Origin of the sequence: Paludisphaera soli (genome assembly GCF_011064595.1) — a bacterium.
Classification (GTDB): Bacteria; Planctomycetota; Planctomycetia; order Isosphaerales; family Isosphaeraceae; genus Paludisphaera; species Paludisphaera soli.
Genome location: NZ_JAALJI010000027.1, coordinates 1 through 57,671 on the forward strand (window position 1 = coordinate 1; position 57,671 = coordinate 57,671).

General features: G+C 71.8%; 44 protein-coding genes (1 of these 44 running past the window's edge). 19 read left to right on the top strand and 25 right to left on the bottom strand.

Annotated elements, in window-relative coordinates:
• Positions 1–1,916, bottom strand: a 1,916-nt coding sequence (locus tag G6O68_RS25390; RefSeq protein WP_165251469.1) for a sigma-70 family RNA polymerase sigma factor, incomplete at its 3' end; no start/stop codon positions are given.
• Positions 1,917–2,158: 242 nt separating this feature from the next.
• On the opposite strand from G6O68_RS25390, the gene G6O68_RS25395 reads away from it, so the two are divergent.
• On the top strand, positions 2,159–4,345 hold the full coding sequence (locus G6O68_RS25395; RefSeq protein WP_165251470.1) for a DUF1254 domain-containing protein: 2,187 nt from the start codon (positions 2,159–2,161) through the stop codon (positions 4,343–4,345).
• Between the two features lie 38 nt (positions 4,346–4,383).
• Here the strand turns inward: G6O68_RS25395 and glsA are convergent, their stop codons facing one another.
• The 4 genes from glsA to G6O68_RS25415 all read right to left on the bottom strand — a co-directional run bounded on the left by glsA (position 4,384) and on the right by G6O68_RS25415 (position 8,504).
• The gene (glsA, locus tag G6O68_RS25400; protein WP_165251544.1) at positions 4,384–5,379 is read right to left on the bottom strand and encodes a glutaminase A; all 996 of its coding nucleotides are present in this window, start codon (positions 5,377–5,379) and stop codon (positions 4,384–4,386) included.
• 115 nt (positions 5,380–5,494) lie between these two features.
• A complete protein-coding gene (locus tag G6O68_RS25405) occupies positions 5,495–6,265 on the bottom strand; it encodes a MinD/ParA family ATP-binding protein (RefSeq protein WP_165251471.1) in 771 nt (256 codons plus the stop codon).
• 75 nt (positions 6,266–6,340) lie between these two features.
• Positions 6,341–6,847: an FHA domain-containing protein gene (locus G6O68_RS25410; protein ID WP_165251472.1), complete on the bottom strand. Its 507-nt coding sequence runs from the start codon at positions 6,845–6,847 to the stop codon at positions 6,341–6,343.
• Positions 6,848–7,052: 205 nt separating this feature from the next.
• A complete protein-coding gene (locus G6O68_RS25415) occupies positions 7,053–8,504 on the bottom strand; it encodes a mandelate racemase/muconate lactonizing enzyme family protein (protein ID WP_165251473.1) in 1,452 nt (483 codons plus the stop codon).
• A gap of 238 nt (positions 8,505–8,742) precedes the next feature.
• Here G6O68_RS25415 and G6O68_RS25420 point away from each other — a divergent pair, with 238 nt between their 5' ends.
• Positions 8,743–10,104, top strand: a complete 1,362-nt coding sequence (locus tag G6O68_RS25420; RefSeq protein WP_165251474.1) for a Gfo/Idh/MocA family protein — start codon at positions 8,743–8,745, stop codon at positions 10,102–10,104.
• 13 nt (positions 10,105–10,117) lie between these two features.
• Positions 10,118–10,501, top strand: coding sequence for an iron chaperone (locus G6O68_RS25425; protein WP_165251475.1), 384 nt, complete (start codon positions 10,118–10,120; stop codon positions 10,499–10,501).
• A gap of 79 nt (positions 10,502–10,580) precedes the next feature.
• Here the strand turns inward: G6O68_RS25425 and G6O68_RS25430 are convergent, their stop codons facing one another.
• Both G6O68_RS25430 and G6O68_RS25435 read right to left on the bottom strand, forming a co-directional pair.
• Positions 10,581–11,927 (bottom strand): DUF1552 domain-containing protein, encoded by a 1,347-nt coding sequence (locus G6O68_RS25430; RefSeq protein ID WP_165251476.1) that lies wholly within the window; start codon positions 11,925–11,927, stop codon positions 10,581–10,583.
• 5 nt (positions 11,928–11,932) lie between these two features.
• Positions 11,933–14,890: a DUF1592 domain-containing protein gene (locus tag G6O68_RS25435; RefSeq protein WP_165251477.1), complete on the bottom strand. Its 2,958-nt coding sequence runs from the start codon at positions 14,888–14,890 to the stop codon at positions 11,933–11,935.
• Positions 14,891–15,328: 438 nt separating this feature from the next.
• Here G6O68_RS25435 and G6O68_RS25440 point away from each other — a divergent pair, with 438 nt between their 5' ends.
• The 3 genes from G6O68_RS25440 to G6O68_RS25450 are packed head-to-tail and all read left to right on the top strand — an operon-like array spanning position 15,329 to position 18,261.
• Positions 15,329–16,264: a glycosyltransferase family 2 protein gene (locus G6O68_RS25440; protein WP_240911504.1), complete on the top strand. Its 936-nt coding sequence runs from the start codon at positions 15,329–15,331 to the stop codon at positions 16,262–16,264.
• A gap of 53 nt (positions 16,265–16,317) precedes the next feature.
• Positions 16,318–16,677: a lipid-A-disaccharide synthase N-terminal domain-containing protein gene (locus tag G6O68_RS25445; RefSeq protein WP_165251478.1), complete on the top strand. Its 360-nt coding sequence runs from the start codon at positions 16,318–16,320 to the stop codon at positions 16,675–16,677.
• 36 nt (positions 16,678–16,713) lie between these two features.
• Positions 16,714–18,261 (top strand): hypothetical protein, encoded by a 1,548-nt coding sequence (locus G6O68_RS25450; protein ID WP_165251479.1) that lies wholly within the window; start codon positions 16,714–16,716, stop codon positions 18,259–18,261.
• A 129-nt stretch (positions 18,262–18,390) separates the two neighbouring features.
• On the opposite strand, the gene G6O68_RS25455 is transcribed toward G6O68_RS25450, so the two are convergent.
• Together G6O68_RS25455 and G6O68_RS25460 are read right to left on the bottom strand one after the other, a co-directional pair.
• Positions 18,391–19,296 carry a hypothetical protein gene (locus tag G6O68_RS25455; RefSeq protein ID WP_165251480.1) on the bottom strand — a complete coding sequence of 302 codons (906 nt, stop codon included), beginning with the start codon at positions 19,294–19,296 and terminating at the stop codon, positions 18,391–18,393.
• 333 nt (positions 19,297–19,629) lie between these two features.
• Positions 19,630–20,598, bottom strand: a complete 969-nt coding sequence (locus tag G6O68_RS25460) for an aldo/keto reductase (protein ID WP_165251481.1) — start codon at positions 20,596–20,598, stop codon at positions 19,630–19,632.
• Between the two features lie 225 nt (positions 20,599–20,823).
• Between G6O68_RS25460 and G6O68_RS33015 the strand changes: the two genes are divergently transcribed.
• From G6O68_RS33015 to G6O68_RS25495, 7 genes are all read left to right on the top strand, one after another.
• Entirely contained in the window at positions 20,824–21,114 is a 291-nt protein-coding gene (locus G6O68_RS33015; protein ID WP_165251482.1) for a DUF2171 domain-containing protein, read from the top strand.
• A gap of 80 nt (positions 21,115–21,194) precedes the next feature.
• A complete protein-coding gene (locus G6O68_RS25470) occupies positions 21,195–21,392 on the top strand; it encodes a hypothetical protein (RefSeq protein ID WP_165251483.1) in 198 nt (65 codons plus the stop codon).
• 350 nt (positions 21,393–21,742) lie between these two features.
• On the top strand, positions 21,743–22,441 hold the full coding sequence (locus G6O68_RS25475; RefSeq protein WP_165251484.1) for a PEP-CTERM sorting domain-containing protein: 699 nt from the start codon (positions 21,743–21,745) through the stop codon (positions 22,439–22,441).
• A 226-nt stretch (positions 22,442–22,667) separates the two neighbouring features.
• Positions 22,668–23,519 carry a DUF1223 domain-containing protein gene (locus tag G6O68_RS25480; RefSeq protein WP_165251485.1) on the top strand — a complete coding sequence of 284 codons (852 nt, stop codon included), beginning with the start codon at positions 22,668–22,670 and terminating at the stop codon, positions 23,517–23,519.
• 33 nt (positions 23,520–23,552) lie between these two features.
• Positions 23,553–24,104: a peroxiredoxin family protein gene (locus G6O68_RS25485; RefSeq protein WP_165251486.1), complete on the top strand. Its 552-nt coding sequence runs from the start codon at positions 23,553–23,555 to the stop codon at positions 24,102–24,104.
• A 77-nt stretch (positions 24,105–24,181) separates the two neighbouring features.
• A complete protein-coding gene (locus G6O68_RS25490) occupies positions 24,182–24,787 on the top strand; it encodes a DUF1990 family protein (RefSeq protein WP_165251487.1) in 606 nt (201 codons plus the stop codon).
• 4 nt (positions 24,788–24,791) lie between these two features.
• Positions 24,792–25,496 (top strand): DUF1990 family protein, encoded by a 705-nt coding sequence (locus G6O68_RS25495; RefSeq protein ID WP_165251488.1) that lies wholly within the window; start codon positions 24,792–24,794, stop codon positions 25,494–25,496.
• A gap of 37 nt (positions 25,497–25,533) precedes the next feature.
• On the opposite strand, the gene G6O68_RS25500 is transcribed toward G6O68_RS25495, so the two are convergent.
• From G6O68_RS25500 to G6O68_RS25525, 6 genes are all read right to left on the bottom strand, one after another.
• Complete coding sequence (locus G6O68_RS25500) at positions 25,534–25,794, bottom strand: hypothetical protein (protein WP_206108209.1); 261 nt, start codon at positions 25,792–25,794, stop codon at positions 25,534–25,536.
• Between the two features lie 58 nt (positions 25,795–25,852).
• On the bottom strand, positions 25,853–26,290 hold the full coding sequence (locus tag G6O68_RS25505) for a hypothetical protein (protein WP_165251489.1): 438 nt from the start codon (positions 26,288–26,290) through the stop codon (positions 25,853–25,855).
• 493 nt (positions 26,291–26,783) lie between these two features.
• Positions 26,784–28,892, bottom strand: coding sequence for a catalase (locus tag G6O68_RS25510; RefSeq protein WP_165251490.1), 2,109 nt, complete (start codon positions 28,890–28,892; stop codon positions 26,784–26,786).
• A 139-nt stretch (positions 28,893–29,031) separates the two neighbouring features.
• Positions 29,032–31,737 carry a glycosyl hydrolase family 5 gene (locus G6O68_RS25515; RefSeq protein ID WP_165251491.1) on the bottom strand — a complete coding sequence of 902 codons (2,706 nt, stop codon included), beginning with the start codon at positions 31,735–31,737 and terminating at the stop codon, positions 29,032–29,034.
• Between the two features lie 111 nt (positions 31,738–31,848).
• Positions 31,849–34,065: a PQQ-dependent sugar dehydrogenase gene (locus tag G6O68_RS25520; protein WP_165251492.1), complete on the bottom strand. Its 2,217-nt coding sequence runs from the start codon at positions 34,063–34,065 to the stop codon at positions 31,849–31,851.
• Positions 34,066–34,343: 278 nt separating this feature from the next.
• Positions 34,344–35,990, bottom strand: coding sequence for a dipeptidase (locus G6O68_RS25525; RefSeq protein ID WP_165251493.1), 1,647 nt, complete (start codon positions 35,988–35,990; stop codon positions 34,344–34,346).
• 175 nt (positions 35,991–36,165) lie between these two features.
• Here G6O68_RS25525 and G6O68_RS25530 point away from each other — a divergent pair, with 175 nt between their 5' ends.
• On the top strand, positions 36,166–39,087 hold the full coding sequence (locus G6O68_RS25530; RefSeq protein ID WP_165251494.1) for a PVC-type heme-binding CxxCH protein: 2,922 nt from the start codon (positions 36,166–36,168) through the stop codon (positions 39,085–39,087).
• A 32-nt stretch (positions 39,088–39,119) separates the two neighbouring features.
• Here G6O68_RS25530 and G6O68_RS25535 read toward each other — a convergent pair whose 3' ends face one another.
• From G6O68_RS25535 to G6O68_RS25545, 3 genes are all read right to left on the bottom strand, one after another.
• Positions 39,120–39,632, bottom strand: a complete 513-nt coding sequence (locus G6O68_RS25535; RefSeq protein ID WP_165251495.1) for a DUF4240 domain-containing protein — start codon at positions 39,630–39,632, stop codon at positions 39,120–39,122.
• Between the two features lie 83 nt (positions 39,633–39,715).
• The gene (locus G6O68_RS25540; protein WP_165251496.1) at positions 39,716–41,971 is read right to left on the bottom strand and encodes a CRTAC1 family protein; all 2,256 of its coding nucleotides are present in this window, start codon (positions 41,969–41,971) and stop codon (positions 39,716–39,718) included.
• 304 nt (positions 41,972–42,275) lie between these two features.
• Positions 42,276–42,722, bottom strand: a complete 447-nt coding sequence (locus G6O68_RS25545) for a hypothetical protein (RefSeq protein WP_165251497.1) — start codon at positions 42,720–42,722, stop codon at positions 42,276–42,278.
• A 280-nt stretch (positions 42,723–43,002) separates the two neighbouring features.
• Between G6O68_RS25545 and G6O68_RS25550 the strand changes: the two genes are divergently transcribed.
• The gene (locus G6O68_RS25550) at positions 43,003–44,367 is read left to right on the top strand and encodes a DUF1501 domain-containing protein (protein WP_165251498.1); all 1,365 of its coding nucleotides are present in this window, start codon (positions 43,003–43,005) and stop codon (positions 44,365–44,367) included.
• Between the two features lie 30 nt (positions 44,368–44,397).
• Here G6O68_RS25550 and G6O68_RS25555 read toward each other — a convergent pair whose 3' ends face one another.
• The 4 genes from G6O68_RS25555 to G6O68_RS25570 form a co-directional block, all read right to left on the bottom strand.
• On the bottom strand, positions 44,398–44,877 hold the full coding sequence (locus tag G6O68_RS25555; protein ID WP_165251499.1) for a hypothetical protein: 480 nt from the start codon (positions 44,875–44,877) through the stop codon (positions 44,398–44,400).
• A 110-nt stretch (positions 44,878–44,987) separates the two neighbouring features.
• A complete protein-coding gene (locus G6O68_RS25560; RefSeq protein ID WP_165251500.1) occupies positions 44,988–45,791 on the bottom strand; it encodes a hypothetical protein in 804 nt (267 codons plus the stop codon).
• A gap of 80 nt (positions 45,792–45,871) precedes the next feature.
• Positions 45,872–48,097, bottom strand: coding sequence for a spermine/spermidine synthase domain-containing protein (locus G6O68_RS25565; protein WP_165251501.1), 2,226 nt, complete (start codon positions 48,095–48,097; stop codon positions 45,872–45,874).
• A 243-nt stretch (positions 48,098–48,340) separates the two neighbouring features.
• Positions 48,341–49,360 carry a hypothetical protein gene (locus tag G6O68_RS25570; RefSeq protein WP_165251502.1) on the bottom strand — a complete coding sequence of 340 codons (1,020 nt, stop codon included), beginning with the start codon at positions 49,358–49,360 and terminating at the stop codon, positions 48,341–48,343.
• Between the two features lie 197 nt (positions 49,361–49,557).
• Between G6O68_RS25570 and G6O68_RS25575 the strand changes: the two genes are divergently transcribed.
• The gene (locus tag G6O68_RS25575; protein ID WP_165251503.1) at positions 49,558–50,343 is read left to right on the top strand and encodes a helix-turn-helix transcriptional regulator; all 786 of its coding nucleotides are present in this window, start codon (positions 49,558–49,560) and stop codon (positions 50,341–50,343) included.
• 267 nt (positions 50,344–50,610) lie between these two features.
• Here the strand turns inward: G6O68_RS25575 and G6O68_RS25580 are convergent, their stop codons facing one another.
• On the bottom strand, positions 50,611–51,252 hold the full coding sequence (locus G6O68_RS25580) for a hypothetical protein (RefSeq protein WP_165251504.1): 642 nt from the start codon (positions 51,250–51,252) through the stop codon (positions 50,611–50,613).
• 393 nt (positions 51,253–51,645) lie between these two features.
• On the opposite strand from G6O68_RS25580, the gene G6O68_RS25585 reads away from it, so the two are divergent.
• The 3 genes from G6O68_RS25585 to G6O68_RS25595 all read left to right on the top strand — a co-directional run bounded on the left by G6O68_RS25585 (position 51,646) and on the right by G6O68_RS25595 (position 54,677).
• Complete coding sequence (locus tag G6O68_RS25585) at positions 51,646–52,692, top strand: hypothetical protein (RefSeq protein ID WP_165251505.1); 1,047 nt, start codon at positions 51,646–51,648, stop codon at positions 52,690–52,692.
• Between the two features lie 23 nt (positions 52,693–52,715).
• Entirely contained in the window at positions 52,716–53,159 is a 444-nt protein-coding gene (locus tag G6O68_RS25590; protein ID WP_165251506.1) for a hypothetical protein, read from the top strand.
• 120 nt (positions 53,160–53,279) lie between these two features.
• A complete protein-coding gene (locus G6O68_RS25595) occupies positions 53,280–54,677 on the top strand; it encodes an MATE family efflux transporter (RefSeq protein WP_165251507.1) in 1,398 nt (465 codons plus the stop codon).
• Between the two features lie 33 nt (positions 54,678–54,710).
• On the opposite strand, the gene G6O68_RS25600 is transcribed toward G6O68_RS25595, so the two are convergent.
• Together G6O68_RS25600 and G6O68_RS25605 are read right to left on the bottom strand one after the other, a co-directional pair.
• The gene (locus G6O68_RS25600; protein ID WP_165251508.1) at positions 54,711–56,156 is read right to left on the bottom strand and encodes a hypothetical protein; all 1,446 of its coding nucleotides are present in this window, start codon (positions 56,154–56,156) and stop codon (positions 54,711–54,713) included.
• Between the two features lie 217 nt (positions 56,157–56,373).
• On the bottom strand, positions 56,374–57,671 hold the 3' portion of the coding sequence (locus G6O68_RS25605) for a serine hydrolase (RefSeq protein ID WP_165251509.1). 31 nt of this gene lie beyond the right edge of the window; only the last 1,298 of its 1,329 coding nucleotides appear in the window; its start codon lies beyond the right edge, outside the window; its stop codon occupies positions 56,374–56,376.

A 57,671-nucleotide genomic window follows, 5' to 3' on the forward strand; every position in this document is an offset into this window, starting at 1 on the left:
TCGGGGAGTTCGCGCGGGAAGTAGTTGTTCCAGTCCAGGACCTCGCCGCCCGATCGGGTGATCAGGAACCAGAGGAACTGATCGCGCCTGGGGCCCGGCGGGAGGAACCGGACCGAGCCGTCGACCAGGCCGACGACGAGCCCTCGGGGGTCGCTCACCTCCAGCGCGGGCGCGTGGTCGTAGGCCGCGGCGAGTTCGCCCGGCTTCGTCCATTCGACCGCCTCGGCGGCGATCGCCAGGAACGCGGTGTTGGAGGTCCCGTCGGTGATCTCGCCGATCCAGACGCCCTGGCTGGGCGAGTCCGCCCCCCCTGACAGGGCCCCCGCAGGCCCGCCGGGCATCATGCCCATCATGCCGGCCCCCATGCCCCCCATCATGCCCGAGTCCATGCCCATCATGCCCATCGATCCAGCCCCGTCCGGCAGGGAGGATCGAGGATCCGCTGCGAGCCGCTCCGGATTCGGGGCGACGGCCGGCGGATCTTCCTCCCGCTTTGGAAGTGCCTCGCCCAGGCCCCCCGCACCACCCATCCCCATCGTCCCGCCGGAGCGAGTCGCTGCTCTGCCCACCCCTGGCATCCGTCCGCCGGTCCCCTTCGTCGTGGGGCGAGGGCCGCGACTCATCCCCTTCATCACGCCGGGCCCCATGCTGCCCATCATCCCGGCGCCCATGCCCCCCATCATGCCAGATTCCATCGAATCGGAAATCGGGCCGAACATGGAGCCGGGGGAGGAGAAGCCGCGGAACCGCGTCCAGCCTTGCGGCGTCGGGTCGCCGGGGATCTGGAAGACGGCCGGCATGCGCGCGAGGAGCGTCTTGTTATGGGGGCTGTCCCAGGGCTCGTCGAGATGGAACTCGTTGTAGAGTTCCTCCTCGCCGAGGCTGGGCAGGAGGGCGACGCGCCAGCTCAGATTCGGCCGGCCGTCGGGGCCGAGGATGGCGGCCGCCGGAAAGCGGCCCTCGAATCTGTCCGGATAGTCCTGCAGCGCGATCAGGATGCGTTGCAGGTTCGCCACCTTGACCCGGGCGTCGGCGTCCGGCGGGGGGGCGGCGGGGGCCTCGGGCGGCGGGTCGGCGGTCCAGGCGGGGGCGGAATGGCTGAGGAGGCCAAGAAGGCCGAGGCCCCCGGCGAGGGCCAGGGTCGCGAGGAGGGCTTTGGAGAACATGGTCGAGGAGACTCCCTGGGTCAGGACCGCGACGGCGGGCGGGACCGGGCCTTCGGCCGCGATCGTCGCCAGGGTCGCTCGGATCAAGGCCGACGACGCGGGGGACGCGAACGATTCGGCCGACGCCGCCGCCAGGGCTGCCGCCGGCGCGACGCCCCGCCGGACCAGCCGGCCCCGTAGGGCGTCTCTCGCACGCGAGAGGCGGCTCTTGACGGTGCCGACCGGGCAGTCGAGTCGCCGGGACGCCTCCTGTTCGGAGGCCCCGCCGAGCAGGCAGAGGATCAGAACGTCGCACTGGGCGGCCGGCAGCCGGGCCAGCTCGGCGTCGACCACGCGGCCCAGGTCGGACCACTCGGCGCGGGCGTCCTCGCGGGCGGGGACGTCGTGCGCGAGCGGTTCGGCACGGCGGCGGTCGGAGCGGGCTCGGGCGCGGGCCCGCAGGCAGACCCGCCGGGCGACGCCGTAGAGCCACGAGGCCAGGCGCTCGCGGTCGCGGAGCTTGCCGCCGTCGCGGGCCAGGACGAGGAACGTCGCCTGGAAGGCGTCGTCCGCGTCGTGAGGATCGCGCAGGAGCCGCCCGCAGACGCCCCGGACCATCGGCCCGTGCCGCGCCAGGATCGACTCGAACGCCCCCTCGTCGCCGGCGGCCAGGAACCTCGCCAGCAGCTCGCCGTCGGGGACGAAGGTCGCCCCCCGGCGAAAGAGCTGGTCCAGATCCCGGGCGAACGCCCCATTCCCGCGCCTGTCCATGCCGGCCCCCTTCGCTGGCTCGTCCGCTTCCGCAGAGGCAGTGCCCCGGCCGGCCGCCCGGGTTCCAGGAATCTCGGAAAAGTCCCGGATCCGAGCGTACCGCGCGCGGCCGGGGGAGGATCGGCGGATTACGACCGGCTTCCTTTGACACGCCCGCTCCGGCGTACTCTGAATCAAGCGTGGTGTCGCGCTCTGCGTGGTCGCGCGCCCCGACGAGGGGGCGGAACGAAAGAGGTGTCGTCGTGAGCCCGTTCGATGGGATCGCCGCCGTGTGTCGGAGCGTCGTGGGCGTCAAGGGGCGGGGCCGGTCCGCGAGGGGGGGCCGCCCGAGGTCGGCGGCGGCCTCGCTGGAGGCGCTCGAGGTCCGCACGCTGATGACCGCGTCGCACGGGATGAGGGGGATGGCGGCCGGCGGGGCGATGAACCCCGAGGTCATCGAGGCGCTCGCGGCGGAGGCCTACGTCTGGGGGCTCGCGCCCGAGTTCGCGCAGCGGTTCTCCACCTACAACACGATCCTCAGCGTCCCGTTCAACCAACTGGAGTACGGGACCACCCCGGCCGCCTGGAACAACGACGCCACCAACGCCGGCGACGCGTCGGTCGTCTACATCAACGGGTTCACCGACTTCACCAAAGCCCCCGCGCTGGTGCTCACGGTGCCGCCGTCGAGCGACCAGTACTACGTCGTCAACTACCTGGACGACTACCTCAACACCATCGGCAGCATCGGCACGCGGACGACCCCCTCGGATGAGCCGACCTCGTACCTGCTCGTCGGCCCGAACTCGCCCTACGCCCGCCGCCAGACGGTGACGATCCGGGGCTTCGAGTACCGGGTGATGGCCTCGGACACGAACGTGAACTGGATGCTGATCCGGATCGGCACGAACACCCTGGCCGACGCCTCCGACCCCCAGTCGGTCCCGAACGTCCAGGCGAACGTCGTCCAGAAGTTCGCCCTCAACACGCTGGACGAGTTCGAGAAGAACGGCCACCAGCCCGCCTTCCCGACGAACTACGACGCCGGATCCTCGCCGACGCCGGAGCAGGTGGAGCGGGCCGCGCCGTATCAGAACACGCCGACGAACGCCGTGGAGTTCCTGAACCAGCTCGGCCAGTCGGTGAGGAAGAACCCGATCCCCTCGCGGACCACGGCGCTCTCGGGCACGCCGCTGCGGCGGCTCCCCGCGTGGGTCGTCCCCCAGTACGGCGCGAAGGACCGCTACATGGTCCCGTCGTTCGGCCAGCAGGGGATCCTCAAGCTGCTGGGCCCGATCGGCCTCTCGAAGAACGGCTACCGCGTCCCCCGCAACTGGGGCCCGGCGCAGCTCGAAGCCCTCCAGGCCGGGTTTGAGGCCGGCCAGCAGCGGCTCGACGCGTTCATCTCCTCGCAGGCGGCCACGTCGAGCACCAACTACTGGACGATCCTCAACACGATCATCGGCACCTATCCGAACAACGAGTTCGGCTACCTGTTGCGCTCGACGATCGTCCTGAACGGCGGCTCGGCCAACGTCCCGGCGGACGCCGTGTATCCGGCCATGGCCAGCTATCAGGGGACGACGCCGCTCGACGGGAACGAGACCTACACGATCACGTTCACGCCCCCCCAGGCCGGCCAGCCCTTGCCGGCGGTGGGGATCCTCCCCCCGCTCGTGACCGACGCCCAGGGCGACCCCGAGGGCTTCTGGTCGATCACGCTCTACCAGCCCGACCCGACGGAGGTCGCCGCGCCGTTCCTGAGCCAGGCGAGCGTGCTGAACACGGCTTATTCGACCGCGGACACGGCCGTCGTCTCGGTCGACGCCGCGACCGACGTGCTGACCGTCGCCGCGCCGAGCTGGGGGAACATCATCGCCAGCACGCCGATCCTGTTCGGGGCGAACGCGGCCGAGTACGGCCTGTCGCCGAACACGGTCTACTACGTCGCCGCCGCGCCGACGTCGACGACCGACCCGACGACCGGGCAGACGACCTACTCGTTCCCGATCTCGACGCAATGGCTCCAGACGCTGTCGGCCGGGAACGTGCCGATCCAGGACTCGGGCGCGGCGGGAGCGATCGTGGACCTGGCGTCGCCGGCAGGGGCGTCGCCGCTGACTTACGGCATGGTGAAGCCGGTCTCGCAACTGGGGTCGATGCAGCTCACCGCCGGCCAGATGCAACGGAACGCCGACGGCTCGGTGACCATCGGGATCGGCCCCACGCTCCCGGCCGGCGTCGCCGCGACGAACTGGATCCCGACGCCGTCGACGGCCTACTTCAACGCGCTCTACCCGGGCGCCACGGTCAGCACGGCGCTCCAGCTCATCATGCGGATGTACTACCCGACGCCGGGGAACACGCCGCCGTCGATCCTGCCGTACGACTCGGGCTCGACCCGGCTGCCGGAGAGCTACATCCCGCCGGCCGTCGTGAAGGTGAGCTGACCGGGCCGGGGCCGGCGGCGGATCGCTGCGTCGACCGCTCAGCCGCCGCGACGGCCGGGGCGGATCTCGTCGAGCAGCGCGGGGCCGGCGTGGCCCGCTTCCAGGATGTGCAGGCCAAAGCGCTCGGACAGCTCCTTGCAGACCAGCACCCCGCGCACGCTGTTGCCGCGCTCGTCGAGCGGCGGGGAGTAGACGCCGATGCCCGCCACGCCGGGGATCACGGCGACGATCCCGCCCCCCACGCCGCTCTTGGCGGGGATGCCGATGCGGAAGGCCCACTCGCCGGCGAAGTCGTAGATGCCGCACGAGAGCATGATGCTCAGGACGTCCTTGACGTAGCGGGCCTCGATCGCGCGCTCGCCGGTCAGCGGGTTGACGCCGCCGTTGGCGAGGGTCGCGCCCATCACCGCCAGGTCGCGGCAGTCGACCAGGGCCGAGCACTGCTGGAAGTACAGCTCCAGCGTCTCGTCCACGCGGTCCTCGATCATCCCGAAGTTGAGCATCAGGTGGGCGATCGCCCGGTTGCGGTGGCCGGTCGCGCGCTCGGAGAGGAACGTCGCGCTGTCGACGAAGACCTCGCGGCCGACGTAGCGGCCGAGCATGGCCAGCAGCCGCTTGAAGCGGTCGGCGTGGTCCTCGCCCCGGATCAGGTCGGTCGTGGCGATGGCCCCGGCGTTGACCATCGGGTTGAACGGCCGGTTGGTCGCCTCGTCCAGGACGATCGCGTTGAAGGCCTCGCCGGTCGGCTCGACGCCGACCTTCGCGAGCACCCGCTCGCGGCCGTGGTCCTCCAGGGCCAGGCCGAAGACGAACGGCTTGGAGACCGACTGGATGCTGAAGAGGCGCTCCGCGTCGCCGACGTCGAACCGCAGGCCGTCGGCCGTGACCACGCTGATCCCGAACCCGGCGGGGTCCGCGGTGGCCAGCTCCGGGATGTAGGTGGCGACCCGGCCGTCGGCGACCGTGGCGTACTTGCGGTGCAGCTCCTGGAGCGTCGCGCGGAAGGGGGCGGCCGCCGACTTCATCTTGCTCATCAGGGCGTCGAGGTCGCCGCGGTTCGATTCTTCGGCCACGTTGCGTCCGCTCCGGGTTCGCGAGGGGGGGGAGGGGGGTGCCGGGGCCGGTCGGGCCCGGCGCGACGGGTTCACGTCACGAGAGCAGTCGGGAAGCCACCTGGCGGAGGCCCTGGGTCAGCGGATGCCCGGGATATCGGGCGGCGAAGACCCCGGCGCTCCCCAGGCGGGCGATGTCGTGGTCGAGCGGCAGCATCCCGATCACCGGGGCCTTGAACCCGGCCTCGACCTGGCCCCGCAGCAGCTCGACGTCCATCCCCGGCGGCACCTTGTTCACCAGGACCCGCAGGTCGTCGACCTCCAGCCGGCGGGCCAGCTCGACCGTCACGGCCGTCCCCTGGAAGTCCTGGCTGTCGGGCCGCATGATCAGCAGCAGGGTGTCGGACAGGGCGATCGAGAGCAGGGTCTCCTCGTTGACGCCGGGGTGGGTGTCGATGAACAGGTAGTCGAGCCCCAGCTCGCGGATCAGGGCGCGGAAGCCGTCGGTCAGCAGGCCGACGTCGTAGCCCTCGCTGAGGACGCGGGCGATCTCGCCCGCCCGGGCGCTGGAGGGGATCAGCAGCACGGCCCCCGGGGCCTCGGACGGCCCCTCGCCGGGCCCCGCGGGCGGGGTCACGTCGTGCGCCGCCTGCTCGATCCGGCAGCGGCCCCAGAGGAAGTCGTTCAGGGTGAACTCCATCGCCTCCTCGCGGAGCCCGAAGACGACGTGGATGCCGGGCGAGTGGATGTCGGTGTCGATGACCCCGACGCGCTTGCCGGCGCGGGCGATGAGGGTCGCCAGGTTGGCGGTGGTGTTCGATTTCCCGGTCCCACCCCGGAACGAGTGGACGGAGACGATTTTGGCCATGGATGCCTTCGACGCTTGGGTGATCGGCATGCGGGGAGGTTGGTCGGGCTTCGGGGTCGCCGCGGCGCGGCGCGATCAGGGCTCGGCGGGGTCCTCCGACCGCGAGGGCCGGAGCCGCCCGAGCGATTCCTTGAGGCTGCGGAAGTAGTCCCCCCGGCTGATCTCCTCGACCTCATCCCGGAGCCGATCGGCGTCCAGGACGAGGAGGGGGTGCTGGTCGCGGTCGTGGGCCAGGGTCGACTCGCCGCAGGCCGGCTCGGCCTGGGCGTCGAGCCGGAGGAACGGGCCCTTGGCGCCCAGGCGGAAGACGAAGCCCTCCAGCGCCCGGGGGTCGAGCCGGAGGCTGAGGAACTTGCGGGGCCCGCAGTAGATCCCCTGCGGGCTCACCACGGTCAGGAGCCAGCCGTCGCCGTCGGCGGTCAGGAAGACGTGATCGCGCGAGACGTGCTGGTCGGCCACCACGACGTCGTTGTCCGTGGACCGGCCGATCCGGATCACCGGGCGGGCGTCGAACGACCAGTGCTGGCGCGGGGCGCCGTCCGGCGAGTCCAGCAGGACGAGGCCCAGCCTGGGATTCTCCACGAGCGAACCCTTCCTGTCGCGAACCGCCGCGCGGGAGCCGCCCCCGGGGGCCGCGCGGCATGGCACGGCGGCCCGGCCGGTCGGCCGGCCGTTCCGAATGGGGCGTCGAATCGATCGGTCGCCGCCGATCTCGTGGAGAGGACGTCGAGGATAGGAGAAAGATGTGCCGGTTTCAAGGGGGTCATCGCGGCGATCCCCGGCGTGGTCAGACCGCGCCCAGGCCGGGGCCGGTGAGCAGGCCGGTCTCCATCGTGCCGTCCTTGACGACGAAGAGGCCCGGCAGGCGCGACTCCCAGGCGCGGTTGGCCTCGGGCATGTACTGGCGGGCGTTGGCCTCGATCGCCTTCACGCTGGGGATGTGGGCGGAGAGGCCCGCGGAGTGGACCAGCGACGCCCCCGGGCAGGTCAGGTCCTGCACGCACAGGAACATCCCGTACTTCTGCGCCGCCGCCGCCAGCAGGAGCGCGTGGCTCTGCCCCTTGCACGCCTTCAAGGCCGCCCCGGTGTACCCCCGGTCGCGCGCCTTCAGCAGGCTCTCGTGGTCGGTCAGCGACTCGTCGGCCACGACGGGGAGGAGCTTCGCCGCCTCGTCGAGCGCGTGCGGGGCCGAGGCGTCCAGGTCCCTCGCGGTCGGCTGCTCGATGTACTGGATGCGGGCGAAGCCGTCCGGGGCCTCGCCCTTGACCCGGCGGATGAACTCCAGCAGATACTCGACGTTCGGGGCCTTCTCATTGAAGTCCAGCGAATAGACCCACCCCGAGACGCCCCGGCGCGCCTGGGCCTCGGCGGCCGTCCGGTCGACGTGGAGGACGCGGGCGACGTCCCAGTCCTGGTCCTCGCCGTTGAGCTTGATCTTGATGTGCGTCAGGCCGTCGCGGGCGATCCACTCGGGGAGGGTCTCCGGCAGCCCGTCGCCGACCGGCTTCTTCACGTCGGCCGCGACGACCGGGTCGACCGCCCCGACCAGGTGGTACATGGGCATCCGGGGCTTGGGGTCCGCGCTGACGTACCGGTCGAGAAACTCGCCCCGGAACTCGGGGCCGAGGTACGCGCCCAGGTCGTCGGCCAGGAAGTCCGGGCCGTAGGTCCGGTAGCAGCTCCGGCCGTGGGCCTTGCCGAAGGCGTCGTGGATCGCGGCGTCGAACGGGCTCGCGGCGGTCAGCGTGCAGAGCTTCGGGATCGGCTCGGGCAGGCCGAGCGAGGCCGCCACCTCGACGGCCGCCTTGAGGAATTCCGGGTCGAGATCCCGGTTGATGTTGATCGGGTGATCCGTCCCGCCATGGCCGGCGGTGATCGCGGCGACCTTCTCGGCCAGGGCCTTCATGGCGCCCAGCGTGGCGTCGTAGGGGAGCTTCTTCGAGGGGAACGACCAGACGTTCCCCATCGGCATCGACCCGAACCCCTTCGCGACGCGGCCGTCGCGGGTCTCGACGACGCAATGGACGTTCAGGATCGTCGCGCGGTCGACGACCGTCCCGCCGAACTTGATCGGCGTGCGGTAGAGGTAGTCCTCGTAGCCGAAGGAGACGTCCTTGACGCGGACGTCGGTCGGCCTCGGGACGATCACCGCCGCTGCGCGGCCGCTCGACCCGTTCAGTCCGGCCAGCGAGGCGAAGGCCGCCGCTCCCAGGAAATCGCGCCGAGTCGGATTCGTCATGGGTCGGTCCCGTCCGGTTCGAGTGGGGTCGATGCGCATCGCCGGCGGACGAGTCGCCACGCCGGCAACGCCCACTCTGCCAGGCGGGGGAGGGGGGGGCAAGGGGCGAGAGCCGCGGCCGCCCGGCGACGGGCCCTTGCGTCGCCGGGCCGTCCGGGCGATGCTCGGGCGGGGACCTCCGGGGCCGGGCGGTCGTCGCCCGGGCGGGGCCTCGCCGATCGACTGCGGGGGAGATCCGATGTCCGACGATTCGACGACGGTCCCGGGGGCGGGCCTTTCGCGGCGCACGTTCCACAAGGCGGCGCTGGCGGCGACGGCCGGGGCGTTCGCGGCGCCGGCGGTGGTCCGGGGCCGGAACCTCAACGAGAAGCTGGCGATCGCCTGCATCGGCGTGGGCGGGCGCGGGGGGTCGAACCTGGAAAACGTCGGCCACGAGGAGGTCGTCGCCCTCTGCGACGTCTACGACGCGGCCGTCGCCCGCGCCGCCGACGCCCACCCTCGCGCGAAGAAGTACAAGGACTTCCGCAGGCTGTTCGACGACCTCAAGGGGTACGACGCCGTGGTGGTCAGCACCACCGAGCACACCCACGCCTTCGCGGTGCTCCCGGCCTTGCAGATGGGCAAGCACGTCTACTGCGAGAAGCCCCTGAGCCACGACGTCTGGGAGGCCCGGCTGATCCGCGAGGCCGCCGCCAAGGCGAAGGTCGCCACCCAGATGGGGACGCAGATCCACGCCACCGACAACTACCGACGGGTCGTCGAGCTGGTCCAGGCCGGAGCGATCGGCGCGGTGAAGGACGTCCACGTCTGGGTCGGCCGCGCCTGGGGGCGGCAGTCGCCCGAGGACGCCAAGGCCAACGGGGACATCGTCTCCGTGACCGAGCGGCCCGCCGATTCGTCGCCGATCCCGGCCGGGCTGGACTGGGACCTCTGGCTCGGCCCCGTCGCCGAGCGGCCCTTCCACGAGGTCTACTTCCCGGGGCCGAAATGGTACCGCTGGTGGGACTTCGGCAACGGCACGATGAGCGACCTGGGGAGCCACTGGATCGACCTGCCGTTCTGGGCCCTCAAGCTCAAGGCCCCCAGCACGATCGAGGCCTTCGGACCGCCGCCGCACGCCGAGATCGCCCCCGCGACCATGAAGGCGGTCTACGAGTACGAGGCGAAGGACGACCAGCCGGCCGTCCGCCTCACCTGGTACCAGGGGGCCATGAAGCCCGAGCCCTGGTCGACCGGAGCCATCCCGAAGTGGGACAGCGGCGTCCTGTTCGTCGGCGAGAAGGGGATGCTCCTGTCCGACTACGGCCGCCACTTGCTGCTCCCCGAGGACGAGTTCCGCGACTACAAGCGGCCCGAGCCGACGATCCCGAAGTCGATCGGCCACCACGCGGAATGGATCCACGCCTGCAAGACCGGCGATGCGACCACCTGCAACTTCGAGTACGCCGGCTGGCTCACCGAGGCCAACCACCTGGGCAACGTGGCCTACCGCGTGGGCCGGAAGCTCGAATGGGACGCCGACGCCCTCAAGGCGACCAACGCCTCCGAGGCCGAGCCCCTGATCCGACGCGACTACCGCCCCGGCTGGTCGCTGGGCTGACGGAGGAAGGGAGATGAAAGCCGAACCGCCGGCCGATATCGACGCCTCCATCGCCGGGGCCGCGCCCGAGGTCCGTCCGATCCTGGAGCGGATCCGCCGGACGATCCGCGACGCGGCCCCCGAGGCGACCGAGACGATCAGCTACCGGATGCCGACCTTCATCCAAGGCGGCGTCCTGATCCATTTCGCCGCCTTCAAGAATCACATCGGCGTCTATCCGCCGGTCTCCGGCGACGCCGAGCTGCAAGCGGCCCTGGCGCCCTTCGCCAACGAGAAGGGCAACCTGCGATTTCCGCTCGACCGCCCGATCCCCTACGACCTCATCGCCCGAATCGTGAAGCATAAGCTGGAGCAGAACCTGGCGAAGGCGGCGAAGGGCCGATCGCGGCGGACGTGAGGCGGCCCGCCTCGCGGATGAGACCGCAAGCCCTCCCCCGGTGGGGGAAGCGGAAACAGGCGCATCTCGAAGGCTCTCGTCACAGCCCCGCGAGGCGTTCGTCGGCGTCGCCGAAGCGGTCGAGCTTCACGCCCATGCGGTCCATGAGGCCGAGGTACAGGCTGCAAAGCTTGCGGTTCTCGTCCCCCTTGTCGGCGTAGTCGAGCACGCGGCCGGTCTGGAGCGTGCCGCCGAGGCCGCCGGCGAGGACCAGCGGGACCCTGGACGCGTCGTGCTTGGTGCCCGACCAGAGGCTGTTGGTGAACAGCAGGCACGTGTTGTCGAGCACCGTCCCATCGCCCTCGGGCATGGCGTCGAGGCGGGAGGCGAGGTAGGCGAGTTGGCTCACATAAAAGCGCGTCACCCGCTCGTAGGCCTCGGAGCGGTCGTCGTGCGAGGCCCCGTGGTGCGCGGCGCTGACGTCGAGGAACGGGTAGAACAGGCCCGAGATGTCGCGGCAGAGCAGGAGGGTGGCGACGCGGGTCTTGTCGGTCTGGAAGCCCAGGGCGATCAGGTCGCACATCAGCCGCATGTGCTCGCGGACGTCCTCGGGCAGGCCGTTCTCGGGCCTGGGCATGGTCAGCGGGGCGCGGCCGCGGTCGGCGGCGCGGGCGTCGCCGGCGTCCTTGTCCTTCCGCATCGGCACGACCCGGCGCTCGACCTCGCGGACGCTGGTCAGGTACTCGTCCAGCTTGGCGCGGTCGCCCGCGCCGACCTTCTTGCTCAGGCCGGCGGCCTCCTCGCGCACGCGGTCGAGGATGCTCTGGTTCCGCCGGCTCCCCCGGTTGTCGAACAGGGCGTCGAAGGCGAGCGACGGGTACACCTCCATCGGCACCGGCGACGTGGCGCTCCGCCAGGAGATGTGCGAGCTGTAGGCCATCGAGAAGTTCGTCTCGTGGTACCCGGTGATCGGCTGCTCGCACCCCAGGACCAGGCTCGGCTGGTCGGTCGCGTCGCCCAGGCGCGCGGCCAGCACCTGATCGACGCTGACGCCCCCCTTCAGCTCGGCCCCCTTCCGGAGCGCCGCGCCCGAGAGGATGTTGCCGGTCTGCCCGGGGTGGATCCCCACGCCCAGCGCCTGCTTGTTGAACAGGCCGTCGATCACGTTGATCTTCGATCGCAGGGGCGCGAGCGGCTCCAGGCAACGGCCCAGCTCCATCGACTCGCCCGAGCCCTTCGCCCACCACTGGTCCGGGTTGACGCCGCATCCCATGAACAGCGCGGCGAACCGCTGCGGGGCCTGCGCCGTCGAGGCCCCCGCGACGGCGCGGGGCGCGAGCGACTCCAGCCAGGGGAGGGCCACCGTCACGCCCGCACCCCGGAGGAAGGCCCGTCGCGAGGCGCCCCGGCGGTCTCGGTCACGTCCCGGCTCGGTTGCGTCGTGCATCGCGTTCACTCCGTGGGATCGGCTTCGAGCCGCTTGTTCCGAAACTGGGGGCTGACGACGATCGCGTCGACCAGCGCGCCGAAGCGGCCGCCCTCGGCGGCCAGGCGTTCGCGCATCGATTCGACCGTCGCGTCGTCCGACGGGATGAGGCTTCGGCCGAGGGCGTAGGCCAGCAGCTTGCGGGCGAGGTTCTCCTCGAACTCCTCGCGACGCTGCGACTTCAGGTAGGCGCGGAGCCCTTCGACTCCCTCGCCCTCGCCGCCGCGCGGGAAGCTCGCGCGGGCGTCGATCGGCCGGCCGCCGAGGTCCAGCTTTCGGGCCTCGCCGACGGGCCCGTAGCCCTCGAACGCCAGGCCGATCGCGTCGAAACGGTCGTGGCAGACGGCGCAGGCCTGGTCGGCGCGGTGGCGGGTCAGGGTCTCGCGCAGGGTCAGGTCGCCGAGCTTCGATTCATCGTCCGGCAGGTCGGGGACGTTCGCGGGGGGCGCGGGGATGTGCTCGCCCAGGAGCCGCCGGACGACCCAGTAGCCGCGCTTGACGGGGCTCGTCCGCAGGCCCGGCGAGTTCCGCGTCAGGAAGACGGCCATCGGCAGGAGCCCGCCGCGGCCGTACGGGGCGGCGTCGTCCACTCGGGCCCAGCCGTCGGGGCCGGGGTCCTTCGGCGTGTGCATGCCGTAGTGGCGGGCGAGCGCCGCGTCGACGAACGTGTGCCTGCCTTCGAGGAGCGACGCGACCGGGCGGTCGTTCTGCACCACGTCCAGGAGGTACCGGACCGGCTCCTCGAACATCGACCGCCGCAGGGCGTCGTCGAACGTCGGGAACCGGCCGCGGTCGACGCCGTTGTGGTCCTCGAACCGGCGGAAGTCCAGCCAGGCGCCGCCGAACTCCGTCGCCAGCCCGCGAACGCGGTCGTCCCGGAGCATCCGCCGGGCCTGGGCCGTGAGCACCTCGGGCTCGCGCAGGTCGCCGGCCTCGGCGTGCGAAAGCAGCTCCGCGTCGGGCATGCTCGCCCAGAGGAAATAGCTCAGGCGCGAGGCCAGGTCGTGGCCCGAGAGCGGGCGGACGGCCGCGCCTTCGCCTTCGCCCGGGAGGTCGACGCGGTAGCAGAAGCGTGGGGAGAGGAGGAGGCTGACCACCGTGTCGCGCACGGCGTCTTCGTGGCCCAGGCCGTCCTGCTCGCGGAGGGTCCGGTAGAAGTCGGCCACGCCCCGGCGGTCCTCGGCCGAGAGGGGGCGGCGGAAGGCGCGTTCGGCCAGGTCTTGCAGGGCCTCGACGTGGCGGGGCTCGGCCTGTCGGCGGTCCTCCTCCACGCGACGGATCGACTCGGCGATGATCCGGAACTGGTCCTCGATGGCGCGAAGGGCCGTGTCGTGCGCGCCCAGGCGGCGGGCCTTCGCCAGGTAGGCGTCCACGAGCCGGCCGAACTTCGGCTCGGAGGCGGCGTCCTTGTCCTCGGCGCGGACGAAATCGAACGCGGGGTCGCCGCGCATGAAGCCGGTCTCCGCGCGCTCGTACCAGAGGTAGCTGGAGAACTGCCGCATCGGCGCGCCGGTGACGAAGTCGAACTCGCGCCAGAGCCGGTCCAGCTCCGCGCGGCCCTCCTCGTCGAGCATCAGCTCGTACAGCGGACCGTCGTCGCGGAAGTAGCCGGTCATGCTGTGGAACCCGGCGCTCAGCAGCCGCCCGGTGTTCCCCTTGTCCTCGCCGTCGAGATAGACCCGCGACCGCTCGGACACGAAGAAGGCGTCGGGGAAGGCCCGGCAGAACCGCTCGAAGCCCGCCTCGTACCGGGCGAGGTCTTCCGGGGCGTCCGGGGACGTCAGCGCCTGGGCCGCGTCGCCTTCCAGGCCGAGGTCGGCGGGACGGACCTTCGCGCCGCCGCCGGCGTAGCGCATGCGGTTCTCGGCGAGCCGGCGGTTCTTCCAGAGCACGAACGGCTGCGTCCCCGCGCTGATGCCGCGGGCCTTGAGGCTCTCGACCTCGGGCGTGAGCCGGCGTCGGAGGTCGACCGCGAAGTCCCGCATCCGCTCGCAGCCGGCCCGCGCGGCGGCCTCGTCGTCGGGGAGCGCGAGCCAGAGCGCCCGGAGCGCGGCGATCGGTCCGGCGTGGGCCTCCCCGTCGTTCAGCAGGGACCAGACCGTCGCCAGGTACTTGCGGCTGAGGCCCGCCTCGTCGGCGAAGGCGTCCCGCGGGGCGTCGGCGCGGCCCAACTCGGCGCGTCGACGATAGCGGTGGGCGGCCAGGAAGTAGTCCGCGTAGTCGACCTTCTGGCGGTTGTAGAAGGCGATGACCTGATTGACGCAGTACTTGTCGCGGTCGGTGTCGGCGAGGCTCGGGTGGGGGGCGAAGGCCAGGCCGTCCGGCTTCAGGATCAGGTGGTCGGCCACGCGGCGGGCGGCGTCGAGGTACTTCCCCGCCAGGGCCGGCGACATGGCGAGCGACTCGGCCGAGTTGTCGAACCCGGCCTCGTTCGCCGGGTCGACGGGGAACTCCTTCGTCGGCCGCAGGTCGACGCCGGTCAGGTCGCGGATCGTGTTGTCGTACTCGGCGTTGCTCAGGCGGCGGGCGAGGACCCGGCCGGGGTCGCCAGCGTTCCGCGAGGCCTCGGCCCTGCGGAGCGAGCCGACCCAGGCGACGACCGCCGCGCGGGCCTCGTCGGTCGGCCGGGCCTTGGAGCGGGCGGGGGGCATCGCGCCGGTTTCGAGCTGCTCCCGGACCAGCTCCCAGCGCGGGAGGTCCTTCGCGGCGGCCTCGGCGGTGAAGGAACTCAGGTCCAGGTCCCCCTCCGGCTCGTCCGCGCCGTGGCACTTCAGGCAGTAGGCCTCCAGGAACGGGTGGACCGTCTCGCGGAACGCGTCCCGCGCCGGCTCCGATCCGCCCGGCCCGTCGTCGGCCGTCGCGAGGGCGGCGGCCAGGCCCAGCAGCAGGCCGGCGAGGATCGCCCGGGGTCGAGTCTTCCGCATGCCGCTTCCCTTCCCCCTCGGCCGAGGCCGGTTGAACAAGTCTCAAGCCTCCCCAGCATGACCCAGGACGCGGGAGGGAATCAAGGCATTCTCCTTCGTTGAATCGCCGCGATTTCGCTTCGGCGGCCGGCCTCGGATCGCCGATACCTACTTCTGATGGACTCTCCGACGCCCGGGACGAGCGACCCGGCGGGCGGGCGAGGTTGACAGGAATCGCGATTTGCGGGATGAAAGGCGGATGATCCGCCCCGGCCCTCGCGCGGGCGTCGGATCTCGGGACGCCCCCGCACGTCTTGAACCCGAAGGAGTCGGACCCCGGCCGGACGCCGAGGACGGCTCGCGGGACGGGGCGTCCCCGAGCCCGGAGGTCCTCGACCTCGCGCCAGGTCCCGCGACGCGCGGCCTGGTCGGCCCATTCGACGAGCAAGGAGGTTCGCCGTGACGCCCAATCCCCCGGGACGGCCGCACTTCGCCGACGCCCCAGGCCGAGACCGCGAACGCGACCGCGACGCCTCCCGATCCTGGCGGCTCGACGGCGCCCTCGCGGCCGCCGCGGCCCACGACGCCGCGCCGCCGTTCCTGTCGGTGGTGGTCCCCAGCAAGGACGAGGCGGCGGGGCTGCCGCGGCTGGTGGCCGAGATCGCAGCCGCCCTGCGCCCGCTCTGCCGCCGCGAGGAGCCCCGCGCGACCCGCCTGCGCGGCTTCGAGATCCTGATCATCGACGACGGCTCGACCGACCACACCCCGCGCGTCCTCCGCGATCTGGAGTCGGACTACCCCGAGCTGCGGCCGATCCGCCTGCGGGCGAACGTCGGCCAGTCGGGCGCCACGGCCGTCGGCTTCCGTGCGGCGCGGGGGGCCTGGATCGCCACCCTCGACGCCGACCTGCAGAACGACCCGGCCGACCTGGAGACCCTCTGGCGCCTCCTGCCGGGATACGACGCCGCCCTGGGCTGGCGCGCCGAACGCCGCGACAAGTGGAGCCGGCGCGTGGTGAGCCGGTGGGCGAACCGGGTGCGCAACGCCGTGCTCGGCCAGTCGATCCGCGACACCGGCTGCTCGGTCCGGATCTTTCGTCGCGACATGGCGGTGCGGCTGCCGATGTTCCAGGGGGCGCATCGGTTCCTCGGCCCGCTGTTGATCCGCGAGGGGGCGCGGGTGGTCCAGGCGCCGGTCAACCACCGGGCCCGGCCCCACGGGGCCTCGCACTACAACTTCCGCAACCGCTCGTTCCGCGTCGTGGTCGACCTGCTGGGCGTGGCCTGGCTGATGCGTCGGCCGCTCCGTTACGAGGCGTTCGAGCCCCGCCCCCTCGAACCGGCGGTCGCCGCCGACGAGGCGTTCGACCGCCGCCGCGTCGGCGAGGCGGCCTGACCCCTCGGGCGCGCGCCCGAACTCACACGAGACCGAAGCCGAAACCGAATCCTATGTCGAACGCCTGGAACTGGATGATCGTGGGTTTCGTGGGCCAGGCCCTGTTCACGGCGCGGTTCGTCGTGCAGTGGATGGCGTCGGAGCGGTCGGGGAGGGTGGTGGTCCCCTCGGCGTTCTGGTGGCTGAGCATCCTGGGGGCGTTCGCGCTGCTCTCCTACGCGATCTCCCGCAGCGACCCGGTCTTCGCCGTCGGCCAATCGATGGGCGTGGTGATCTACGCCCGCAACCTGATGATCGGATCGCGCGAGGGGGCGAAGGCCGAGGCCGGCCCCGACGACGTCGGGCGGGCCGCGACGCCCGCGCCCCACTTCCGCGCCGAGACCGCCGCCGGGCCGAACGCCCGGCGCGCCTGAGACCCGCGTCCGTCCGCCGCCGAGGGAGAGTGATCGATGTTCCCGTTCGCCAACAGAGACGGCCGCCCGGGCCCCCGACGGCCCGTCGCCGCCCGCCTCGCGCCGCCCGAGGCGCTGGAGGACCGGCTGGCGCTGAGCACCGCGGCCGCCGCCTCGCCGGTCGTGCTCGAATCGGCCACGACCGTCGATTCGAAGAGCGTCGTCGTCACGTATGGGGCCGACCCCACGGCCCGCGCCGGCGCCCCGCTCCGGTTCGGCGTCTACCGCTCCGCCGACGCCTCGTTCGACCCGTCCGACGTCCGGGTCGCCCTCTACGACGCCCCCTCGTCGGCGACGACGCCGGGCTCGCACGAGCTGACGATCCCCGTCGACGGCGGGCTCCCGATCGACGTCGCCCGGCCCTACGTCCTGGTCGTCGCCGATCCCGACGCCCCCGGCGCGGCGGCCGACCCGGCTCGTTCGGCCTCGTTCCGCAAGTTCACGCTCGGCGTCGTCACCCACGGCGGCATCATCAACAAGAGCTGGACCTACGGATCGCCCTGGCAGCTCCAGATCGGCCGGCTGATGGAAGACGAGGGCTACGACGCCGTCATCCCCTTCAACTGGATCGACGAGAGCCACCAGCCCGGCCACGCCGCGCCCCAGGGCGCCAAGCTGGTCAACCAGATCCAGCGGGCCCTCGACCAGCTCCCGGACGACACGGTGGTGGACCTGCACATGATCGGCCACAGCCAGGGGGCGCTGGTGAACGCCGTCGCCCTGGCGCGGATCGAGGAGTCCACCCCCGTCGAGCTGCGCGGCGGCTGGATCCAGGCCACGCTGCTCGACCCGCACGCGGCCAACAACTACGTCCCGGGCCAGATGAGCACGTCCGTCAACCCGGTCGGCATCCTCGCCCGCGAGATCGTGTCCGACTACCAGGCGCGGGCCAAGGACCCGACGATCTCGATCCCGGCGAACGTGGATCAGGTCGAGGTCCTCTACCAGCACACCGACGTCCGCGACATCCACAAGATCTACACCAGCGGCTACAACCTCTGGGGCCAGGTCCCGGTCCCCAGCCTGGGCGACGCGCCGGTCTATTACTACAACCTGACCCGCACCAGCGCGACCCACAGCGGCGCGACCGGCGTGCAGTTCTGGTATCGCAACTTCATCGCCACGACGCTCGCCGAGCAGGCCCCGCTGCTGACGGACCTGCGCCTGGAAGGCCGCCTGATGAACGCCTCGCCGTCGACGTGGACGCCGGCCACGACGACCGAGCAGAGGGCGTGGGAGAACTGGGGCCCGGATATGGTGGTGCCGGGAGACCGCCCGAGCTTCTCCGGCACCGCGGCCCCCGGCGCGACGGTCCGGGTCTACTACGGCCCGACCGTCGACCTGGGCGAAATCCGCGCGTTGGAGGTGACCACGGCCGACGCGAACGGCGACTGGTCCGTCACCTCCGACCGCCCGCTCCGCGACGGCCGCTTCCGCGCCGTCGCCATGGCGTACTCCCCCGAGCACCACACCCGTCCCGCCTTCGCCGTCGTGAGCATGACCCCCATGGGCCGCTTCTGGATCGGCGGCGACCCGCGGGCGTGATCCCCCATCCCCGGGTCCACGGTCGTCCATCACCGCCCGGATTCGAGGGGATGCCGCGAGGCGAGAGCGACGCACCGACAACTTCCGAGAGCGGCGTTCGGGCCGCGGTCCTCGCCGGCCCTCGCGCCGTCAGGAGGGCGGGGGGAGGGCCGCGGAGAGGTCGCCCCGGAGGAACGCGGCCTCGGGGATCCGGGTGTAGCAGTCGGACTCGAACGCCGAGACGACGCCGAGGGAGACGGCCGACCATTTCAGGAGCGGCTTGAGGCGGCGAGGGATCGGCAGGCGATGCTTGAGGCTGCGTCGACGCTTCGTGAAGCCGTGCGAGTCGAACCACTTGTCCGACTCCCACAGCACGGCGTAGTCGCTCTGCTGGGGAGGGGACGCGAAGGCCTCGACGTCGGCCGTCTTGCGGGCGATGGTGCAGATGTACGTCGGGACCTGGTTCCTCAGCTCGACCCGGCGGCCGATCCGGGCGGGGTCCTTGGAGGCGTACCAGGCGTCGTCGTAGGGGGCTTCCTTCAGCAGGACGATGGGCGGCTCGTAGCCGTTCTCGGGCGTGAAGCAGCGGAAGATCAGCTCCGGGCTGATCTGCCAGAAGCCGTGGCCCAGGAAGTTGTTGCCCGCCGTGACCTGGATGAACCAGCCGCCGACGCGGACCATCTCCATCATGCTCTTCAGGGCCTGGGGGGCGTTGAAGACGTGCTCGATGGTCCCGCCGTCGAACACCACGCCGAACCGGTTGCGAAGCTCGGCCGGGATCGGCTTGTTGAGGTCGTGGACGACCTGCGCCCCCTCATAGTCCGAGTGGTCCATCGCCCGGGGGTTCACGGCCCCCAGCTCCTCGAAGAACGGCTCGGCGAAGCCGGGGGGGAACGCCGAGGCGTCCTTCCCGCTGCCGAGCGCCTTCAGGACGCGGTCGAGCGTCTCGCGCGCCGGGTAGAAGTTCTGCCTGCCGATGGTCAGCAGGTCGTGGAAATCCACCCCATGGCGCCTCGCCGCGCCCAGCAACTGCACCGCCGACGAATCCAACCCCATGCTCTGCTCCCGGCGTCGGGCCCGCGGGGAGAACTCGCCGGGGCCCGAGCCTTGGCCCGGTCACCCCCGGCGCGGCACCGCGGACGTAAAATCAAGCGTTCAACATTTACCAGTTCTCGAATGCGGCCGCAAGCGCGTCGAACGCCCCGGTCCACCTTCGCGCGGCCCCGCACCGCGTCGGACGGGGAGCCGGACGGACGGGCGGCGCGGGTCGGCGAGGTAGAACTCCCTCGTTCCTTCGAAGAGCGGACGCGGACGGCGACGCCACGCGACCCTGAGCGTAACAGGCCGCGCCGCCCGTCATCAATGCGAACCCGGGGGACCCGGGCCGGGTCAGGCGTCGCGGTGGTCGCGGAAGAAGTCGAGGACGGCGGCCTTGCGCTCGGCGGTGATGGAGTCGTTGAGCCGCCGGCGCTCGTCGGGCGGCATCGGCGCGAAGGCCCGCGCCAGCTCGACGTTGCGGTCGATGAACTCCAGCTTCGGCATGCCCAGGCTCGCCAGGCTGACCGGCAGCGACAGCGAGTAGGCCAGCAGCTTCTCCACCGGGGCCGCGTCCAGGATCTGCTCCTGGGCGAAAACCTTCATGGCGACGATCCCCAGGCCCTTGCGCACGGCGACCGGCAGGGCCAGCTCCTCGAAGCTCCCCTCGGCCATCGGCGTCGCCTTCATCCCCCCCTTGGCGTCGGCCATGCGGGCGCCCGCGGCGTTCAGGGCCATCTGGGTCGCGTCGAAGTCGTGACGCTCCAGCGCCGTCTTCAGGGCGGCCGGAGCGGCGTGGCACGAGATCCCCACGGCGCGGACGACCTTCTGGTCGCGGGCCTCGTAGAGCGCCTCCAGCACGCCGCCCGGTGCCTCGGCCTTGGCCAGGTCCTCCGGGCCCGAGAGGGCGTGGATGTGGACGACGTCCAGGCGGTCGGTCCTCAGCCGCTTGAGGCTCAGCTCGATCTGCCGCTTCGCGTCGTCGCCCTTGCGCGCGCCGAGCTTCGTCGCCAAGGTCACCTTGTCGCGCCACTCGGGGAGGATCCGGCCGATCCGCTCCTCGCTCTTGCCGTCCCCGTAATTGTGGGCGGTGTCGATGTAGGTGATCCCCAGGTTCAACGCCCGGGTGAGCGCCTCGAGCGCCTGGTCTTCCTCGTACATGAGGAACCGGCTGCCGGAGCCGAAGCCGAGGATCGAGACCTGCATCCCCGTCTTGCCGAAGGGGCGGGTCGGCAGCTTGGGGGCTTCGCCCGCGCCGAGGGCCGGGGCGACCGCGGCCCCGACGGCGGCGGCCTGGATGAACTGGCGTCGGGAAAGGTCCATGGACGGCTCCTCGCTCGCGGACGCGGAAGGCTCGGGATGGGTCGGGGGGACGGCGGACGCCCGCCTCGGCCCGCAATCCTAGCCGCTCCCGGCCCCCCGGGCCAGCGTCCTGAGGCGACGTCCCCGGCACGCCGATTGCGTCCCTTTCATGATCCAAGACCCCGACGACGATCCCGCCGCGCGGCGGGGTGTCCTCGAAATCGACGCAAACCCCAGGAGAACACCATGAACCACGACCCCAATCATCCCGACAAGTCGGCCGCGTCGCTGGACGAGAGCACCGGCGCCGTCGGCTCGCCCGCCGACATCCGCGAGCACATGGAGGTCTACGCCTCCTGCGGCACCAAGGTCGGCGTCGTCGACCACGTCGAGGGGGACTCGATCAAGCTCACCAAGAAGGACAGCGCCGACGGCCAGCACCACCGCATCCCGATGGCCTGGGTGGCCAAGGTCCACGACCACATCCACCTGAGCAAGGATCACAGAGAAGTCCAGAGCCAGTGGCAGTCGGCCTGATCAGGCTCGCTGGCGAGCGGACCGGGGACGCCCCGGCCCGCGTCGACCGGCCATCGCCCCCATCCGAGAAGGAGCCCCCGATGCCCGACCAACCGGTCCCCGACGCGATCCCCAATCCCGACCCGCCCCGGCCCGCGCCGGCCCCGGGCCCGGACTTCCCGACGATGCCCAGGCCCGAGGAGCCCCGCTCGCCGTTCCCGGCCCACCCGGAACCCTCGCCCGGCTCCCAGCCCCAGCCTCCCACCACCCCGCCCGCGCCGACCGGCCCCACCTCCTGAGCCGACCGCCCCCTTCCGGCGACGCCGCCGCGAAGGACCCCGGCCCCCCCTTCGCCCTCGTCCCCCGGCGATCACCGCGGCTCCCGAGCCCGAGCGGGCGATACGTCGGTCGTCCGCGGCCGGCCTGCGGAATCCTGCGAAGCGTCTCGAAAAAGCGACGCCCTCACGCCCCGCGTCGCTCCCGGCCGGCGCGGGGCGTCTTCCATCATCAATCCATGGAATCCGCGTTACGGCGGGAAGATCGGACGTAGTGTCCATCGAACGGAGCTTCGGAACGGCTCCGACGACGCCGCCTCGTCCGGTCGGGGCCGACCGGGGGGCCGCTCCTCGCCCGCCACCAAGGAACCCGCATGCGCAAGACCACCCCGCTCGCCGCCTTGCTCGCCATAGCCTTGACGGCCGCGACCGCCGGCCGCTGCCCCGCCGCGCTGATCATCGGCGACCCTTCCGCCAGCTCCAGCAAAACGGGGGCCACCTACTCGGTCGACCTCCAGGTCGCCGCCGTCGACGCCAACAACGCCACGCTCACCTTCGTGGTGAGCAATCTGACGCCCGCGGGCGTCGGCGGCTACCTGACCGCCTTCGTCTTCAACAACCCGGGCACGATCACCAGCGCCAGCCTGAGCAGCAGCTCGGTCGCCGGCATGAAGGACTTCTACTCCACCAACAACGGCGTCAACGGCCAGCCGTTCGGCAGCTTCGACTTCGCCGTGGGGCTGACGACGGCCAACCAGAACAACGTCTTCGAGGGGGGCGGAGCCCCCGCGAACGGCCTGGCGGCCGGGGGCGTCGGCACGTTCGTGATCGCGATCGGCGGCACGGGCGTCGGCTCGCTGACCGCGGACGACTTCGTGAACAGCCTGAGCACCGGCGGCGAGTTCTTCGTCGCCCGCTTCCGCGGCCTGACCGGCGGCGGCAGCGACAAGGTCCCCGGCCTCGTCAGCCGGCCGGTCGACCCCGCCGCCGTGCCCGAGCCGGCCTCGGTCGCGCTGATGGGCCTGGGCGTGGTCGGCCTCGCGGCCGTCGCCCGCCGCCGCCGCGTCGGCTGAACCGACGACGAGCCCCGATCGCCCGATCGCCCGCCGTCCGGGACCTCCCCGGCCGACGGGCCGCTTCGGTTTCGAAGGAGCCCCGCCGGGGCCTCGTCGAATATCCCGGCGGCGGCGGGCGTCTCCTCATCCGCCGCGACCGAGGCGCCCGATCGGCCGCTCGCGGCGGCGGGGCGATGGGATCGCCTCGCGATCCGGCCAGGGCGCGAGGCCCCGGGAGACGCCCATGATCCGACGACGACCGTCCCTGCTCGCGATCCTCCTGGCGGGCCTCGTTCCGCCCGCCTTCGCCGCCGACCCCGCGCCCGACCCGTCCCGGCGTCTGGTCCTCGTCGAGCTCTACACCTCGCAGGGCTGCGACATGTGCCCGGCCGCCGAGGAGATCCTGGGCCGGCTGGCCGAGCAGGATTCGCGGGTCGTGCCCGTCGCCTTCCACGTCGACTACTTCGACAAGCCGTGGAAGGACGTCTTCTCGGACCCGATCTACAGCCAGCGTCAGATGGTCTACAACGACGTCTACACCAAGCCCAAGCCCGAGTCGTACGGGCTCTATTACACGCCCATGCTGATGATCGACGGCGTGCAGTCGGTGAACGGCCGCGACCCGGCCGCCGCCGCCGCCGCGATCCGGGCGGCCCGCCTCCGGGCCCCGGCCGTGAAGCTCGACGTGGACCTCGACCTCGCCGCCGACGGCCTCTCGGCCAGGAGCGCGATCCGCGTCACCAGGCGCTCGAACCGCCTCGGCAAGTCGCCGATCCTGCTCTGCGCGGTGCTCCGCGAGGACGGCGTGAAGACCGACGTGGAGTCGGGCGAGAACGGGGGCAAGACCCTCGTCGCGCGGTTCCCGGCGCGTCGCATCGAGCACGACGACGTCGAGCTGAAGGACGACCTCCCCGTCGCCCGGGAGTTCACCTTCGCGATCGACCCCTCGTGGGATCGCGACAAGCTGCGCCTGGCCGTCTTCGCCCAGGACAAGCGCACGGCCGCCGTCCACCAGGCCGTCGACCTCCCCTGGCGATCGACGACCGACTCCAGGGCCGCGGCCCCCGAAGCGAAGGCCGCGCGGCCTTCCCGCTGATCGCCCCGCCCCCTCTTTCCAGGAACCCGCACGATGACCCTTCGCCTCGGCCTCTCGTCGATCGTCCTTTTGGCCCTCGCGCCCGCGTGCCTCGCCGCCGCTCCTCCGCGAAAAGGGGAGCCGGCGACGGACTTCGCCCTGAAGACCCTCGGGGGCGAAACGGTCGAGTCGAAGTCGCTGCGGGAGAAGGGCCCGGTGGTCCTGGTCGTCCTCCGGGGATGGCCCGGCTACCAGTGCCCGGCCTGCTCGGCGCAGGTGGCCGACCTGATCCGCAACGCCGGGAAGTTCGAGGCCCGCAAGGCCCGGGTGGTCCTGGTCTACCCCGGCCCGGCCGACGGCCTGAAGGCCCACGCGGCCGAGTTCGAAGGCGGCAAGGGCCTGCCGGCGGGCTTCCAACTGGTGATGGACCCCGACTATTCCTTCACCGAAGCCTACGGCCTGCGCTGGGACGAGGCGGGCGAGACCGCGTATCCTTCGACCTTCGTGATCCGGCCCGACGGCAAGGTCGCCTACGCCAAGGTCAGCCGCAGCCACGGCGGCCGGGCGAAGGCGGGCGAGGTCCTGGAAGCCCTGGGCGGCGAGTGAGGCGTCGGGCGTTCGGCCCGCCCTTTGCTCTCTCGGTCCGTCCACCGACCCCTTCGTGTCACCCGGACGGACCAACCATGAGCGCCCCTTCGATCGACCCGACCATCGGAGACGTCGTCCACGCGGCGGCCGGCTCCGGCCCCTTGCTCCAGCGCGACTACGTCGCGACCCTCGAATCCGGCCCCTGTTCGCCGGAGGACCTGGCCCGCCTGGTCCGCGAGCGATTCGTCGAGTTCGGCCCTCGCGAGACGGCCGCGTTCGAACGCCCGGGCGGCGGCGAAGGGCCGCTCCAGGTCGGCGACGAGATGGCGATCCGCATCGGCGGACTCATGCCGTGCCGCGTCCGGGTCGCGCAGGCGGACGACCTCTGCCTGACGCTGCGGACGATGTGCGGCCATCCCGAGGCCGGCCGGATCAGCTTCAAGGCCGGCCGGGACGACGAGGGTCGGCTCACGTTCCACATTCGCAGCCGCGCCCGATCGGGGGGCCTGCTGCATTACCTCGGCTTCCTGGTGCTGGGGCGGACGATGCAGGCCCGCTGCTGGATCCGGTTCCTCGGCCGGCTGGCCGAGGCCTGCGGGGGCGGGCTCGCCGGGCCCGTCCGCGTCGCCACGACGCGCGTCGAGCTGAGCCCGGACGACTGCCAGGGCCCTGACCGATCCACCTTCGAAGGCGGGGACTGAGCGGATGGCCCTGTTCCGATTCGGCCGCGGCTGGAGCGAGGCCGAGATGCGCGGGTATCTGGAGGCCCTCAGGGATCGGCCGGTCAACTTCGACGTGGCGATCGATCAGATGACGGCCGAAAACGGCTGGACGATCGACGGCAGCGAGGATGAGATCGGCGTGGAGCCCCCCGGCCCGCCGCTCCCCGACGGGATCTTCGCCCACGCGCGCCAGGCGATCCTCAACTACGACTTCTCCGACCCGAGCATCGTCGTCGGCCACTTCGACCCCGAGGTCCCGCCCGTCGGCCGCGACATGCTGCTAGAGCTGAAGGTCCTGGGCTTCCGGTTCCTCTGCGGGGTCCGCGTCCACAGCCTCCGCGAGGAAGGGTGCGGCCGGTTCAGCCACTTCGGGTTCCGGTACGACACGCTCGAAGGCCACGTCGAGCGCGGGTTCGAGTGGTTCCTCATCACCAAGGACCACGAGACCGGCCGCATCCACTTCAAGATCGAGGCCCACTGGCGGATGGGCCAGTTCCCCAACCTCTGGAGCCGGGTGGGGTTCGAGCTGATCGGCGAGCGCTACCGCGAACGCTGGCGGCATCGCGCGCCCGAGCGGCTGCGGCGGATCGCCCACAAGGCCGCCTCCGGGCCCGTCGCCGAGCCCGGCCGCCTCGCCCATCGCGGCGACGAGGAAGCGTCCCGGACCGCCCCCGAGCCGGCCCGCTGAGGGGCCGGCTCGGGGAGAGGGGGAGGACCGGCCGGCGTCAGTCCGAGCCGTGCAGCTTCACGATCTTGTTGTAGAGCCCCATGATCATGAAGGGGGCGACCCACTGGCCGACGAACTGGGCGTCGCGGTCGCGGCCGGACAGCTTCAGCGCCAGCGACGCGCCGACCGCGCCGAAGGCCATGCCTAGGTAGAACACCGACGGCACCTGGCTCGTGTACTGCTCGATCATCTTGGTCGCCAGGCCTTCTTCATGCTCGCGGGGGCGGACGCCCACGCCTTCGAACACCGCTTCGGTCATCGTGATGCCTCTCGATCGTTGGGGGATGCGGGATGGTGACGCGGTCCCGCGAGGACGCTCAGGCGAACGTCGGCGCGGGGGGGAGCGAGGCGAAGTCGATCGGCCGGCCCGGCGCGGCCGACGGCGGGCCGTCGGCGAGCGCCACGTCGACCGTGGCGACGTAGAGCTGGACACCCTGACGGATCGGGCCCGGCTCGAAGCCGGCGCGGACGATCCGCAGGCGGCCGGCGGCGAACCCGGCGAACGGCCGGTCGTTGCAGCAGCCCTGGAGGCCGGCCCGGACCTGCTCCGAACCGCCCACCTCGACGCGACGGCAGGGAGCCGCGCCGGGGCCGGCGAAGGCCTCGCGCAGTGCGTCCTCGAAGGGCCGGAACCGCAAGGCCGGGGCCGGGCCCGCCGCGGCCGTCGGGGCGGCGACTGCAGACGCGCCGAGCCCGAGCCCGAAGGGGAGCGCCGCCCCGAGGGCGGAGAGGATCGATCGTCGACTGGTCGTCATCTGGGGTGCTTCCTCCGGAGGCGGACTATTATCCCAAGCCCTTCCCCCCTTGCGGGGGAAGGTGGCCCGAAGGGCCGGATGAGTGGGAAGACCGGCACGGAAACCGTTCGGAGGACTCAACGGCCCGAGCAGCCGTCGCCTCCTCGCACGTCCGCCTTGATGTTCCCCCTCATCCGGCCTCCGGCCACCTTCCCCCACCGGGGGGGAAGGGAAGAGATTCCGATCTCAACATCCTTCCCCCCTCGCGGGGGAAGGTGGCCCGAAGGGCCGGATGAGGGGGAAGACGAGCACGGGAACCCTTCGGAGGACCAGGCGGGCCGATGAAGGCGTCGCGGCCTCGCGGAATCCGCCTTGACGATCCCCCTCATCCGGCCCTCGCCCACCTTCCCCCACCGGAGGGGAAGGGAAGACATGCGAATCTCAACATACTTCCCCCGGCGGGAGAAGGCCGTCTTTCATCACGAGCCTCGGGGCTCGGTCGACATCCCTCCGCTCAGCGTTCGGCGCCCGCCCGGTCCCAGAATCGGACCTTGCGGCAGGCGGCGACGAAGGCCTGGGCGTCGGCGGCGGCCTTCAGGGGGACGAAACCCTCGTCCAGCGCCGCGGCGACCCCGGCCTTCTCGAAGAGGGGCATGGCGTCGGCGACGTATCCGAGGAACTTCCGGTGCGCGACCGCGTCCGCGACGAAGTCGCGGGCGGCGGGGAGCCCGGCCAGCAGCGCCGCGCCGTCCTTCGAGGGCAGGATCGCCACGGCGTCGAACAGCACCGACGGACCGCCTTCGAGCTTCTCGTGGGCGTCCCGCCAGGCGCCGGCCGAGTCCTTGACCCCGCCGACCTCCGGCGCGACCAGCTTGAGCGTGACCCCCTCGGCCTTCAGGGCGGCGGCCAGGGCGTCCAGCACGCCGGCGTCGACGCCGTCGGTCACGAGCGCGCCCACCTTGCGGCCGGCGAAGCTCTTGGGGCCGTTCTGCACGATGCTCAGGGCCTTCGAGGGCGGCAGGTCCTGCCGGGTGGGCTTGAGCGCGTCGGCCGGCTTCGGCATCTCCTTCAGGCGGATCTGCCTGGCGACGGTCTCGGCCAGGCCCTTGTCGATGTTCAGCAGGTGCGCGACCACCCGCGAGCGGATCGCCGGGGTCTCCACCTTGCTCAGCTCGAACGTGATCGCGTTGGCGATGTGGGCCTTCTCGATGTCGGTCTGGCTGATGTAGAACTGCCGGGCCTGACTGTAGTGGTCGGAGAAGGTCTCGGGACGCGCCCGGAGCTTGGGGCCTTCCACGGGGGCCGGGTAGGTGCGGAAGCCCTTGTCGGGGCTCTCGCGCGGGCCGACGCCCCAGGAGTTGGGCTCGTAGTTGACGCGGCCCTTCGGGTTCCGCATCGCCATGTGCCCGTCCTGCTGGAACGTGTGCATCGGGCACTGGGGGGCGTTGATCGGGATGTGGGTGAAGTTCGGGCTCCCCAGCCGCTTGAGCTGGGTGTCCAGGTACGAGAAGTTCCGCCCCTGCAGGAGCGGGTCGTCGCTGAAGTCGACCCCCGGCACCACGTTCTGCGTACAGAAGGCGACCTGCTCGGTCTCGGCGAAGAAGTTGTCGACGGTGCGGTCGAGCACCAGCCTGCCCACCGGGCGGATCGGCACTTCCTCCTCGGGGATCAGCTTGGTGGCGTCCAGCACGTCGAACGCGAATTTCTCGGCGAAGGCCTCGTCGAAGACCTGCAGCCCCAGCTCCCACTCGGGGAAGTCGCCGGCCTGGATCGCGTCCCACAGGTCGCGGCGGTGGAAGTCCGGGTCGGCCCCGTTGATCTTCACCGCCTCATTCCAGACCACCGACTGCAGGCCCTGCTTGGGCTTCCAGTGGAACTTGACGAAGGTCGACTTCCCCTCGGCGTTCACCAGACGGAACGTGTGGACGCCGAACCCCTCCATGAACCGGAACGACCGCGGGAGCGCCCGGTCCGACATGACCCACATGATCATGTGCATGCTCTCGGGCGAGAGCGAGATGAAGTCCCAGAAGTTGTCGTGCGCGCTCGCCGCCTGCGGGAAGCCCCGGTCGGGCTCCTGCTTCACGGCGTGGACCATGTCCGGGAACTTCATCGCGTCCTGGATGAAGAAGACCGGGATGTTGTTGCCGACCAGGTCCCAGTTCCCCTCCTTGGTGTAGAACTTCACGGCGAAGCCTCGGACGTCGCGGGCCAGGTCCGCCGACCCCTTGTTGCCGGCGACGGTGGAGAACCGCACGAAGGCCGGCGTCTTCTCTCCCTTGCGCTGGAAGAGGTCGGCCCGCGTCAGGTCGGTCAGCGGCTCGTAGGTCTCGAAATAGCCGTGGGCGCCGAAGCCCCGGGCGTGGACCACGCGCTCGGGGATGCGCTCGTGGTCGAAGTGGAACATCTTCTCGCGGAAGTGGAAGTCCTCCAGGAGCGTCGGCCCCCGCGCGCCGACCTTCAGCGAGTTCTGGTCGTCGGAGACCGGGATGCCCTGCTGGGTCGTCATCACCGGGCATTGCCCGCCGGCGACCTGATGGGTCTCGCCCCCCGCGCCCACGCTCACGTCCGCCTCGCCATACTTGGCGGCCTTCCTCGCCTGGTCGTCAGCCTGCCCGGCCATGTGTCCACCTCGGATCGTCTGGGAAAGGGAGATGCGCCGAAGGTTCGGTTTTGACGATTGAGAATGCAAAAACCGTACCGCCCCGATCGTCCCCCGTCCCCTCGCGCATCGACCTCGTCGAGGCCGCCGAGGCCCGCCCTCAGGGGGTCGCCGGGGCCGCGCCACGGGCCTTGAGGACGTACCAGTGGGTGCCGCCGGCGGCGGGGAGCTTGATCCTCACGCGGCCGTCGACCGGCTCGGGGCGCGAGCGGGCGGCGACGCGGCCGTCGGCCGCCAGGGCCAGCAGCTCCAGGTCGGGGACATCGGTCTTCAGCTCGATCGTCCCGACGACCGGCTCGGAGAGGTATGCCACCTTCTTGTTCGGGTCGGCCATGGCGCGGGCGACGGCGGTGATCAGGACGAACCGCGACTTCGCGAGCGGCTGGTCGTCGACGCTGGTGAGCGCGACGACGGCCTTCTTCGTCTCGATCGCGAACTTCGCGTCGGCCGTGGCGATCGCCTCGCCGCCGATCCACCCCGACGCCGCCTGGGACTTCGGCGCGTCGATCACCTGCAAGCCGCGCCGCCAGTCGCGGGTGATCTCGCCGGTGTCGGACCGGACGAACGTCTGGCCTTCGGGGATCAGGTCGCGGTCGGGGTCGTCCAGGACGGTCGCCCCCTCGGGAGTGGGCGTCGGCTTGAGCCAGGGGAGTTCGGTCGTCGCGGGCAGGCCGATCGTCAGCCGGCTCTGCTCGACGGCGGTGCGGATCGTCGCCGAGGTCGCCGGCGAGAGGTTCCGCCCGAAGAGCTGCTCCGGCGTGAGCGCCAGGTGGTACGCCCGGGCCGCCGGCGCGACGTGGCCCCGGCGGTAGAGCAGGGCGGCCGCCGGCATGACCCCGGACAGCGCGGGGTCGGCGAACGTCGACCAGGTCGAGGGGCCCCTCGGGCGCTTGAGGATCTCCTGCGAGTAGTTGTAGATCATGGGCGCGTCCCAGCCCTGGTGGGCCGCCGCGGCGGCCGTGGCGAGCGGGGCCGTGAAGCGGTCGTCGGCCGGGTAGGGGACGTTCCATTCGGTCACGCTCAGGGGCTTCCCCGCCACCTGCCCCGCGCCGATCCAGGGGATGAAGTTGGCCTCGTAGCGGGGGTCGGCGTCGAGGGCCTCGGCCTTGCCGTACGCGTGGACGTCGATCAGGTCGCCGTCGCTCAGCGAGGGGAGGATCCAGAGCGCCGAGTTCCCCCAGTAGTTGGTGGTGGCGGCCAGGCCCTGGAAGCCCAGCCGCCGCAGGTCGCCCAGGAAGGTCTGGTTGAACCGATGCTCCATGTCGCCGAGGAACATCTTGCTCGGGCCCGGCACCCACGTCTTGCCCACCTCGTCCGCCGACAGCCCGTGCTCGGCGGCGAACGCCTTGACCTCGCGAGTGAACAGGGCGTTGTGGAACGGCCGGTTCTGGTTCGCCAGGAACATGTAGCCGAAGTGGTGCGCCAGGTCGTTCTCGTTCGTGACCAGCACGGCGGCCACGGCCGGGTCGTCCTTGTAGGCCAGGCCGGTGTGCGGGTTGACGTGGGTCAGGTACGCCTCCTGAAACTCGCGCATCAGCCGCTGGACGTCGCCGTTGTAATACGAGTAGCCGACCGCCAGCCGCCGCGAGCCGTCGATCTCGGCCTTGCCCTCGACCAGGCCGTCGGCGTCCAGGAACGTGCGGCCGACTTGCAGGTCGAGCCAGACGTAGATCCCCTCGTCCTTCAGGCACTTGACCCACCAGTCAATCTTGTCCAGCTGCTCCGGGTCCAGCTTCCGCGTGGTCGGGGCCTTCACGCCGAAGATGTTCGGGGTCACCCACGACGAGTCGTGATGGTGGATCCGCATCAGGTTGTAGCCCAGCTGGGCCATCCGCTTCGCCTGCGTCGCGACCGACTCGCGGGGGGTCGTGAACAGGGCGTAGGCGGCCAGGTTCGCCCCCCAGAACCGCGCGGGGGATCCGTCGCCGCGGACCAGGCGGTCGCCGTCGGCCCGGACGCGGCCCCGGCTCCCGGCCGGGCGGTCGTCGGCGTTCAGGAACCGCAGGTCCAGCGGGCTGGCGTCCCATGCGAGCGCCTCGGGAAACCAGCCCTCGGGCCGCGCCGGGGCGTAGCGCTCCTCGGGCGTCAGGGCGCGGGTCGCCCCTTCAGGCAGGGTCAGCGTCAGCCGGAACGTCTTCACGCCCGCGTCCACCCGATCGGCCAGGAGGAACATCCGGGCCCCGTTCTCGGGTTGGATCCGGGCCGCGCCCGGCGTCACCTTCAGGTCGATCCGACGCCCCGGGACCGGCTCCCACGACCACCCCGCCCCCTCGGGCAGGATCGACGGCGGCGGGGCCTCGCCCCCCAGGACGGCCGCATTCGGCTTGGTCGCCCATTGCAGCCCCCCGCCGACGGCCCCGGGGATGGACTCGGCCGAGTCCAGCCGGAACTCCATCTCCACCACGTTCGGCGCGGGCGAGCGGTACTCGACCGCCACGTCGGTCTTCAGCTTCTCCACCTTCGCCGTCAGGCTCCCCCCGCCGCCGGGTTCGCGCCGGAACTCGACCTTCGACAGGCTCGACCACGACCACTTGGGGCCCCAGTAGGCCTGGCTCGACTCCAGGACCACCGACCCTTTGCACAGCACCCGCACCGAGCCGTTCGGCAGGACCATCCACGTCCAGTCCCCGGCCGCGATCTCCGGGATCGGCCCCCGGGGCTTCGCCGCGGCCGTCGCCCGGCCCCCGGCCTGAGCCGCGGCCGTCGCCGACGCCCGCGCGCCGCCCGTCGCCGCGACGTGATGCAACGACCAGGCCAGCACCGCCGCCGCGATCGGCGACAGGGCGTAGAACAGGCGAGTCCTCATCGGATGCGTCTCCCCGGACGGTCCCCACGCGCGGCCGCCGCGACCCCCGACGGCCGCCCGACCCCTCGCGCATCCTACCCGATCCCCACCCCGCCCCGAAACCCGCCCCCCTCAGCGCGACGGGGCCTGGGCGTGCGGCGGCGGGCCGGGGTCGGGCAGCTCCGCGATCCAGGCGCGGAGCAGGGCGACGGCGTCGTCGTCGACCTGGTTGGTCGCCAGCGGGGGCATCTGGCCGGGGCCCCGGCTCGCGACGCGGGAGAGCAGGGTCGAGCCTTCGGGGTCGCCGGGGGCGAGGATCTTCGCGCCCGGGGCGGCCAGGGCGTCCTGCTGGGGCGTCAGGTGGACCCCCAGCCGATGCGGGGGCGCGCCGGCCGTGAGGTCGATCGCCGCGTTCCCCCCGCCGGCCTCGACGTGGCAGCTCGCGCAGTTGGCGTGCAGGTAGGCCCGCGCCCGCGCCTCCAGCGTCGCCGACGCGTCGCGCGGGTCCGCCAGCCGGGGACGCCCCTCGCGCCGGGGCGGCTCGTTCGCGAAGAAGCCCAGCCGATGCAGCCGGTCCACCTGATTCTCGGGCCCGGCGCCGTGGTCGAAGTCCCGGTTCATCTGCGGGGTGCAAAGCCCCAGGACGAAATTCGACGCCCGCGAGTGGCAGACCATGCACTCGGCGCGGCTGGGGTAACGCCAGGCCTGGTCGCGGCCGCCGCCGTCTCGGGTCCTCACTCGGAAGGTGCGGTCGAGGCCCTCCTTGGCGACGAGGATCGCGTCGGTCCGCTCGTCGTTCCAGGCGTAGGTGTAGCCCGTCCACTCGCCCTGCTCCTTGACCATCAGCCGGGTCTCGATGGGCGCGGGGGCGTCGCGGTCGTCGTCGGCCAGGTCGTACAGGAAGGTCTTCACCAGGACCGTGCGGTCGGGAAAGGTCCAGCCGTTCGGCTCGGCGTACTCGATCGTCTCCAGCCCGGGGACGGCCAGGAACCGCTCCTTGAGGGCGCCGTCCGACCACAGGGGCGCGTTCACGTCGTAGGGCACGGCCCCCGGCGCGGGGGTGCGGTCGGGCGTGGAGGCGAACAGGCCGGTCTCGCTGAGCCTGCGAGGGAACCGCGCGGACGCCTCGGCGTCCTCCGGCGGCGAGGGGACGAGCCGGTGGAAAGCGTTCCGGTGGTCGATCAGGATCAGCTCGCCGGCCGAGTCGAGCCCGAAGCCCGTGAGCTGCAGCGGGGTGTCGGCGATCTCGCGGTGGAAGACCTTGCGGCCCCCCTCGACCTTCACCCCCCAGACCTTGCCCGTCGAGTAATCCCCGTAGACGTAAGCACCCTTCAATTCGGGATGCCTCGAACCGTGGTAGACCAGGCCGCCGGTGAGCGAACGGGCCTCGGAGTGGTGGTGCTCGACGGTCGGCGGGGTCAGCGGCGCGTGGGCGAGCTTGCGGCCGGGCAGGAACGGGCGGCTCCCCTCGGTGACGCTCCAGCCGTAGTTCGCGCCCCGCTCGACGAGGTTGACGGTCTCCCAGAGGTCCTGGCCGTTGACGCCGGTCCAGAGCTGGCCGGTGGCCCGGTCGTACGAGAGCCGCCAGGGGTTGCGCAAGCCCATCGCCCAGGTCTCGGGCCTCGCCCCGGGAATGTGCGCGAAGGGATTGTCCGGGGGCGAGGAATAGGCCGCGCCCGGGGCCGGGCGGTCCACGTCGATCCGCAGGATCTTGGCGGTCAGGTGGGCGAGGTCCTGGCCGCGATCGTTGAGATCGGAGTCGGCCGTGCCGTCGCCGGAGCTGACGTAGAGCATCCCGTCGCCGCCGAAGGCCACGTCGCCGCCGTTGTGGCCGTTCGACTCCCATTCGATGATCGTCAGGGCGCTCGCGGTGTCGATCGCGAACGGGGGCCTGCGGTCGACCATGTAGCGGACGACGCGGGTGACGTGCGTCTCGTCCGGAAGCTGGGCGTTCATGCCCACATACAAGAACCCATTCCGGACGTAGTCGGGGTGGAAGTCGAGGCCGTAGGCGATCGTCGTCGGGCCGAAGTCCAGCAGGACGTCGAAGCGGTCCACGCCGGGATCGTCGGCCGCGCGCAGCAGCCGCCCCGGCGGCGCCCAGCCCCCCAGGTGCTGGAGGATCAAATAGGCGCCCGCCCCCGGCTCCTGCTCGAACGTCAAGGGTTGCTCGACGATCAGGTTCGGGAACGCCTTCACGGCGCGGTAGGGGGCCGGGGGCTCGGGCGAGCCGACCACCCGCGAGGTCGTCATCGGCGACCGTGGGGCGTGGCGGCCCTCGTCCTCGCACGCGAACCCGGCCGCGCCGGCCCCCGCGACGATCCAGACGACCAGCAAGGCGGTTCGCATCGGCGATGGCTCCGCGCGGGGGCCGGCGGGGGGCGTCCCCCCCCGGTCTCGGCTCCCGTGCCGGCGATTGAGGAAGTCTTGCGAGCGATGGGATGGCTTCGAGGGAAGCGAGGGCCGGGACGAAGGGAGAGGAGCCCGCGGCCGAGCCCCTATCTATGCCGCCCCCGGCCGCGTTTGGCAAGGGGCACGCAAGAAGATTTGGATTTATGGAGGCTTGTGCAATCCTTGCCCCATCAGGGCCTGCATGCTCGCCGGCGGCGAGGCCGACCTCGGAACGATCAGTGGTCCGTGCCGGCGGCCCTGGCCGGGAGCTTGAGCTGCCCGCCCCGGCCGGCGACGACCTGACGGAGCCACTCCGGCGAGTAGCCGGGGGCCTTGGGGACGCCGCGCGCGTCCTTTTGATAGGCGTCGACGTGGTCGGTCAGCACCGACTGGGCCAGGGCCTGCCAGCGCCGGAAGACGGCGTCGGCGGTGGAGACGGAGTAGTTGGTGAGGAACGTCCGGGCGAGCGCCGGGTCGGCCTCGGCGAGCTTGGCGGCGGTCTCCTCGATCACCGGCTGCATCTTCAGCAGCGCCGCCTCCTGCTCGACCTGGGCCTTGCGGACGTCCGGATAGACGCGCGACCAGCGGTCGTACGCCAGGTTCGACACCAGGTTCGTCACCCACCAGGCCGATTCCCACGAGAACTTCCCGTAGTCGCCGTTCGTGTACGAGGCGGGCAGCGCGTCGATCGCGCAGTAGAACGGCGTGAAGCACGAGGTCGACGCCTCGTCGGGCGTGAACCACGAGACGCCGCCGACGGCGTCCGGCAGGCCCGCGCGCATCTGGTTCACGACCACGAAGCCGGCCTGCTGGGTGGAGATCGGCCGCTCCCACATGAACTCCTCGCCGTCGACCTTGAAGGTGAGGTCGCGGGCTCGGAGGGGGCTGCCGAACGGGCCGGCGTCGACCCCCTTGGTCATGTCGTAGGGGGTCCCCTCGTAATGGTCGCGCATCAGGCCCATCACGTCGGCGACCGACAGCTGGGCGTCGGGCTTGATGAACAGCGGGTAGTCCTCGGACCCTTCCTCGCCGCGGAACCAGGCGTCGGAAAAGTTCGCCGAGGGGGCCGACCTCCGGTAGACGCTCCAGACCCGCCCGGCGCAGGCGCGGCGGGCCGAGGCGCCCTTGTCCGGGTGGTAGGCGTCGCGGTAGCTGAAGGGCTTGCCGGAGTCGGTCTTGTAGTACCCCCGGTCGACGGCGAACGTCACGACGTCGGGCGAGTACAGCCAATTCTCGGGGTCGTCCATCGGGAACGTGGTGATCCGGCTCATGTTCGCGTGGGCGGAGATGCAGCCGTCGGGCACGCGGGCGGCGACCCAGACGATCCCCTTGCCGCCGGGCCCCTTGCCGATCAGCTCCATCATCCAGGCCTCGCGCTTGTCGGCGATCGAGAAGGTCTCGCCGGAGCTGGAGTAGCCGTACTCGCGGCAGAGCGAATCGACCAGGCCGATCGCCTCGCGGGCCGTCTTCGCGCGCTGGAGGACCAGCATCATCAGGCCGTCGTAGTCGAGCTGGCCGTCCGGGTCGACCAGCTCCGGCCGGCCGCCGGTGGTCGTCTCGACGAGCGAGAGCTGATGCTCGTTCATCAGGCCGACGACCGTGTGGGTCGTCTCGGCCTGGCGGACCTGGCCCCGGACCTCGTCGTCCTCCCAGGCGCGGACGTCGACCATCGTCCCCGGCGCGTGCGTCCCGCCCGCCACCCGCAGCAGCTTCGGCAGGAACGGCGCGTCGGCCGAGTACGTCACCATCACCGAGCCGTCGCGCGACGCGCCCCGGCTCACCAGGATGCTCGTGCAGGCCGGCGCCGAGGCGACGAACGCCGCCGTCATCGCCAGCGCGCACGCCGCCGCCCCGACCCCTCGAACCGATCGATCCCGGATCATGTCGACCTCCGTTCCCTTCCGCGCGGCCCGTCTCCCCGGCCTGAAATGATCTTCCGAAGATAAGTTCCCCCGTCCGGGCGCACAATCCCCGGGCCCGCCGGGACGGTTGCAACGCGGCCAGGCCTCGCTACAGTGGTCACATCCCGCCCGCAGGACCCGCCAGGAGGAAGCCGCCATGTCGCCGCGCCCGACCATCCTCGCCGCCGTGCTGCTCGCCGCCGCGACCTCCGGCACGACGACGGCCGACGAGCCCAGGCCGCCGCTCGCGCCCGAGGAGGCCCGGGCGCTGTTCCGCGTCGACCCCGGGCTGAAGGTCGAACTGGTCGCGGCCGAGCCCCTGGTGATCGACCCGGTGGAAGTCGCGTTCGACGAGCGCGGGCGGATGTGGGTGGTCGAGATGCGCGACTATCCCAACGGCCCCCCCGAGGGCGGCCAGCCGCTGGGACGCATCAAGGTCCTCGAAGACGTCGACCGCGACGGCGCGTACGACCGGGCGACGGTCTTCGCCGAGGGCCTCGCCTTCGCCAACGGCCTGATCCCCTGGCGCGACGGCGCGATCGCGACCATGGCCCCCTCGGTGACTTTCCTCCGCGACGCCGACGGCGACGGCAAGGCCGACGCCCGCGAGACGCTCTACGAAGGCTTCGCCACCGGCAACGTCCAGCTCCGCGTCAGCCACCCGACGCTCGGCCTCGACGGCTGGCTCTACGTCGGCAACGGCCTGCGCGGGGGCAAGGTCGTCGCCGCCGATGCGCAGAGGGAGCCGATCGACCTCTCGGGCAAGGACCTCCGGTTCGACCCCACGCGCGGGCTGGCCGAGGCCGTCTCCGGCCCCGCGCAGTTCGGCCTGACCTTCGACGCCTGGGGGAACCGTTTCGTCTGCGACAACCGCCACCACCTCCGCCACGTCGCCTTTCCCGATCGGGCCGCCCGCCGCAACCCCCGGCTCGCCGCGCCCGAGGTGTTGCAGGACGTGCCCGTCGACGGCGAGGGGGGACGGGTCTTCCCCATCAGCCGCTACTGGGTGACCTCGACCCTGCACGCCGGCCAGTTCACCGCGTGCTGCGGCGTGTTGATCTACGGCGGCGACGCCTTGCCGGACGCCTACCGCGGCGCGGGCTTCACCTGCGAGCCGACCGGCAACCTCGTCCACGCCGAGGCGATCGAGCCGAACGGCGCCAGCTTCCGCTCGCGGCCGATGCGCGAGGGGGTCGAGTTCCTGGCCTCCACCGACCCCTGGTTCCGCCCCGTGAACCTGACCGTCGGGCCCGACGGCGCGCTCTACGTCGTCGACATGTACCGCGCCGTCATCGAACATCCCGAATGGATGCCCGAGGAGTTGAAGAACCGCCCCGACCTGCGGCTCGGCGACGACCGCGGCCGGATCTGGCGGATCGTCTTGGACAGCTCGAAGCCCGTCGATCCGGGGCGCCGCACCATCGCCCCCGAGGCCGACAAGCTCGCCCTGCTGGGCCACCCCAACTCCTGGCACCGCGACACGGCCCGTCGGCTCCTGAAGCAAGACCCCGAGGCGCTGCCGGCCGACCGCCTGGCCGCGCTCGCCGCCGGCGACGGCGACGGCCTGGCGCGCGTGCAGGCCGCGTGGCTCCTGGAGGGGGCGGGCCGGCTGACCGACGCGATCGTCGTCGCCCTGCTCGACGCCGGCTCCCCGCGCGTCCGCGAGCAGGCCGCGCTGATGGCCGCGACCCGGCCGATGAACGACGCGATCCGCGAGCGGATCGCCCGGCTGGCCGACGACGCCGACCCGCGCGTGCGGTTCCAGGCGGCCCTCGCGATGGGGGCTCGCCACGACGCCGGCAAGGTCGGGCCGCTGACGACCATCGCGCTCGTAGGGGCGGGGGACCGCTGGACCCGGCTGGCCGTGGCGAGCGCCTTGCCCGACCACGCGGCCGACGTCCTCGCGAAGGTCCTCGAACGGACCGGCGACCAACCCGCCGACGCCGACCGGCTCGCGCTGATGAAGGAGCTGGCGGCGCTCGTCGGCGCGGGGAAGGAGCCGGCGGAGCTGGCGACGGCCGTCGCCGCGCTGGAGACCCTCGCCGGCCCCGCCGCCGACGCCTGGCGGCTGGCGGCTCTCGACGGCCTCGCGGAAGGGGTGACCCGCAGCCGGGCCACGTTCGCCCAGCTCCTGGAGAAGGCCCCCGCGCCGACCGCCGAGGCGATCCACGGCCTGCTCGCCCGCGCCTCGGCCGTCGCGACCGACGCCTCGGCCGACGCCCCCGGCCGGCTCGCCGCCGTCCGCCTCCTGGCCTTCGCCCCCGAGGATCAGGCCGTGCCCGCGCTCCGGGGCCTGCTGCTGGACGACCCCGACCAGGACGTGCGCGTCGCCGCCGCGCGGTCGCTGGGGAACCTCCGCCGGCCCGAGATCGCCGAGGTCTTGATCGAGCCCTGGCGCACCTACCTCCCCGCCGTCCGCCGCGCGGCGGCCGACGCCTTGCTGCGCGACCCGGCGCGCATCGGCCGGCTTCTGGACGCGATCGAGCAGGGGAAGATCCTCCCCGGCGACCTCGACGCCTCCCAGTCGCAACGCCTCCTGGCGCACGCGGACCCGGTCGTCAAGGAGCGGGCGGGCCGGCTCCTGAGCCGCCCCGGCGACCGTCGGCGGGCGATCGAGGCGTACGCGCCCGCCGTGGCCGCCGCCGGCGACGCGACCCGCGGCCGCGCCGTGTTCGAGGCCAACTGCGCCACCTGCCACCGCGTGGCGGGGGTCGGCGTGGACGTCGGGCCCGATATCGCCGACACCCGCGCCCGGACCCGCGAGGCCCTCCTCGCCGACATCCTCGACCCCGACCGGGCCATCGACGGCAACTACGTCGCCTACGCCGTCGCCACCGCCGACGGCGCGGTCTACGACGGCGTCATCGCCGCCCAGACCGCGTCGAGCCTCACCCTCAAGCGCCCCGAGGGGAAGACCGAGGTCATCCTCCGCTCCGCCATCGACGAGATCCGCTCCACCGGCAAGTCGCTCATGCCCGAGGGCTTCGAAGCCAAGATCGACGTCGACCAGATGGCCGACCTGCTCACCTTCCTCAAGGACTGGCGCTATCAGGACGGCGCGGTCCCGCTGGGGCGCTGAACCGGGCCGACCGGCGACTCGCCCGCCTTACCTCATTCCTCCTCGATCAAGGCGAACAGGCGGGGAAGGCGGCGGCGGGCCTCCTCGTCGTCGTCGTAGTCCCAGTCCACGCCGGCCAGTTCGGACTCCCCGCCCTCGACGGGGTAAGGGTCGTCGTCGTCCGCCCCGGTGACGTCCAGCCAGGCCTGACGGGCGGCGTCGTAGGTTTCGGTCTCGTACTCGACCCCCGGCTCGACGACGTCGGCGAGGCTGTCCGGTTCAGCCAGAGCCTTCTCGTACACGTCGCGGCCCATGCCGATCAGCCAGCATCGGAAGTAGTAGAATCCGTCGTCGGACGCGCCGCCGTTGATGAGATACGCCGCCCCCCAGAGGTCGACGGTGTAGGCTCGGGCCAGGAGCCGGTGGAAGCGGCCGTCCCACTCGACGATCTCGTCGGCCGGCAGGTCGCGCAGGGCGTCGGTCAGGCGTTCGGGCCACGAATCCGGATCTTCGCGCGCCGCCCCGCAGGTCTCGTCGATGATCCGCCAGAATCGGGCCTCGTCCATCGGTCTCCCCCTCATCCGGGCCTCGTCGAGGATCGGTCGTCACGCCCGACATCCTCGACGAGGGGGACGCCCCGTTCAACGGGTCACCGCGCAGGGCCTGCGCCGTCCAACGTTCGATAGTCGGGCGCGAACTCGACGACCTCGATCCTCCGCCCGGCGGGGACGTCGCGGAAGGTCTGCACGCAGCCGGAGGCCGGCCAGCGGACCTCGATCAGGGCGGCCGACTCGGCGTCGCCGAGGCCGACGGTCTGCTCCAGGGCGTTCGCCCCGAAGCTGCTCCCCGAGCCGACGGTCCGGTGGATCGTCCGAGGGTTCGGGCCGCCGGTCGTCACCTTGATCCGCGCGCCCAGGGCGGCGCGGTTGGACTTCTCGCCGACCAGCTTCATCGTCAGCGAGCGCCGGCCCTGGCCCGGGTTGCGGAAGAGGACGTTGTGGTAGCGATCGCCGTCGACCGCCCCGCCCACCTGGACGAAGAGGTCGACGTCGCCGTCCCGGTCGTAGTCGCCGCAGGCGACGGCGTGGCCCTTCTGAAGGTGCCCCACGCCGGCCGACGCGGTGATCTCGGCGAACCGCTTCCCGTCGACGTTCTTGAACATCCGGTTCGGGATCAGGGTCGCGAAGCTGGGCTCGCCGGTCCCCAGGTAGAAGTCCAGGAAGCCGTCGTTGTCGAAGTCGGCGAAGTTGCTCCCCATCGCGGCGTAGCAGCCGTCGAGCCCGGCCGCCTTCGTCTGGTCGACGAACCTCCCCCCGTCGTTCCGATACAGCCGGTTCGGATATCGCGAGTGGGGTCGGCCGATCAGCCCCTTGACCACGTCCCCCAGCGAACGGTCGTAGCAGGTGGCGAAGACGTCTTCCCAGCCGTCGTTGTCGTAATCGAACGCCCAGCACGAGAAGCCGGTCATCGGCCCCCGGACCCCCATGGCCTCGGTCGCCTCGACGAACGTCCCGCCGTCGTTGCGGTAGGCCGCCGAGAGGCCGTTCAGGTAGTTCACGAAGAGGTCCGGGTCGCCGTCGTTGTCGAAGTCGGCCCAGCAGGCGCCCTTGCAGAAGACCCGGCCCGAGCCCAACAGGCCGACCGATCCGGCCACGTCCTCGAACGTCCCGTCGCCGTTGTTGCGGTAGAGCCGGTTCTCCAGCCGCTCCTCGCAGACGAACAGGTCCACGTCGCCGTCGTTGTCGTAGTCGACCCAGGAGGCCGAGTTGGAATTCATCGGCGCGGCCAGCCCGGCGCGGTCGGTCACGTCTTCGAAGACGCCGCCCCCCGTGTTCCGCATCAGCGAAGGCCGCATGGGATGCCGGAGCCAGGCGCCCCGGGGGATGAAGACGTCCATGAGGCCGTCATTGTCGTAGTCGGCCTGGACGCAGTAGAGGCCGCCGAACTGCGCCTGCAGGCCGGCCGCCCCGCTCCGGTCGTCGAACGTGCCGTCGCCGTTGTTGTGGTAGAAGCCGGCGGCCTGCTTCGGGTCGAACGAGGTCACGAAGAGGTCGAGCAGCCCGTCGCCGTCGAAGTCCTCCATCACGGCCCCGCCGGCCTGGTCGAGGCGGTTGACCCCCGCGTCGGCCCCGACGTCGCGGAACCGGCCGATGTCGAACTCGGACTTCATGTAGGGGGAGAGGTCCAGGACGAACCGGGGATCGACCTGGTCGGGGTACTGGCCCAGCGTCATGTGGGCCAGGTTCAGCAGCCAGGCGGCCTCCAGGTCGTCCGGGAACCGCTCCAGCAGGTCGGTGAAGTAACCGATCGCGGCCGTCGAGCCGGCGGGCTTCACGTGCCTCGCCGACTCGGCGATCGGCAGGATGCACGAGCTGTCGCCGCGGCACATGATGCAGTTGTCGTTCTCGCCCTGACGGAGCGCCGTGACCCCCTGGAAGTAGGTCACGCTGGAGAGGTGGCGCACGGCCAAGGCGTCCTCCCGGTCGGTCAGCGCGCGGGCCTTCTCCAGGTCCCCGGCGGCGGCCTTCGGATCCCCTTCGGCGTGCCGGAGCATGGCCCGGGCGACGTAGTGGGGGATCAGCGAGCCGAGCGGGACCGCCCCCGACGCCTCGTGCCGCTCCATCGCCTTCACGGCCCGCTCGCCGACGCCGAGCCAGCGCTCGCGGATCTCCGCCGGCCCGGCCGCCGCGTCCCACGGCTCCACGGAGGAGACGATCATCGAGAAGCCGCTCGTGTCCAGCGGCGCCCTCCTCTGATAGGGGAGCGGGCGATCCACCAGCGGGCGGACCTCGGGGCCCGGCATGAAGAACCTCACCCCCGCCCCGATCGTCCCGGCCGCCGCCAGCCCCACGAACAACGTCGCGCCGACGCCCTTCCGCCGGCGACCCTTCTTCACGTCTTGCATCCCTCGCCCTCCGGTTCGCGATCCAGTTATTCTTGTTCGACCACACGCTTGAATCTCCGGTTTCCGCCGGCTCGGCGCGGACGGCGAACGTCCCGCGGCGGGGCGATCCCCGCGCGGTCGCGTCGAGTCGGTCTGACGTCGCATCGGATCGGTCGTCGATCGGCGCGGACCGGGGGCGTCGCCCCTGCGGAGGGGACGGGCCGGGGCCGCGCGCCGAGGCGGCGCGAACTCGGGGACGTGCGGGCCCGGCGCGGCGGCGCGCGACCTCAGGGCGAGGGCGGCCGGGCGTCGGGACCGATCGGGATCAGGCGGCCGGGCGTCGCGGAGGGCGTTCGACGTCGGTCGCCCCGGACACGGGACGCGGCGACTCGCCCGGGATGCGGGCGAGGAAGCGTCCCCGCGGGTCGACGGGGAGGGGGGAGGTCAGGCGGCACCACAGCTCGCGCCAGGGGCCGGGGGCGGCGAGCGGAGCGGCCAGCGGGACGCCGGGCCCCTCCGAGCACGAGGGCCCGGAGCAGGGGGGGAGGCGTCTCGGCGGGGCCGCGTCCGATCCCGGGTCGACGGGCGTCTCGATGTCGCCCGAAAGCTCGCCGAGGGCTCCCAACCCGAGCGACCGAAACCGCTCGAAGGCGTGGCCGCGCGTCGCGCAGCCGGCCCGGGCCGACCCCGGCGCGAGCGCGACCAGGGCGGCGAGCGCGAGGAGCGCCGCCGGCCAGGGGGCCGTCGCGAGTGAGCGGCGAGTTCGGTTCATATCGGCTCGACGCCGGGTCCAAAAGCCCCGAGATCGGGGCCGCGCCTACGATTGGAGACGCCATGATGATACGATCCGACCACCCACATTCAAGAAGGAAGGCCCCGCGATCGGACGTTTCGCACCAGGCCCCCCTCGCGCGACGCCGGCCGCCCCGGAAACCCTCCGCAATCGCGAGCGACGCCCCACGCCGGCGCTCCCCCTTGCCTCGCGTCGGGCGGCGGGCTACACTCTTGTTGAACATTTTTCCGACACGGGATCCCGCGCGAGGCGAACGGACATGCTGAAACTCTGGGGGCCGGGCGGCGGCGGGCGATATTGCGACGGGGTCTCGCGGCGGGCCTTCATGCAGGTCGGCGGCCTGGCGATGGGGGGGCTGTCGCTCCCGGGGCTGCTCCAGGCCCAGGCGCGCGGGGCCTCGCCCAGCCTGGGGTCGGCGTCCGGGTCGGCGGGGAACCCGAAGTCGGTCATCATGATCTACCTGAGCGGCGGCATCGCCCATCAGGACACGGTCGACCCCAAGCCCGACGCCCCCGACGGCGTGCGCGGCGAGTTCAAGCCGATCGCCACCAGCGTGCCGGGCGTCTTCCTGAGCGAGACCATGCCCCGCACCGCCGCGATCATGGACAAGATCGCGGTCATCCGTTCGCTCGTCGGCCAGCTCGACGAGCACTCCAGCTTCCACTGCATGACCGGCTTCCCCATGGGGGTCGCCCAGCGCGAGGGGAAGCCGCACTTCGGCTCGGTCATCTCCCGCGTCCACGGGCCGGTGAACTCGGTCGTGCCGCCGTTCGTGGACCTGGCCCCGGTGATGCAGCATCGTCCGTACAACACGCCCGGCGCCGGCATGCTCGGCCAGCCGTTCAAGGGCGCGCGGATGGAAGGGGACGACCTGGCGCTCCTGAGCCCGCCGAAGGAAGTCGCCCCGGAGCGGTTCGCCGGCCGTCGCGACCTGCTCGGCCAGTTCGACGCCTTCCGCCGGTCGGTCGACGGCGCGGCGGTCGACGGCATGGGCTCCTGCTACAAGCAGGCGTTCGACGTGCTCACGTCCGACGCTTTGGCGAAGGCCCTGGACGTCGAGCGCGAGTCGCCGTCCCTGCGCGCCCGCTACGGGATGGGGACGTCCAAGCCCCTGGGCGACGCCGGCCCGATGTGGAACGACCAGTTCCTCGTCGCCCGCCGGCTGGTCGAGGCCGGGGCTCGCTGCGTCACCCTCTCATACGGCTTCTGGGACACCCACGGCGACAACTTCGGCCACATGCGCCGGGTCATGCCGCTGTTCGACCAGGGGGTCTCGGCCCTCGTCGAGGACCTCCACCAGCGCGGCATGGATCAGGACTGCACCGTGGTCGTCTGGGGCGAGTTCGGCCGCACGCCGAAGATCAACGCCACCGCCGGCCGCGACCACTGGGCGCCGGTGAACTCCGCCATCCTCGCCGGCGGCGGCATGAAGGTCGGCCAGGTGATCGGCTCCACCGACAAGCTCGGCGGCCACGCCGCCAGCCGCCCCGTCCACTTCCGGGACGTCCTGGCCACCGTCTACCACAACATGGGCATCGACCCCCACGCCTTCCTCTACGACAAGTCCGACCGCCCCAACCTCATCCTCCCCGCCGAGAACGAGCCGATCGCCGAGCTGATCTGACCCTGGGCGACCCCGAAGGCGCGCGAGGGCTCAGCCGGCCTCGCCGGCGCCGACGTCCGCAGCACGGCGGGCCTCGCGGTGCCTTCGCCGTTCGAATCGCCCCGACCCGAGGACGTGCCACGCCGTCACGAGCGTGACGACGAAGAACGGGATGACGAAGATGTTCCCGGCCGTCTCGGGGATCAGCCCCATCGCGACGATGCCGGCGAAGGGCCAGATCCCGCCCCCGCGGGCCAGCCTCAAGCGTCGGGCGTGGTCGGGGTCCGGGCCGAGGTTCCACAGGGCGCCGCACCAGCACAGGAAGGCCATCGCCGCCAGGGCGACGAGGGCGGCGCCCAGGAGCCTCCCCGGGGTCCCGACCTTGGAATTCGCCAAGGACGACCACGCCGAGGAGGCGAACAGGGCGACCAATCCGGCGGCCGTCAGCAGCGACGACGGGAGGCCGAGCCGCCCCAGCCGGGCGAGCCATACCTCGTAGCGATCCTCCGCTCGCGCCGTCTCGTCGGACATGCCTCGCCCCCGCATCCGGTCCACCGGGCCGCATCCCGTCACGCCCATGGTATCCGAGCGGAGGCCCGCCTCGCTCCGAATTCTCAGTCGGACGAAAGACGGGCCCGGGCTCAATCGAGGAACGCGACGTTCCGCATCGCCTTCGCCTGGGTCTCGGTGTTCATGAGGACCCGATGCCAGCCGTGGAGGACGATCGTCTTGTGGTCGGCGTGGCGGACGCTCCCCCGGACGTAGACGCCCGGGTTGCGCCTCATGACCTGCCATCCCCACTTCGAAGCCTTGGGGTTTCCGGCCAGGACCCGGCGGTATTCCGACGCCGTGAGGCCGTTGGGATGCCGGCGGCAGACGTGGACCGTCTCGCCCCCCGTCCGGTAGCAGTGCTCCATCCAGTGCGGCTTCCCGGCCCCTCGACGGAGGGGCTCGTTGCGGAGGACGAGCGACTCGTCCACGCGAAGCTCCGGCGCGGGGAGGAAGAACCACTCCCCCTGGCGGCGGTAGGCCGCGTTCTTGCGACGGTTGCGGGCCTCGGCCCGGAGCCCCCGCCGGCCCTGGGCGATCCGGACCTCGTCGGGCTTGAGCGCCTCCTTCGCCTGGCGGACGGTCCCCACCGGCGCGGCCTCGGGGATGGCGGCGACGAACCAGTGCCGCTCGTCGTGGCCGCAGAGGAACTTCTGCTTCTCGCCGCCGTCCCGCACCAGCAGGAGCAGGTGGCGGTCGGCGGGCTGGACGTCGAGCACGGCGACCTCGGGGTCGACCTCCGACCGGACCGTCGCCTCGAAATACTCCCCGTCCCGGTCCTCCCGGATGTCGAGCGACAGGACGCCCCCGCCGCCCCGGGTCCGTGCCGAAGGCCCGCCCACCTTCAACCGGGCGCCGATGCGCGCGAACTTGTCGAGCAGGTTCGATTCATTCATCTTGATGCCTCCTTGACGTGGGAGACATCCGGAGCCGGCGAATGGTTCGCGGTCGGATCGGGGCGATCGCCGAGGCGGCGTCAGGTCCTCGGCCGAAACGCGGCCGAGAGCAGGTAGTAGGCGACGGCCACCAGCAGGAGCCGGTCGAAGCCCAGGACCAGGGAGAGGTTCTCGCTGAGGCCGCCGAGGATCACGCCGGCGACGTTCGATCCGAAGTCGATGTCGGGCCGCTGGCTGTCGCGGAAGGCCGTGGCGAAGATCACGCCGGCGAAGAAGACCGGCAGGAAGACCACCAGGCACGACGCGATCGTCCGGGTCGCGACCGGCAGGGCCAGGAACGTCGCCATCGGCACCATGGCGTTCACCAGGAGCGCCGCGACGAGCAGCGCGTAATACGGCGCGAGCCGCTTCGGCCGGACGGTCAGGACGTAGAGGTTGCTCGCCAGGATCATCACCAGGATCGCGGCGAAGACCACCGAGTTCACGACCCAGGTCGCGCCGAAGAGCAACGCCATGTGGACGACGGCCTTGGTCTCCAGCAGCATGAACCCCGCGCCCAGGAAGAACATCAGGCCGTTGGGGCGGGCGCGTCGCACCGGGGCCATAACCGCCAGCAGGGCCAGCGAGAGCGTCCCCACCACCGCCGCCCCTCGCCACGTCAGCGCGGGGATCGTGGCCGTGCGCAGGTAGAGGAACGGCCAGTCGTCGCTGGGGGTCAGTTCCCCGGGCGTCGTCTCGACCCGCGCCGGGCCGATCCGGTGGAACGGCGGCGCGCCGGGGATGAGGGGCGGGGCGGCCGCGTAGCCGTCGAGGCCCGCGTTGATGCGGGGCTGGGGGCTGATCCAGAACGCGCGGTCCTTCGCCAGGCGGTCGCGGATCGCCTTGACCGTCGCCGAGTCGGGGTCGCCGGCGATCAGGAAGGTGATGTGGTCGCGCTGGTCGTCCTCGGGCGTGATCGTCTCCTGGAAGGGGAGCGAGAAGACCAGGGGAGGGGCCCCGAAGACCTTCTCGGCCAGGCCCGCGAGGCGGCTCACCACCCAACCTCGGCGGTAGTAGTTGTACATGACGAAGACGCCGCCGGGCTTGAGCTTGGACTTCACGTCGCGGAACGCCTGCTCGGTGAACAGGAAGCTCTCCAGCCGGACGCTGGAGTAGCCCGAGTGCAGGGCCAGCGAGTCGACCACGGCGTAGGAGATCAGGTCGTACTTCCGCTCGGTCCGGCGGACGAAGCTGCGGCCGTCGTCCAGGTGGATCGTCACGCGCGGGTCCGAATACGGCCGATCCGGGTGATGCAGCCGACCCAGGCCGTTGATGACCGGGTCGATCTCCACCGCGTCGACGTGCGAGGCCCCCTGCGCCAGCGCCGCGGCGACGTCGTTGCCCGAGCCGGCGCCGACGATCAGGACGTCCTCGAACGGCTTGCCGCCGGCGTCGCGGTTCATCAGGTGGGGGAGCATGTAGGCCGGGCCCCCCAGGCCCATCGGCAGCATCCCCTGGAAGCCCAGGTTGTTCACGTCGATCGATTTATAGCGCGGCTTGTATTTCACCTGATAATACGGCGACCACGTCACCTCGGTCTCCACCCCCTGCATGTCGCGGGGCCAGTCGGCCAGCCAGACCGTCCCGAGCGCCGCCGCGGCCAGGACGAGCTGCGTCTTCCGCCATCGCTTCGTGAACGTCCAGGCGATCGCCATCGCCACGGCGAACCAGGCCACGGCCGGCGCCCTCAGATACGAGAGGAGCCCGAAGCTGACGATCCCGGCCAGGCTCCCCAGGATGTCGACCGTGTACGCGACCACGCGGTCGCCGATCGCGTCCAGCCGACGGCCCAACTCCTGCCCCGGCCCGGTGAACATCAGGGCGATCAGCAGGAAGAAGAGCCCGGCCACGGCCTCCATGGGAACCACGAACCGCGAGGGGTCCTTGATCCGCGCGTCGGTGCCGAAGTAGATGAGCTGCGGCGACTGCTGGTCCCCCACGTCGACCATCACCTGGCTGAAGTGGCCGTAGGCCCAGAGCGTCCCCACCGCCGCGGCCGTCGCCGCCAGGGTCAGCGGGATCAGGGCGTCCATCAGCCGGACCTTCCGGCTCGCCGCCAGGCAGCCGACCGAGATCCCCAGGAACGACGCCATCAGGACGATGTTCGTGAAGAACGTCAGGAAGACGACCGAGCTGCCGAACCAGCGGATGCAGGCCAGCTCCAGGAACAGGACGAGGAAGCTGATCGCGAAAAGCTCGGCGATCGCGCGCCGGGAGCGGCCCTCGCCCTCGACGGGGACGGGAGCCGAAGATGTGGGGCTGGACACGGATCCTCCGCCCGGCGTCCCCGGGCTCGTCGCGGCTGGAATCGCCGAGGCGCCCGCCCCGACCGAAGGTTGAATTCCAGCCGATCGACGCCCCCGGATCAAGCCCCCGGAGGGGGTGCCGGCCCCGATCGCCCGCTCGGCTTCCGCCGCGATCCGGCGTTCGCGGGACGCCTCGACCTCGGGGCGATCGGTTCGGCAAGCACTCGGGCCCTGTGTGAGGGTCGGGGTGGGGCCCGTCGACGCTCAGGCGGCGAGGGAGCGACGCCGATCCCTTCGCCGAGAAAGGCCCGCCAACCCCGCCAGTCCCGCCAGGCCGAGGGCGGCCGACACCAGGCCGGCCGGCTCGGGCACGGCGGCAACGCGGAACCCGGACGCGAAGCTGACCTGATCGCTCACCGACCGGCCGTCCGCCAGGCGGACGTCGGTCAGACGGATGGTGCTGCCGAAGTCGGCGAGCCCGGAGCCGCCGGCGTAGCTGTAGGTCGAGGCGACGGCGAAGATGTTGAGCCGATGGGCCCCGAGCGACGCCATGTAAGGGACCTGCACGATGGTCTCCCATGAGACCGAGACGAAGTCCGGTCCGGACTCGTGGATCACGAAATCGTCGAGGCGCCAGGGGTCGAGGCGCGTGGTGCGGCCGAGCACCCATCCCCCATCCTCCTCGACGAGGTCGGTCGAGTCATACCTCGCGAGGGAGGCGACGGCGAAGCGCGTGATCGGGATGCTCGCCGAATTGCCGAAGGGATCGGTCTCATAGACGCCGGAATCCTCGTTTCCGTGGAGGCGGCCGATTTGCATGACGGAACGGGCCGACGAGCGCCACGGCTCGCCGGGGCTGGTTCGAATGACGCCGTCCACGCGGAGGACGAGGTAGAGGTCGTCTCGCGCGGTGCCCGCCGCCGGGTCCAGGGTGATGTCGTCGACCCACTGCCCGAAGGCCATGCTGCTCGCCTCGGGGGCTCCCGCCGTGGCCGTGGAGGTCGAGGTATTCAGGTGGATGCCACCGCCCGACCCCAGGTTCACCGTCGCGGACGATCCGGCCCGGACCTTGAAGTCCACCGCTTCGCCGCCGATCTGGTCCGAGGCGGAGGCCCAGCCCGATCCCGTGTCGCCGACCACGAACTTCGGGTGCTGCCCGTTATCGTAAATGCCGTCCCCGTAGGCCCAGGCGCTGGCGTGGAGTTCGCCCGCATGGGCGGCGGAGGCGGCGACGAGGCCTAGTGTGACGGCGAACGAGCCTGCTCTGAGAACGGATCGGTGCATAACCTACCTCTTGGTTTGGGTGCCTGCCCCTCTCGGTGCCGGATCTCGCGATCCACGGCCGAATCCGGGAGAACGGGATCCTAGTGTGTATGCAAGGATGGCCGCACTCCCTAGAGTTGGGGGGTCGATGAAGATTCCCCATCTCGGAGCTCGCCATGGCCGACTCGGCGCGATTGAGGGTCGAGGACACACGGGCGGTGGTCCGTCTGGTCGGGGAGTGCCGCGATCTCGGGGACGATCGGCTGGCCTGGAGGGGCCGGCTGACCGAAGGGATCGCGAAGATGATCGACGCCGACCTCGTCTTCTCGGGAGAGGTGGCGGGCTGCGTGGCCTTACGCCCCCGCGGCCTGGGGTCCGTGGAGTGGGGCTGGGAGAACGGATTCGACCGCGAGTTCTTCGGGCGGCAGACGGCGATCATGCTGGAGGACCCGGGCTACTACCCGACGATGAACCTGTACTTCGCCCGCTTCGCGAGCGACGACGGAGTCTGCCTCTCGCGGAGGCAGTTGCTGAAGGACCGGGCCTGGTATGCGTCGGACGATTATCAGCGGGTCCATCGGGGCCTGGGCATCGACCACATGCTCTGGTGCTTCAGCGAGCTGAAGAGGTCGGCGGCCTCCGATGTGAGCGCCGGGGTGGTCGTGAACCGGGCGAGGGGCCGCCGCGACTTCAAGGCGCGCGAGCGGCTGCTGGTGCGCGAGACGCACGCGGCGGTGGCCCGGCACATCGGCGGGGCGCTCGCGGGCCACGAGGACGTCTCGGCTCGCGCGTTGCCCCCGAGGGCTCGGCAGGTCCTGGCCTGCCTCCTCCAGGGGGACACCGACAAGCAGGTCGCGGCCAGGCTGCGGCTGAGCGTCCTGACGGTGAACAGCTACACGAAGGCCGTCTATCGCCACTTCGGCGTGAGGGGCCGGGCCGAGCTGATGGCCCGCTGGATCCGCCGCGGCTGGGGAGCCGGCTTCTCCTGGGACGAAGAACCCTAGGCGGCCGGGGGTCGACGCCCTGTAGCTCGACCAAGCGGTCGGCGATCGTCCGGACGGATGGCCCGGCCTTTGGGAGCCGGGGGGCAAGCCTGGCCGTCCGGATCGGCATGCCGCCGCGTCGATCGGGATGATCTACTCCTCGTCGTCGTCGGCCCCGTGACGGCTCGTCGGTCAGTCCTCGGTCGTCACCCGCCGACGCCTCGCCATGTCACGCCTCCCGGCGAACCAGGACGGCGACCAGCCGCCGGGATTCGTCGCGTCCGCCCCCTAGGCTTCCAGGGACGCCGCGCCCCCGCCTCGGCGGGCTCGGTAGTTCTCGATCTCCCGGCGGTTGGCGGCGGCGGTCGCGCGGATCGCGAGGATCGTCAGGGCCGCCCCGCGGGTGCCGACCGGGACGGCGAAGGCCACGAAGACCGAGCGGAGCCCCTGGGACGACGCCTGGCCGGCCCAGGCCGTCATGTTCATCAGGCCGAGCATGAGGATCATGAAGGCCGCGACCCCGACCCCGCGCGCGTTCCCGGCGAGGGTCAGGAGCCAAGTCAACGCCAGCACGAGCATCAGGCCGTAAACGCAGGCGATCCCCAGGGCGAGGTCCAGCCGATGCGCGAACAAGGGCGCCAACTCTCGGCCCTGGAGCATCGCGATCAGGAAGATCGGCGCGACGAGCCGGCCCCCGGAGGCCCCCCCAGGTTCCGGATTGATCGCGAGCCACGCGAGCAACGGCCCCACGATCAGGTACGCCGACATCGCGACCGCGACGATCGCCAGCACGAGGCCGTCGGGGATCCATGAGGCGAGGCATCCCTCGATCCAGGCGTCCAGGAGCCCGTGCGCCCCGATCCCGATCGTGGCGAAGATCCCGAACAGCATGAAAGCCCGGCGTGGGATGGGGGCGGCCTTCTCGGACATCGGGAACCTCCTCGTCGATCGCGTCCGGTTCAGCGGCCCGACGCGTCGGGGCTATTCGGGGCCTCCACGATATCGCGGATCCCCGCCTCGATCGAACGGAAAAGCCGAGTCGCAACAGGTCCCCTTGCCGGGCGGCGGGCGAACCTGACAGGCTATTGGGACGTCGGAACGTCGGTGGCTTCGAGGACTCGTCCGCGGCAGGGATGCATGGATCGTCTTCAGAGGGGCCTGCTGCGGCAGGGGATGCGGCTGGAGCTGGGGCCGATGCTGCGGCTGGGGGGGCCGGGCCCTCCCGCCCCGCCGTCGTGTCGACCTATCATTGCAGCTGTGCTCCGGTCACAGTGGCATATCGGCCGCTCGGAGAGGGAGGAAGAGTCTTGGAGGAGGCTGGATTTGCCTACTGACATCGTCCGGCGAAGCTCGTCCGTCCTGCGAACCACCAAGGCCAAGGACCTCTTCCGAGCGGTCGCCAAGGCTCTCGGCAAGGCCGAATACATGGGTGCGTACGGGGTCGAGACGATGGCCATGCACCGCATCCTGCGCGACGCGCCGCCGGGATACGGCGACCTCGGTCCTTACCGACGGGTCCGCCAGGTGCACACGACCCGCGACTTCGGGGGCGACCCGAAGGCGCGAGTTCCGTTCGTCGACGCCTGCATCCGGCTGGGGTCGGAGAGGACCCGCATGCTCGTCCGCACGCGGGGCGTCGAGCGGGGTACCGAAGGCGAGCCCGACCTGACGGTGACGGCCGGCTGGGCCACGCTCGACCACACGGCCGGCCCGCTGGGGGTGGCGACGGCCGCGCCCATGTGCGAGGTCGATATCGACGAGAGATCCCCCGGCTACCTCGACAGGGCCTATCGCCGCGACCTGTTCGCGGCGGCCGCCGAGGCGATGGGGCATCCCGACGCCCTGAGGCTGGAGCTGGCCGACGGGTCGCTGACGGTCTCAGCGGCGGAAGGCTGGCGCGTCCTGCTCGATCGGGCCGACCTCGGGGACCGCAACCCCTGCGGGGTCTGCCTCTTCGGCTTCGAGGACGTCCGCGCCGCCATGACGGCCGGCGATCGCGTCGTCGACCGACTGTTCAAGAAGGTGCGCCGGAGCAGCCTGACGGTCGTCACCTCGGAGGAGGAGGTCTACGAGTCGCTCCGCGGCGCGCTCGGCGAGCTGGCCGAGGGGTGGGAGGTCACCGTGGTCGGCAACCTGACGGAGGAGGCGGCCGCGGTGCTCGCCGGCCGCGACCCGGGCCAAGGTGCCTCGCCCTCCCGCCTGCCGGCCCTGGTCTGGGCCAAGGAAGGGGCCGGCGCGGGATTCGTCGTCGGCGAGTTGGTTGCGGTCGAGAGGGGATACGCCTTGGAGTTGGCGTCGCAGGATCTCCCGCCCGAGCGGCTGGACGCCGCCATCAAGGCCGTCGAGGCGACGCCCGCCAAGAAATCTTAACGCGGATCAAGGACCTCCGGCCCATGGCACGCGCGGCCGGTAGCGAAGAGGAGACGGTCACGAGCCTGGAAGTCGCCGACTCGATCGACATGATCACTAGAGGCCAGGACGGGCGGCTCAATCTGGTCGTCGTCGATTCGGGGTTGACCGTCGACGAGGACGATCTTCGTTCGTCGCTATTGGAAAAACTTCGAGGCTACGCTCGATACTGCCAGGACGATTCGTTTTCCGATCAATACCCGGGCGTATCGATCGCCGAGGTCCAGATTCTAGACTCGAACGAGATGTCGCCCTGGATCGAGAGGGGGCTCCTCGTGGACGAGTATCTCGAAGCGACGCCGATCGTCGATTGGGACGACGCGGAGGTGCTCGCCCTCGCGCGGGCGCTGGCAAGCGCCGGGTGGCACGGGTTATCAGAACCCGTTCCACACAAGGCACTTCCGTCCAGTCGCGGTGGCGTCGAATGAGGAATCTCGGAAAAAACGCGGTTCCGCCAGCTCCCCTTGCCGGAAGGGCGGCGAACCTGACAGGCTGTTGCGGCGTCGAAGCGTCGGGATCGGCAGGGGACTCGTCCGCGGAAGGGATGCATGGATCGTCTTCAGAGGGGCCTGCTGCGGCAGGGGATGCGGCTGGAGCTGGGGCCGATGCTCCGGCTGGCGGGGCCGGTGGTGGCGGCGGAGCTGGGCTGGATGGCGATGGGCGTGGTCGACACGATCGTCGTCGGCCGGCTCGGGGCCGAGGCCATCGGCGCGGTCAGCCTGGGGAACGCGCTCTACTTCGCCGTGGCGATCTTCGGCATGGGGCTGTTGCTGGGGCTCGACGCCCTGGTCTCGCAGGCCTACGGCGCGGGGGACCTGCACGAGTGCCACGACTGGCTGGTGCAGGGCCTGTACCTGGCGGCGATCGTCTGCCCGCCGGCCATGCTCGTGATGTGGGCCGTCGACCCGCTCTCGGACCACCTGGGGCTCAACCCCGAGGTCCTGGCGGGGGCCAAGCCCTATCTCCGGGCGGTGATCTGGGGGACGCCTCCCCTCTTCCTCTACGCGGCCTTCCGGCGGTACTTGCAGGGGATGGGGCTGGTGAAGCCGGTGATGGCCGCCCTGCTGTCGGCGAACCTCGTCAACGGGCTTATGAACTGGGTGCTGATCTACGGCAAGCTCGGCGCGCCGGCGATGGGGGTGGCGGGGTCGGGCTGGGCGACGACGCTCGCGCGGATCTACATGGCGGGGTTCCTGGTCGCGTACGCGCTCTGGAACGACGCGCGGAGCGGCTCGGGCCTGATCCGGACGAGCCTCGCGCCGAGGCTGGCGACGATCCGCCGGCTGGTCGGGATCGGCCTGCCGGCGGCGACGCACATCCTGCTGGAGGTCGGCGTCTTCGCCCTGGCGACGACCCTCGCGGGGAAGCTCGACGCGGCGTCGCTGGCGGCGCACCACATCGTCCTGGAGATGGCCAGCGTGACGTTCATGATCCCGCTGGGGCTGGCCTCGGCGGGGGCGATCCGCGTCGGCCAGGCCATCGGCCGGGGCGAGCCGGCGGCGGCCGGACGCGCGGGGTGGACGGCCCTGGCGCTCGGCGCCGCGTTCATGACGACGGCCGGGCTGACGCTGGTGACATTCCCCGGCCCGCTGATCGGCCTGTTCACGGACGACCCGAGGGTGGTCGCGACGGCCTCCGGCCTGGTGCTCGTCGCGGCGGCCTTCCAGCTCTTCGACGGCCTCCAGGGGGTCGCCACCGGCGCGCTCCGGGGGGCGGGGGACACCCGCACGGCGATGCTCTGGACCCTGGTCTGCTACTGGTTCGTCGGCCTGCCGCTGGGCTGGTCCCTGACCTTCCAGGCCGGCCGGGGGGTGATCGGCCTCTGGATCGGCCTGGCCGCCGGCCTGTTCGTCGCCGGCCTCGCCCTCCTCAACGCCTGGCGCCGCCGCGCCGACGCCCTCATGCGCGGCGAGTTCACCCTGGCCGGCGCGGGCGTGGGGCACTGACGCGCCACGACGGGCCGGCCGCGCGCCCCTCTCTCACCGCCCGGCGCGGCCCTTCGCGACTTCGGCGCGCATCGCCTGGAGCCTCGGGAGCGGCGTGTGGGGGAATTCGGTCCAGCTGGTGAGGGCGTCGCCGAGCGTCTGGAACTGGGCGTGCGACTCGTCGTGGCGGCCGGCCCAGTACAGGAGCATCGCGTACTTGCTGCGCGCCCGGGCGTCCTTGGGGTAATGCTTCAGGTATTCCTCATAGATCGGGCCGACGTCGGCCCAGACCGCCGCCTGCGAGAGGTAGGCGGTCATCGCCGCGGGCGCCATCAGGGCGGCGCGGCGGTAGTGGGCGTCGCCGGCGAGCAGGGTGATGCCGGTCCGCCAGTTCCCGGTCGCGCCGCAGGCCCGCCCGAAGGCGATCAGCTCGTCCCACGAGCCGTGCCACTTGGGGTCCAGCCAGTCGAGCTTGGACCAGCAGGCCGCGCGGTGGTCGGGGTTGACCTCCATGGCCCGCTCGAACCACGTCTCCATCGCCTCGCGGTCGCCGCCGGTCGACTTGTCGATGTCGATCAGCAGGTTGGCGACCTCGGCGTCGGGCTGGAGCTTCCACGACGCTTCCAGGGCCTCGCGAGCCCTGGCGGCCCGCTCCTCCAACGTTTCGAAGCCCCCCTTCGGGACGTTCGGGGCGAACGCCTTCGTGCGGGCCTCCCAGCCGTAGGAGTACCAGAAGTTGCCGCGGACCTTCAGCCGGAGGGCCTCCAGCGAGGGGACCTCGGCCAGCGCGGCGTCGACCCGCTCGTAGGCGGGCGCCGCCTCCATCCCCAGCGCCCGATAGGCCGCGATCAGGCCGTTGAGCATGACGTACCACTGGCCCTCCCAGGCCCAGGAGCGGTCGTCGTGGGCGGCGGCGTCCGGCAGCAGCGCCAGGGCCGCGTCGTAGTGGGACTTCGCCCGCTCCTTCAAACTTTCTTCCTCCTTCGCGGCCCACATGAGGCCGTCGGCGGCGACGGAATGGGCCACGGCGCGACGCAGCCCAGCGTACTTGCTGGCCGCCATCGCGTCCGCCGCCTCCTCCATCCGGGCCGCGTACTCGGCGGGCTTCGCGTCCCTCGGCAGGTCCGCGACGCGCCGGATCAGGTAGCGGATCAACGGGTCGTCGCAGCCGGCGTCGACGGCCGCCCCGGCGGGCGCCAGGATCTCGGCGGGCTGGACGATCGGGTCCACCTGCAGGCTGAACATCCGCGCGGCCTTCTCCAGGGCCTCCCTCGCCTTCGCGTCCCACCGGGGATCCCGCTCGCCGACCTTGTCATACGCCCCGGCGAGCGTCCGCCGGTTCCAATCCAGCCACTCCCGCGCCCGCCCCTCGGACTTCGCCCGATCCTGCGGCACGACCATGACGACCGAGGTCGACCCGTCGGGCACCCGCGGCGTCCGCAGCCAGGTGGCCCAGACGAACACCAGCAACGCCATCAACCAGAAGGACTTTCGAAGCATTTGCGGGCGACTCCAGGCGGGTCTCGACCGGACGGGCGAAGCTCGACGAACGACCTGGACACCCCGGCCCCGGGACGCCCCCGGACTCGCGAAGTCCGAGAGATCCCCATCGCCACTCGGCGAATCGGGCCGAGGAGTCTCCATGAAGCGAAGTTAAGATATTGCAGGAGTATCTTGCATGCAAGAATCTTCGCGAGATGGAAACACAGCCCCCGGCTCACGCTTTCGGGGCCGCGTGGTGCAGGCGTTTCAGCAGGTCGAAGCCGATCGCGTCCACGTCGCCGGTCGAGTTCGCCAGCACGACGACGCCCACGTTCGACCCTGCGACGAACCCCAGGAAGCTGCGGTAGCCCCCCGTGCCGCCGTTGTGCCAGAGGGCCGTCGCCCCGCCCCCGAGGTCCGACTCCTGCCAACCCAGCCGCGCCCGGGAGGCCGGGGGGACGTAGCCCGCGACCATCCCGGCCGCGACCAGCAGGGCCCCCATCACGACGCCCGCCGGGAGCCAGCCGAACCGCGAGCCCCAGAGCGCCAGGCAGCCGGCCCAGGTCGCGAGGGCCGCCCACGTCGCCGACCAGAAGCCCTTCCACGCCATCGCGAGCATCATCGGCAGGTGCACGAGGGCCAGGAACCAGCCGCTCCCCGGCGGCACGGGGACGCCCCGCTGCACCAGGATCGACGCGATCGCCAGCCCCAGTCCGTGCGCCAGCCCCACCCGGACCCGACGCCGCCAGGCGACCGGCCGGGGCTCGTGGCAGGCCCGCAGGGGGGCCTCAAGCGGCGAGCCGGCCGGGTCCAGGTTCGCCTCCAGGAACGTGAGCATCTCGGCCACCGTGGACCGCAGCGCCCCGGCCCCGGCCAGCGAGCCGAGGTCCCAGTTCGACGTCGGCCGGCCCCGCTCGTGGCCCTTCGCCAGCCGCGCCTCCTGGTCGTCGGACGGCTCGATCCCCGTGTCGCTCAGCCCCAGCGGCCGGAGCACCCGCTCGGCCAGCAATCCCTCGTACGAGACGCCGGCCCGCGAGGCGAGCGCGTACCCCAGCAGCCCCGCCCCGAGGTTCGAGTACTTCACCCCGCTGCCGGGCGGGAACGCGAGCCTCGTGCGATTCAAAGAGGCGTGAAGCTCACCCGCCCCATAATCGCGATACGGGTTCGTCCAGTCCTTGACCGTCCTGAGGAAGCCCGACGGCAGCCGGGGCAGCGACGACGCGTGCTGGGCCAGCTGCGCCAGGGTGATCGGCTCGCCGCGATAGTCCGGCGCGCGGACGCCCGCCGGCAGCAGCTCGCCGACCGGCTGGTCCAGCCGGACTTCCCCGCGCCCGGCGGCCTCGGCCAGCAGCAGGGCCGTGAAGACCTTCGTGATCGACCCGATCTCGAACACCGTCGAGCCGTCCGGGACCACGCCCGAGCCCCGGGCCGTCTCGCCGCACCCGAGCACGACCCGCTCCCCCCCGGCCAGCAGCCCGATCGCCAGCCCGACGTTCCCCGACGCGCCGAGGAACCGCGAAGCCCTCGCCCCCG

What these genes read in the sequence shown, in the direction of transcription:
- G6O68_RS25455 (WP_165251480.1), bottom strand. Translation starts at nt 19,296, where the DNA reads ATGGGGTTGGATTCGTCGGCGGTGCAGTTGCTGGGCGCGGCGAGGCGC.
- G6O68_RS25420 (WP_165251474.1), top strand. Translation starts at nt 8,743, where the DNA reads ATGTCCGACGATTCGACGACGGTCCCGGGGGCGGGCCTTTCGCGGCGC.
- G6O68_RS25580 (WP_165251504.1), bottom strand. Translation starts at nt 51,252, where the DNA reads ATGTCCGAGAAGGCCGCCCCCATCCCACGCCGGGCTTTCATGCTGTTC.
- G6O68_RS25535 (WP_165251495.1), bottom strand. Translation starts at nt 39,632, where the DNA reads ATGGACGAGGCCCGATTCTGGCGGATCATCGACGAGACCTGCGGGGCG.
- G6O68_RS25550 (WP_165251498.1), top strand. Translation starts at nt 43,003, where the DNA reads ATGCTGAAACTCTGGGGGCCGGGCGGCGGCGGGCGATATTGCGACGGG.
- G6O68_RS25480 (WP_165251485.1), top strand. Translation starts at nt 22,668, where the DNA reads ATGATCCGACGACGACCGTCCCTGCTCGCGATCCTCCTGGCGGGCCTC.
- G6O68_RS25415 (WP_165251473.1), bottom strand. Translation starts at nt 8,504, where the DNA reads ATGACGAATCCGACTCGGCGCGATTTCCTGGGAGCGGCGGCCTTCGCC.
- G6O68_RS25475 (WP_165251484.1), top strand. Translation starts at nt 21,743, where the DNA reads ATGCGCAAGACCACCCCGCTCGCCGCCTTGCTCGCCATAGCCTTGACG.
- G6O68_RS25450 (WP_165251479.1), top strand. Translation starts at nt 16,714, where the DNA reads ATGTTCCCGTTCGCCAACAGAGACGGCCGCCCGGGCCCCCGACGGCCC.
- G6O68_RS25555 (WP_165251499.1), bottom strand. Translation starts at nt 44,877, where the DNA reads ATGTCCGACGAGACGGCGCGAGCGGAGGATCGCTACGAGGTATGGCTC.
- G6O68_RS25435 (WP_165251477.1), bottom strand. Translation starts at nt 14,890, where the DNA reads ATGCGGAAGACTCGACCCCGGGCGATCCTCGCCGGCCTGCTGCTGGGC.
- G6O68_RS25595 (WP_165251507.1), top strand. Translation starts at nt 53,280, where the DNA reads ATGGATCGTCTTCAGAGGGGCCTGCTGCGGCAGGGGATGCGGCTGGAG.
- G6O68_RS25425 (WP_165251475.1), top strand. Translation starts at nt 10,118, where the DNA reads ATGAAAGCCGAACCGCCGGCCGATATCGACGCCTCCATCGCCGGGGCC.
- G6O68_RS25430 (WP_165251476.1), bottom strand. Translation starts at nt 11,927, where the DNA reads ATGCACGACGCAACCGAGCCGGGACGTGACCGAGACCGCCGGGGCGCC.
- G6O68_RS25560 (WP_165251500.1), bottom strand. Translation starts at nt 45,791, where the DNA reads ATGAATGAATCGAACCTGCTCGACAAGTTCGCGCGCATCGGCGCCCGG.
- G6O68_RS25485 (WP_165251486.1), top strand. Translation starts at nt 23,553, where the DNA reads ATGACCCTTCGCCTCGGCCTCTCGTCGATCGTCCTTTTGGCCCTCGCG.
- G6O68_RS25525 (WP_165251493.1), bottom strand. Translation starts at nt 35,990, where the DNA reads ATGATCCGGGATCGATCGGTTCGAGGGGTCGGGGCGGCGGCGTGCGCG.
- G6O68_RS25470 (WP_165251483.1), top strand. Translation starts at nt 21,195, where the DNA reads ATGCCCGACCAACCGGTCCCCGACGCGATCCCCAATCCCGACCCGCCC.
- G6O68_RS25510 (WP_165251490.1), bottom strand. Translation starts at nt 28,892, where the DNA reads ATGGCCGGGCAGGCTGACGACCAGGCGAGGAAGGCCGCCAAGTATGGC.
- G6O68_RS25530 (WP_165251494.1), top strand. Translation starts at nt 36,166, where the DNA reads ATGTCGCCGCGCCCGACCATCCTCGCCGCCGTGCTGCTCGCCGCCGCG.
- G6O68_RS25600 (WP_165251508.1), bottom strand. Translation starts at nt 56,156, where the DNA reads ATGCTTCGAAAGTCCTTCTGGTTGATGGCGTTGCTGGTGTTCGTCTGG.
- G6O68_RS25500 (WP_206108209.1), bottom strand. Translation starts at nt 25,794, where the DNA reads ATGACCGAAGCGGTGTTCGAAGGCGTGGGCGTCCGCCCCCGCGAGCAT.
- G6O68_RS25540 (WP_165251496.1), bottom strand. Translation starts at nt 41,971, where the DNA reads ATGCAAGACGTGAAGAAGGGTCGCCGGCGGAAGGGCGTCGGCGCGACG.
- G6O68_RS25520 (WP_165251492.1), bottom strand. Translation starts at nt 34,065, where the DNA reads ATGCGAACCGCCTTGCTGGTCGTCTGGATCGTCGCGGGGGCCGGCGCG.
- G6O68_RS25460 (WP_165251481.1), bottom strand. Translation starts at nt 20,598, where the DNA reads ATGGACCTTTCCCGACGCCAGTTCATCCAGGCCGCCGCCGTCGGGGCC.
- G6O68_RS25570 (WP_165251502.1), bottom strand. Translation starts at nt 49,360, where the DNA reads ATGCACCGATCCGTTCTCAGAGCAGGCTCGTTCGCCGTCACACTAGGC.
- G6O68_RS25405 (WP_165251471.1), bottom strand. Translation starts at nt 6,265, where the DNA reads ATGGCCAAAATCGTCTCCGTCCACTCGTTCCGGGGTGGGACCGGGAAA.
- G6O68_RS25515 (WP_165251491.1), bottom strand. Translation starts at nt 31,737, where the DNA reads ATGAGGACTCGCCTGTTCTACGCCCTGTCGCCGATCGCGGCGGCGGTG.
- G6O68_RS25490 (WP_165251487.1), top strand. Translation starts at nt 24,182, where the DNA reads ATGAGCGCCCCTTCGATCGACCCGACCATCGGAGACGTCGTCCACGCG.
- G6O68_RS25505 (WP_165251489.1), bottom strand. Translation starts at nt 26,290, where the DNA reads ATGACGACCAGTCGACGATCGATCCTCTCCGCCCTCGGGGCGGCGCTC.
- G6O68_RS25495 (WP_165251488.1), top strand. Translation starts at nt 24,792, where the DNA reads ATGGCCCTGTTCCGATTCGGCCGCGGCTGGAGCGAGGCCGAGATGCGC.
- G6O68_RS25445 (WP_165251478.1), top strand. Translation starts at nt 16,318, where the DNA reads ATGTCGAACGCCTGGAACTGGATGATCGTGGGTTTCGTGGGCCAGGCC.
- G6O68_RS25590 (WP_165251506.1), top strand. Translation starts at nt 52,716, where the DNA reads ATGGCACGCGCGGCCGGTAGCGAAGAGGAGACGGTCACGAGCCTGGAA.
- G6O68_RS33015 (WP_165251482.1), top strand. Translation starts at nt 20,824, where the DNA reads ATGAACCACGACCCCAATCATCCCGACAAGTCGGCCGCGTCGCTGGAC.
- G6O68_RS25545 (WP_165251497.1), bottom strand. Translation starts at nt 42,722, where the DNA reads ATGAACCGAACTCGCCGCTCACTCGCGACGGCCCCCTGGCCGGCGGCG.
- glsA (WP_165251544.1), bottom strand. Translation starts at nt 5,379, where the DNA reads ATGAGCAAGATGAAGTCGGCGGCCGCCCCCTTCCGCGCGACGCTCCAG.